A 57,671-nucleotide genomic window follows, 5' to 3' on the forward strand; every position below is an offset into this window, starting at 1 on the left:
CCGCGGTCAGGCGGCCGACGTCGATTTCGAGCATCGCAACGATGTGACTCTCGCCGAATGTATCCACATGGCGATGGGTAAGACCGCGGCGCTGCTGGCGGCGAGCGCGGCGGTCGGCGGCGTACTGGCCGACGCTCCGCCGGCGACGGTCGCGGCGCTGCAGAGCTACGGCGACAACATCGGCCTCGCCTTCCAGCTCGTCGACGATCTGCTCGGCATCTGGGGCGATCCCGCGGTCACCGGCAAACCGGTGTTCTCCGACCTGCGCTCGCGCAAGAAGTCGCTGCCGGTGACCTGGAGCCTGGAATCCGGCCGCCCGGCGGGCCGCGCACTGGCGCAATGGCTCGCGCAATCCGGAGAACCCGGCGAGAACGACCTGAAGGCGGCGGCCGACATGGTCGAAACCGCCGGCGGCCGGCGCTGGGCGCGAGCCGAGGCCCGACGGCGGGTGCGGGCCGCCCAGCGAGCACTCGACACCGTACCGATCGCCCCCGACTGTCGCCGGGAGCTCGTCGCCCTGGCGGATTTCATCGTGGAACGGAGTGCATAGCAATGACAGTCACCGAAACCGGCAAGGCGACCGAGCGGCGGACCGCGGTCGAATCCCCCTGCGGGGCGGACGATCTCACGTCCGTGCGGACGGCCACCGATGCGGCGGTGCGGCTGCTGCGCGCCTCCCAGCACGAACAGGGCTGGTGGAAGGGCGAATTGGCCACCAATGTGACGATGGACGCCGAGGATCTGCTGCTACGGGAATTCCTCGGCATCTCCGACCCGGAGGTGACCGCGTCGGCCGCGCGTTGGATCCGCTCCCAGCAGCGCGCCGACGGGACGTGGGCGACCTTCCACGGCGGCCCCGGCGATCTGTCCACCACCGCCGAGGCCTGGGTGGCGCTGCGACTGGCCGGTGACGATCCGTCTGCGCCGCATATGCGCGCCGCGGCCGAATTCGTCCGCGCCGAGGGCGGAATCGAAGCGTCCCGGGTGTTCACCCGGATCTGGTTGGCGCTGTTCGGTTTGTGGTCCTGGGACGACCTGCCGAATCTGCCACCCGAACTGGTGCTCTTCCCGTCCTGGTTCCCCCTCAACATCTACGACTGGGGATGCTGGGCCCGCCAGACCGTGGTGCCGCTGACTGTCGTGGCCACCCTGCGGCCGTGCCGCCCCCTGCCGTTCGGGATCGACGAATTGCGCACGGGTGCACCGGCCGCGCCCCGCGCGCCGATCACCACGCTGGCCGGAGTGTTCCAGCGGCTGGACACCGTGCTGCACACCTACGCGCGACTGCCGCTGAACCCGGTGCGGCAGCTGGCGATGCGGCAGGCGGCGGAGTGGATCCTGGCCCGGCAGGAGGCCGACGGCGGCTGGGGCGGCATCCAGCCCCCGTGGGTGTATTCGCTACTGGCGCTGCATCTGCTGGGCTATCCGCTCGACCACCCGGCGATGCGCGCGGGGATCGAGGGCTTGGACGGCTTCGTGGTCCGGGAACAGACCCCTGACGGCGAGGTGCGCCGGCTGGAGGCCTGTCAGTCACCGGTCTGGGATACCGCGCTGGCCACGGCCGCACTGCTCGATGCGGGTGTGGCGCCCGACGATCCGGCCGTGCTGCGGGCCACCGACTGGCTGTTGGGCGAGCAGATCTCCGCCGGCGGCGACTGGCAGGTGCGACGCCCGCGGCTCGAGCCCGGCGGCTGGGCCTTCGAATTCGCCAACGACGTCTATCCGGATACCGACGACACCGCCGAGATCGTCATTGCGCTGCACCAGGTTTCGCATCCCGATCAGCCACGCCTGGACGCGGCGATCGAACGCGCGGTCCGCTGGACCACCGGTATGCAGTCGGCCGACGGCGGCTGGGGCGCGTTCGACGCCGACAACACCTCGATCCTGCCGACCAAACTGCCGTTCTGCGATTTCGGCGCCGTCACCGATCCGCCATCGGCCGATGTCACCGCGCATGTGGTGGAAATGCTCGCGGTCCTCGGCCGCGGCGACGAACGCGCATGCCGCCGCGGGGTGCGGTGGCTGCTGGACCACCAGGAGTCCGACGGATCCTGGTTCGGCCGCTGGGGCGCCAACCACATCTACGGCACCGGCGCCGCGGTCCCGGCGTTGGTCGCCGCGGGGATCAGCCCGCGGTCGACGGCGATCCGCGCGGCGGTGCGCTGGCTGGAAGCCCATCAGAACACCGACGGCGGCTGGGGTGAGGACCTGCGCTCCTACCGGGAGCCGGAATGGATCGGCCGCGGGGCGTCCACCGCCTCGCAGACCGCCTGGGCCCTGCTGGCGCTGCTCGCCGCCGAAGAACACGACTCCCCCGCCGTCCGGCGCGGTATCGACTGGCTGGTGCGCACCCAGCGCCCCGACGGCGGCTGGGACGAGGACCTGTTCACCGGCACCGGATTCCCCGGCGACTTCTACATCAACTACCACCTGTACCGCCTGGTGTTCCCGGTCTGGGCGCTGGGCCGCTACCTGCGCCGCCAGGCCGAACGGGACGGGAGCTGACGCGATGACGCGACCCGGAACGGTCTGTGCCCCACTGCGTTCGGAGTGGGCCGCACTGCGGGGTGCCACCTGCGCGCCCGTGGTGCGCACCGGGCGCGGGCCGCGGCGACGTTACCCGGACGCCGCCGCGGGCCCGCTCGCGGTGGCGGGCGTGGCCGGTGCCCTCGCCGACGGTCTACGCCCCGGCGATCTCGTGGTGGCCGGCGTGATTCGCGCCGACGGCCTCGAACTGCCCAGCCGGGCAGCGGTTCTGCTGCACGGTGAACTGCGCCGGCTGGGGCTGTCCGCCCGGCTGGGGCCGGTGTACTCCGCCGAACGCGTCGTCACCGGCCGCGCCCGTGCGGAGCTGGCGGGTTCCGGGGCGCTGGCGGTCGATACCGAAACGGCCTTTCTCGCCGCCGACGCACCCGCCGGACAGGCGGTCGCCCTCCGCGCGATCGTCGACACCCCGGATGCGCCGCTGCTGCACCCGGGCACGATCGGACGCGGGCTGCGAGCCTTGCGGTCGCTGCGCGCGGCGGCACCCGCACTGGATCGGTGGTCGGCGGCGACCGGCGAACGCGAGCTCCTGCTCGCCGGGCCGCGGTCGTTCTGCGCGGGCGTCGAGCGCGCGATCGAGATCGTCGAGCAGGCCCTGCGCCGATTCGGCGCCCCGGTGTACGTGCGGCGCCAGATCGTGCACAACAGCCACGTCGTGACTGAATTGGCCGGACGCGGAGCGGTTTTCGTCGACGAACTCGATCAGGTACCCGAGGGGTCCGTGGTGGTGCTGGCCGCGCACGGGGTGGCCCCGGAGGTGCGCCGGCAGGCCGAGCGACGGTCGCTGCGGGTGGTCGACGGCACCTGCCCGCTGGTGTCGAAGGTGCACGCGGAGGTCCGGAAATTCGCCGCCGCGGACAAGACCGTCTTCCTGATCGGGCACGCCGACCACGAGGAGGTGATCGGCACTCGCGGTGAGGCGCCGGAGAACGTGATCGTCGTCGCCGATCCGGACGACGCCGCGCGGGTCACGCCACCGGATCCGGATCGGGTCGCCTACGTCATGCAGACCACGCTGGCGATCGCCGAAGCCGAGGCCACGGCCTCGGTTCTGCGGCAGCGGTTTCCGGCGTTGAGCGTGCCGCGCAAGGACGACATCTGCTACGCCACCACCAATCGCCAGCACGCGGTGCGCGCAGTGGCTCGGGAATCGGACCTGGTGCTGGTGCTGGGTTCGCGCAATTCCTCCAATTCGCTGCGGCTGGCGGAGGTCGCCGCTGCCGAGGGAGTGGCGGCCCAGCTGGTGGAGGACGCCGGCGAGGTCGAGCTGAGCTGGCTGGCCGGCGCCCGCCGCATCGGCATCACCGCCGGGGCGTCGGCACCGCCGCATCTGGTGGACGACCTGGTCGAGACCCTGTCCGGGCTCGGCGCCGTGCGGGTCCGGCACATCAGCGTGACCGAAGAAAATATTCGTTTCAACCTGCCTCGGGAGGTGAGCTGAATGGCCATGCCATTCCGTCAATCCGTGCGTCTGGGAGCGTATCTCGCGAAACAGAAACTCCTGCGTCGCGAGAAGTTCCCCATCCTGGTGGAATTGGAGCCACTGTTCGCGTGCAATCTGAAATGCGCGGGCTGCGGCAAGATCCAGCATCCGCATACACTGCTCAAACAGCGCATGCCGGTGGAGCAGGCGGTCGGCGCCATCGAGGAGTGCGGTGCGCCGATGGTCTCGATCGCCGGTGGCGAACCGCTCATGCATCCACAGATCGACGAGATCGTCCGGCAACTGCTGGATCGCAACAAGATCGTCTTCCTGTGCACGAACGCGGTCCTGCTGCCGAAACATCTGCACAAGTTCACCCCGCATCGCAATTTCGCCTGGATGGTCCACCTGGACGGGTTGCGGGAACGGCACGACGCCTCGGTCTGCAAGGACGGCGTCTTCGATCAGGCCGTGGACGCGATCCGCCAGGCCAAGGCCGCCGGTTTCCGGGTGATGACCAACACCACCTTCTTCGATGTGGATTCGCCGCAGGACGTGATCGACGTCCTCGACTATCTCAACGACGAACTCGAGATCGACCATATGCAGATCGCGCCCGGATACGCCTACGAGAAGGCGCCCGATCAGGAGCACTGGCTCGGGGTGAAGCAGACTCACGAGTTGTTCTCCAAGGCGTTCGCCGACGGCCGGCGAAAGAAGTGGCGGCTCAACCACTCTCCGCTGTATCTGGACTTCCTCGAGGGCAAGGTCGACTTCCACTGCACAGCGTGGGCGATCCCCTCGTATTCGCTGAAGGGCTGGCAGCGTCCCTGCTATCTGCTCGACGACGGGTACGCGGCCACCTATCGGGAGTTGATCGACGACACCGATTGGAACGCCTTCGGGCGCGGTAACGACCCGCGCTGCTCGAACTGCATGGCGCACTGCGGCTACGAGCCGACCGCGGTGGTCGCGACGCTGGGCTCGTTGAAGGAGACGATCCGCGCCGCGGTCAGCTGACCGAACCGTCGTTCCACAGCCCCCGGAAGGTGAGCCACGCATGACACTCTCGCCGCGCGGGTCGGACCCGCTCGCCGCCCTCACCGGACCCGACGCGCTCGCCGCGCTGTCCGATGACGAACTACCCGTGCTGGCCCAGCGGCTGCGTGACCGGCTGATCGAGACGGTGACCGGCACCGGCGGACATCTCGGCGCCAGCCTGGGGACGGTGGAATTGACCATCGCCCTGCATCGGGTCTTCCGGTCGCCCACCGACGTTCTGATCTTCGACACCGGACATCAGAGCTACGCGCACAAACTGCTCACCGGGCGAGCGGACACCTTCGACACGCTGCGCCAGGCCGGCGGTATCGCGGGTTATCCGAATCGCACCGAATCCGCCCACGACTGGGTGGAGAACTCACACGCCTCGGTGAGCCTGGCCTGGGCCGACGGCATCGCCAAGGCGCTGCGGCTACGCGGGGAACACGACCGTCGGGTGGTCGCGGTGATCGGTGACGGCGCGCTCACCGGCGGCGTGGCCTGGGAAGGACTGAACAACCTGGGCGCCTCCGGTCATCCGGTGGTGGTGGTGCTCAACGACAACGGAAGGTCCTACGACCCGACCGTCGGCGCACTCGCCGAACATCTGACGGCGCTGCGCGAGGGCGACACTGTCACCGGAAATCTGTTCGACGCCCTGGGTTTCACGTATCTGGGGCCGGTGGACGGACATGATGTGAGCGCGCTCTGCGCCGCCCTGCACAAGGCCGCCGAATACGCCAAACCCGTTGTGGTGCACGCCGTCACGGTCAAGGGGCGCGGCTTCGGGCCGGCGGAGGCCGACGAGGCCGACCGCATGCACGCCTGCGGGGTGATCGATCCGGTGACCGGAACGCCCCGCAAGCCGCCGGCCCCGACCTGGACCGACGTCTTCGAGTCGGAGTTGGCGGCGATCGCGGGCGAACGGCCGGAGGTGGTCGCGTTGACCGCCGCCATGCGCCTGCCCACCGGGCTCGGCCGGATGTCACGCATCGCGCCGGAGCGGGTCTTCGATTCGGGCATCGCCGAACAGCATCTGCTGGCCTCCGCCGCCGGCCTGGCCGCGGCCGGGATGCACCCCGTGGTCGCGGTGTACTCGACCTTCCTCAACCGCGCGATCGATCAGATACTGCTGGATATCGCCCTGCACGACCTACCGGTGACCCTGGCCCTGGATCGCGCCGGAGTGACCGGCCCGGACGGCCCGAGCCATCACGGCATATGGGATCTGGCACTGCTGACCTGTGTGCCGGGTATGCGGATCGCCTGTCCGCGCGATCCGAGCCGAATCCGGGATCTGCTGCGCGAGGCGGTGTCGGCCGCCGGGCCCACCACCGTGCGCTATCCCAAAGCCACTGCGGGAGCGGATATTCCGCAGATCGCCCGGATGGACGGCATGGATATCCTGCATCGCGGCGCGCACCGCCCGCTGGACGTGCTCCTGGTCGCGGTCGGCCCGATGGCGGGGGCCTGCCTCCGCGCGGCGGAGGTCCTGACCCACAGCGGCCTGGGCGCCACGGTGGTCGACCCACGCTGGGTGTGGCCGATCAATCCGGGCCTGCCCGCGATCGCCGCGCGGCATCGGCTCACCGTCTGCGTCGAGGACGGGATCGCCGGAAACGGCGTCGGCGCCCAATTGATCCAGGCGATCGCCCGCGACGGCGGCGGGACGCACGCCCACGCGCTGGGGCTGCCGACCGACTTCATCGCCCACGCCTCCCGCGACCACATCCTGGCCGAATACGGACTCACCGGCGAGGGCATCGCCGCGGCGTGCCTGGAACGGTTACCCGCAACCGAGAGGATCCGATGACAGCGGTATTCCTGTCCGAGCCCTCGACTCCGACCCTGCGACCGCGGCGGCAGAGCCGGCGCATCCAGGTCGGCTCGGTTCCGGTCGGCGGCGGAGCGCCGATATCCGTCCAATCGATGACCACCACCGTCACCGCCGATGTCGAGGCGACCCTGCGTCAGATCGCCGAGTTGACCGCTGCCGGTTGCGATATCGTCCGCGTCGCGGTGCCCTCCCAGGACGACTGCGACGCACTGCCGATCATCGCGCGCCGCTCGGCCATTCCGGTGATCGCCGATATCCATTTCAATCCGCGCTACGTTTTCGCCGCCATCGACGCCGGCTGTGCGGGCGTGCGGGTGAACCCGGGCAATATCCGGAAATTCGACGACAAGGTCCGGGAAATCGCCGCCGCCGCCGGGGCGGCACGGGTGCCGATCCGGATCGGGGTGAACGCCGGATCGCTCGACCAGCGGGTCCTGGCGCGCCACGGCGGCCGGGCCACCGCCCCGGCCCTGGTCGAATCGGCACTGTGGGAGGCCGGTCTGTTCGAGGAGCACGGCTTCACGGATCTGAAGATCTCGGTGAAGCACAACGATCCGCTCGTGATGATCCAGGCCTATCGACTGCTCGCGCAGCGCTGCGACTATCCGCTGCATCTCGGCGTCACCGAGGCCGGGCCACCGCTGCAGGGCACCGCGAAGTCGGCGAGCGCCTTCGGCATTCTGCTGTCGGAGGGCATCGGCGACACCATCCGGGTCTCCCTGTCCGCGCCGCCGGTGGAGGAGGTGAAGGTCGGCCACCACATCCTCGCCGGATTGGGCCTGCGGCCCCGCACCCTCGACATCGTGTCCTGTCCGACCTGCGGCCGCTGCCAGGTCGACGTCTTCGCATTGACCAAGCGGGTCGAAGAGGCCTTCCGCGACTTCCCGGCCCCGCTGCGGGTCGCGGTGATGGGCTGCATCGTCAACGGACCGGCGAGTCCCGGGAGGCCGATATCGGCGTGTCGGCGGGCAACCACAAGGGCCAGATCTTCGTTCGGGGCGAGGTGGTGCGGACGGTCTCGGAGTCGATGATCGTCGAGGCGCTGATCGAAGAGGCGCTGACCTTGATCGGCGAATCGCCGGAGCACTGACTCGGACATACCTCGCATACCACCCAACCTGCTGTGATGCACATTCGCTACAGACCTGCAGGATTGGACCTGCGGCGTAGGTATGCCTTACCTTTGGACGGTGAGCTGGGCCGAGGCTGTACCGAATCTGCTGATCTGCCTGCGGGAGGGCCTCGAGGCGGGACTCGTGGTGACGATCCTGCTGGCCGCCGTGCGCAAGACGTCGACGCCCGAACGCCCGGTCTCCGCCACTCCGGTCTGGCTCGGCCTGCTCGGCGCGGTGTCGGTCGCGGCGAGCTTCGCCGCCGTGCTCACCTACTCCACCAGCGTGCTGTCGAATTCCGGACAGGAAATCGTCGGCGGCACGCTCAGCGTCATCGCCGTCGGGCTGGTCACCGCGATGGTGTTCTGGATGCGCCGCACCGCGGCCTCACTGTCCGGACATCTGCGCGGCGAGGTGGCCAGGGCCACCGCGATCGGCGCGGGTGCGCTGGCCGTCACCGCGTTCATGGCGGTCGGGCGCGAAGGTCTGGAATCGACGCTGTTCGTATGGACCGCGGTCAAGGCCTCCGGCACCACCGTCGCACCCCTCGTCGGCGCCGTGCTGGGTTTCGCCGCCGCGGTGGTGCTGTGCTGGTTGCTGTACCGGCAGTCGGTGAAACTCAACCTCGGTGTCTTCTTCAACCGCACCGCGTTCGCGCTGATCGTCATCGCGGCCGGCGTGCTGTCCTACGGCCTCGGTGATCTGCAGGACGCCGGGATTCTGCCCGGGCGCCACTGGGTCGCCTTCGACCTGTCGGCACATCTCGACCCGAACTCCTGGTGGGTCTCGATCATCACCGGCATCACCGAACTCACCCCGCGCATGACGGTGCTGCAGGTCGTCGGCTGGGTCGTCTACTTGGCGGTGGTGATCCCGCTGTTCGTCCGGGCGGGGCGCCAGGCCGCGTCGAAGGCGCCGGCCGCGGCCGCACCGCCGGCCGCGGCCGCACCGGCAGGAGCCGCTGCTGCGACCGGTTCGACCGCTGCGGCTACCTCGACGGCGGCTCCTGCTCCGGCAGGTACCGAGCCGGGCTCGGCCGCACCGGCGACCCCGTCCGTCGAGCCCGAACACACGCCGGACTGGTGGGAGCGGGTCGCCGGGCCGCGACCGGTGCTCGTCGGCGCGGTCCTGGTGCTGGTTCCGGCCATCGCCGCCGGGGTGGCGATCGCGATGCTGCCGTCGAGCGGTTCCGGCAAGGCCCAGGCGGTGTCGGTGACCGACAGCTCGTGCGCCGCGGAATGGAAGTCCGGCCGGGCCGGCACCCAGACGTTCGAAGTGCAGAACAAGACGTCCAAGGCCGGCGAGATCAACCTGGTGAACTCCGGTGGCGCGGTCGTCGGCGAAATCGAGACGATCGGACCCGCGACCACCGCCAATCTGACCGCGACCCTGAGCAACGGCACCTACACCATGCAGTGTCTGATGTCCGGCAAGCCGGTGACCTCCTCGGCCGCGGTGCAGGTCAGCGGCGAAGCGGGCGACGCCCCACCGGCGGTCAAGCGCGTCACCGAAGAGGATCTGAAGGCGCCGAACAGCGCCTACCAGGCGTATGCGGCCGGCGTACTGACCCGGCTCTCCGGCCGGGTCGACGCGATCGGCAACGACCTTCGAGGCGGCAATATCGCTGCTGCACAAGCCGATTGGCTGGCCGCGCAGCAGGAATGGGAACGGGTCGGGGCCTCCTACAACAGCTTCGGCGCCGCCGGCACCGCGGTCTCGGGCCTGCCCGACGGACTGCCGGGCGGTGTGCAGGACTCCGATTTCACCGGTCTGCACCGCCTGGAGTACGGCCTGTGGCACGGGCAGCGGCCGGATCAGCTCCTGCCCGTAGTCGATCGGCTCCGCGGCGATATCGCACATATCCAGCAGAACCTGGGCAGTGACGACCTCGCGGGGGATCCGAAGAATCTGCCGCTGCGGGCACACGAAATCCTCGAAGATGCCCAGCGCGACCATATTTCGGGTATCGACGACCAGGGCGCCGGCGCCGCGTATCCGATGACGCTCGCCGATATCGACGTCACCCGGTCCGTCCTCGATCAGCTCGCGCCGCTCATCGACCCCCGGGCGCCGCAACTGCGCGCCACGTTGCGCACTCGCCTCGACGAATTGCAGGCGGCCGTGCAGGCCACCCAGGACCACAGCCACTGGCGGTCGCCGGCGCAGACTCCGCCCGCCGCCCGGCAGGCCGTCAACGCCCGCCTCGGCGCCGCCCTCGAGGAACTCGCCAAAGTTCCGCGACTGCTCGAAGTACCGATCTCGCACTGATCATGCCGACCCACCGAACGACCAGTAAGGCTCCCCGATGAATGTCAGCCGCCGCCGCTTCCTTTCCGGCGCCGCCGCCGGTGCCGCCGGAACCGCGCTGACCGCCGGCCTGCTCGCCGAGGGTGCGCGCAAGGATGCCGACGCCGCCACCGTCGGCGCACCGAAGGCCGAACCGAGTTACCCCTTCCACGGCGAACATCAGGCGGGCATCCTCACTCCGGGCCCCGCCGCCAAGCAGAACGCGGCCTGCTTCGCCGCCTTCGATGTCACCGCGCGCAGCCGTGCGGAATTGACCGAGGCGATGAAGACGCTCACCGCCCGGGCCCGCTTTCTCACCGCCGGTGGCACCCCGCCGGACCTGGGGCTGGGCGAACCCCCATCGGACAGTGCGGTACTCGGCCCGGAGGTGATCGCGGACGGGCTGACCGTCACCACCGGCGTGGGCGCGAGCCTGTTCGACGATCGCTTCGGGCTGGCCAAGGCCAAACCGGCCCGTCTCGCTCCGATGCGGATCTTCCCCAACGACACCCCGGACCCCGCCTGGATGCACGGCGATCTGCTGATCCAGCTGTGCGCTCACCACCCCGACACCGTCCACCACGCGTTGCGCGATATCACCCGCCAGACCCGTGGCGCCCTGCAATTGCGCTGGAAGATCGACGGCTACAACTCACCGCCTCGCCCCTCGGGGACCGGCCGGAACCTGTTGGGGTTCAAGGACGGTACCGCCAACCCGACCGGCGCCGAGGCCGAGTCACTGATCTGGACCGACGGCGACGGCGAACCGGATTGGACCCGCGGCGGCACCTATCAGGTGGTTCGCCTGATCCGCATGCTCGTCGAATTCTGGGACCGCGTCTCGATCAACGAGCAGGAGAACATGTTCGGCCGGCGCCGCGATTCCGGGGCACCGCTGGACGGCAATCAGGAATTCGACACCCCGAACTACGAGGCCGACCCCGAAGGTTCGGTCATCCCGCTGGACTCACATATTCGCCTGGCCAACCCCCGCACCCCGGAAACGGCCCGCCAGCAGCTGGTTCGCCGCTCCTACAATTACGACCTCGGCGTCGAACCCAACGGCAATATGGCCTCCGGCCACATCTTCACCTGCTTCCAGCAGGACGTGGTCCGCCAGTTCGAGGCCATCCAGACCAGATTGATCGACGAGCCCCTCACCGACTACGTTCAGCCGTTCGGCGGCGGGTATTTCTTCGCGCTGCCGGGCGTGCGCGACGAGAAGGATTGGTACGCACGGGCATTGCTGAGCTGACCGCGGCGCCGGGCCCGCGCCCGACTTGACGGCTCCGCAACCCGATCCGCAAAGTACCAGGGTGCCCGACACCACCGATATCGCCACCACGACGATCCGGAAAGTGACGGTTCGGCTGGTTCCGTTCCTCGGCCTGCTGTATTTCGTCAACTATCTGGACCGGGTGAACATCGGATTCGCCGGGCCGTCCGGGATGAAGGACGATCTGGGGCTTTCGGAGACGGTCTTCGGGTTCGCGTCCGGCATCTTCTTTCTCGGCTACCTGGTGCTCGAGGTGCCGAGCAATCTGGCCCTGCACCGATTCGGCGCGCGGCGCTGGATCGCACGGATCATGCTCACCTGGGGCGTCATCGCGACGGCGATGGCCTTCGTCCCCAACCCGAGCGTGCTGATCCTGCTGCGCTTCGCGCTGGGGGTGGCCGAGGCGGGCTTCTTTCCGGGCATCCTGTTGTATCTGACCTACTGGTTCCCGCAACGGTATCGGGCCCGCATCGTCGCGCTGTTCATGGTCGCGGTGCCGGTGTCGACCGCACTGGGTTCCACCCTGTCCAGTCTGATCATCCGGTACGGCGACGATGTGGTCGGGCTCAGCGGATGGCGATTCATGTTCCTGGTCCAGGGGCTGCCCGCCCTGCTGCTGGCCTTCGCGACCTGGTTCTACCTGACCGACCGCCCGGAGCGCGCCGGCTGGCTGACGCCGGGCGAACGGGATTGGCTGGCAGACGAACTCGCCGAGGAGCGGCGGTCGATCGAGCGCACCGAGCGGTGGACGATCCGCCGATCGCTCACCAGCCGCCGGGTTCTCGGCCTCGCGGCCATCTACGGCGGAATCGTCTACGGCCTGTACGCGCTCGGGTTCTTCCTGCCGACGATCGTGGCCGGGTTTCAGCAGCAGTACGGCACGCATTATTCGGTGGTGCAGCGTGGCCTCATCACGGCGATTCCATATGTGATCGGCGCGGTGGCGATGGTGTGGTGGGGCCGCCACGGCGACCGCACCGGCGAGCGCCGGTGGCATGTCGCCCTTCCGGCCGTGATCGGCGGCGTGGCCATTCCGGTCGCGCTCTACCTGAACAACCCGTTCGCGGCCATGACGGCGGTCACGGTGTGCGCGGTCGGGGTCCTGTCCGCCCTCCCCACCTTCTGGGCCCTGCCCGGCACCTTTCTCTCCGGTGCGGCCGCGGCCTCCGGCATCGCACTGATCAATTCGCTCGGCAACATCAGCGGATTCGCCGCCCCGTACATCACCGGGTGGCTTGCGGATCTGACCGGAACCCAGCGGGCCGGTCTGTGGGTGGTGGGGGTGTCGATGGTCCTGGCCGGCCTGGGCGTGTTCGCCTTGCGGTCCGGACCGGCACGACAGCGCTCGGTCTAGCCCTCGGCCGCCAGCTGCCCGCAAGCCGCGGCGATCTCCTGGCCACGGGTATCGCGCACCGTGCACGGCACGCCTTGCGCCTCCACCCGCCGAACGAATTCGCGCTCAACGGGTTTGGGGGAAGCATCCCACTTGGAGCCCGGCGTCGGATTCAGCGGGATCAGATTCACATGTACCCGTGAACCCAGAGCCTTGTGCAGCTTCTGGCCGAGCATGTCCGCACGCCACGGCTGGTCGTTGATATCGCGGATCAGGGCGTACTCGACCGAGACCCGGCGGCCGGTCCGGTCGGCGTAATAACGTGCGGCGTCGAGGACTTCGGCGACCGACCAACGATTGTTGACCGGTACCAACGTGTCTCGCAGTTCGTCGTCGGGCGTGTGCAGCGAGACGGCCAGGGTCACCGACAGGCCCTCGTCGGCCAGTTTGCGGATCGCGGGCGCCAGCCCGACGGTCGACACCACCACGTTGCGCTGCGAAATACCCAGGCCGTCCGGTGCGGGTGAGGTGATCCGCCGGACCGCTGCCACCACCCGCTTGTAGTTCGCGAGCGGCTCGCCCATCCCCATGAACACGATGTTCGACAACCGGCCGGGCCCGCCCGGCACCTCGCCGTCACGCAGCGCGGCGGCGGCCGCGCGCACCTGGTCGACGATTTCGGCGGTGGACAGGTTACGGTTCAACCCGCCCTGGCCGGTCGCGCAGAACGGGCAGGCCATCCCGCAGCCGGCCTGGCTGGAGATGCACAGGGTATTGCGGTCGGGATAGCGCATCAGCACGCTCTCCAGCAGGGTGCCGTCACCGGCGCGCCACAGCGTCTTGCGGGTGGTGCCCTCATCACACACCACCTGCCGCACCTCGCTGAGCAGCGGCGGGAACAGCGCCTCGGCGATCTTCTCCCGCATCGGCTCCGGCAGATCGGTCATCTGCCGCGGATCGGCCTGCAACCGCCCGTAGTACTGTCGCGCGATCTGATCGGCCCGGAACTTGGGCAAACCCAGTTCCTGCACCACCTCCCGCCGCTGCGCCGCATCGAGGTCGGCGAGGTGCCGCGGTGGCATACCACGGCGCGGGGCATCGAAAACGAGCGGCAGGGAGGTAGTCATAACCCTTCCAGTGTCCCACTGCCCGGCCGCGTCCGGGCATGCGGGCCGCGATATCCCCGTCACACCGGCACCGCACGCGACGGCGCAACCGAATCAGCGACCGCGAGATACGTGTACCGGACATAGCGATCGGGAATGATCGGAGTATGACCAGCGACGCAGTACCCAGCCACGGACCGGAACCGGTACCGCACACCGACCCACCGCGCGTCGACACTCCCCCCGCGACCGCGCCCGCCCGCCGCAATCGGGCGCTGAAGACCCGTGCCGGGTACACATGGGTGGCGTTGGTCGCGGCCGCGATCATCGGGATCCTGCTGCTGATCTTCATCCTGCAGAATCTCGATCAGGTGCGGATCCACCTGTTCTTCTGGCAGTTCTCGCTGCCGCTCGGCGTCACACTGCTGCTGTCGGTGATCGCCGGGGCTCTGGTGATGGCACTGGCCGGCGGCTGGCGGATACTGCAGTTGCGCCGCGTCGCGAAGCGGCGCTGAAGCTACCGCGAAGCGGCGCCGAACCTACAGCAGCGCGGTCAGCACCAGCCAGGACACGAAGGCCGAGGGCAGCATCGAGTCGAGCCGGTCCATGATGCCGCCGTGCCCGGGCAGCAGCGTGCCCATATCCTTGATCCCCAATTCGCGTTTGATCTGGGATTCGATCAGATCGCCACCGGTGGCCACCAGCACGATCGCGACACCCAGCAACACACCGATCATCGAATTGGCCTGCAGCAGCAGCGTCACCGTGAGCAGGCCGCCGATGATGCAGAACACCAGCGAGCCGCCGAAGCCCTCCCAGGATTTCTTGGGGCTGATCGCGGGCACCATCGGATGCCGGCCGAAGAGCACACCGGCGACATAGCCGCCGACATCGGAGCAGACCACCAGGATCATGAAGGTCAGCACCCGCAGGTTGCCGTCGTCCTGTTGCAGCATCAGCACCGCGAAGGAGGCCAGCAGCGGGATCCAGGAAACCACGAAAACGGTGATCGCGGTGTCACGCAAGAAGTTTCGCGGCGTCGCCGACAATCCGTGATCGAACAGCCGCCACGCCATGCACACCAGCGCGGTCGCCGCGAACGCGCCCACCACCGCCTGGGAACCGTACGGCCAAGCCAGCCAGATCATGGCCTGACCGCCCACCAGCAACGGGATTCGCGGCACCAGCACGTCGGCCTCGCGCAGGCGCTTGGCCACCTCCCAGGTCGCGATCGCCATGGCGACCGCGATCACCCCGATGAGGACCTCGGGAACGAACAGCAGGATCGCGATCAGCGACGCGCCGAGACCGACCCCCACCGCCAGCGCCGCCGGTAAATTGCGGCCGGCACGGGAGGATTTACCGCTCGGCTGCGCCGAGGGCGTTTCGGGAGCCGGTGTTGCACCGGCCGGGTCACTCACCGGCATCGTCTCGCCGGCTGCGGCTTCTTCCGCCACGATTGTCCCGTCGCTCACTTATTCGTCCACTCCGTCCCCGTACCCGCTCGCCTCGTCGCGCCGGGTGCGAGTATCACACCTCGAGCAGTTCCGATTCCTTGTGCTTGACCAGTTCATCGATCTGGGCCACGTATTTCTGGGTGGTCTTGTCCAATTCCTTTTCGGCGCGGCCGACCTCGTCCTCACCGGCCTCGCCGTCCTTCTGGATCCGGTTCAGCTCGTCCATCGACTTGCGCCGCACGTTCCGAATGGCGATCTTGGCATCCTCGCCCTTCGACTTGGCCTGCTTCACCAGCTCGCGGCGGCGCTCCTCGGTGAGCTGGGGGACCACCACGCGGATGATGTTCCCGTCGTTGGTCGGGTTCACGCCCAGATCCGAATTACGGATCGCGGTCTCGATGTTCTGCAGCTGCCCCTGCTCGTAGGGCTTGATGACGACCATCCGCGGTTCCGGGACGGTGATGCTGGCCATCTGCGTGATCGGGGTCGGCGAACCGTAGTAGTCCACGACGACCCGGTTGAACATGCCCGGGTTGGCGCGTCCGGTCCGGATGGATCCGAGGTCGTCCTTCGCCACCGAGACAGCCTTCTCCATCTTCTCCTCGGCGTCGAAGAGCGCTTCATCAATCACGACCGTTTCCTCCACAGCATCGTTTCGGGGTCCCGGAATTCGCGAGGACCGCTCCCCCGCCGGATTCAGGACCGAACCAGTGTGCCGATCTTCTCACCGGCCACCGCGCGGGCGATATTGCCCTTGGTCAACAAATTGAACACCAGCATCGGCATCTGGTTGTCCATACACAAACTGAACGCGGTGGCATCGGCGACCTTCAGCCCGCGCTCGAGCACTTCCTTGTGGGTGATCTCGGAGAACATCACCGCATCCGCGTCCACCTTCGGGTCGGCGGTGAAGACACCGTCGACAGCCTTGGCCATCAGCACCACCTCGGCACCGATCTCCAGGGCACGCTGGGCCGCGGTGGTATCGGTGGAGAAGTACGGCATGCCCATACCGGCGCCGAAGATCACCACCCGCCCCTTTTCGAGATGCCGCTTCGCGCGCAGTGGCAGATACGGCTCGGCGACCTGCCCCATGGTGATGGCGGTCTGGACGCGGGTGTCGACACCCTGCTTCTGCAGAAAGTCTTGCAGCGCAAGGCTGTTCATCACGGTGCCGAGCATACCCATGTAATCGGAGCGGGCCCGCTCCATACCGCGTTCCTCGAGTTCGGCGCCGCGGAAGAAGTTGCCGCCACCGATGACCACCGCCACCTGCACGCCGGTCGCAACGACCTCGGCGATCTGCTCGGCCACGGTCTGGACCACATCCGGGTCGAGCCCGACCTCGCCACCGCCGAACATCTCCCCACCCAACTTGAGGAGTACGCGGCGAAAGCCCTTGCGGTCGGGCGCCGTATCCGGGTCCGTCATCGGTCTCCTAGTCCTCGGCAGTCGAGCGAGCGTACGCACGGGAAAACACCATCCCGGGGCGCATATTTTCGCGCGGGACGGTAACACGCTTCGTCTATCCTGCACCACCGGCGCGGACCCTGGTGAGCCGACCCTCGAATCCGCCGCAATTCGACGGGACGAGCAGCCACGACGGCAGCCGTTTCCGCTGCCGGCGGTCCGTTTGTCACGGCGTACTGGTTATCACCGTGAGCAGCGAATCGGCGCGCGCGGTTGTGGCGGTCGATCGACACCAAAAGGCCCCCGGCGCAACGAGATTCGTCGCACCGGGGGCCTCGGTGGCGTGGTCAGGCCTGGCCGACCTCGAACCGCGCGAAGCGGGTGATGGTCACACCGGCCTCGTCCAGCAGCTGCTTCACGGTCTTCTTGCTGTCGGTGACCGACGGCTGCTCCAGCAGGACGACGTCCTTGTAGAAGCCGTTGACGCGGCCCTCGACGATCTTCGGCAGGGCGGCCTCCGGCTTGCCCTCCTCGCGGGCGGTGGCCTCGGCGATGGCGCGCTCCTTCTCGACGACATCGGCCGGAACCTCGTCGCGAGTGACGTACTTGGCCTTCAGCGCGGCGACCTGCATCGCGGCGGCGCGGGCGACCTCGGCGGCAGCCTCGCCCTCACCCTGGTACTCGACCAGCACACCGACGGCCGGCGGCAGGTCCGAGGAACGCTTGTGCAGGTAGGTCGCGACCGGGCCGTCGAAGGACACGACACGACGCAGCTCGAGCTTCTCGCCGATCTTGGCGGCCAGCTCCTGCACCACCTGGTCGGCGGTCTTGCCGTTGACGTCGAGCGCCTTCAGCGCCTCCAGGTCGGCCGGGCGCGCCTTCGCGGCGGCCTCGACGATGTCACCGGCGGTGTTCTGGAACTCGTCGTTCTTGGCGACGAAGTCGGTCTCGGAGTTGAGCTCGATCATCACGCCGTTGGCGGCGGCGACCAGGCCCTCGGCGGTGGCGCGCTCGGCACGCTTGCCGACATCCTTGGCGCCCTTGATCCGCAGCACCTCGACGGCCTTGTCGAAGTCGCCGTCGGTCTCCTCCAGGGCCTTCTTGCAGTCCATCATTCCGGAGCCGGTGAGCTCGCGGAGCCGCTTCACATCCTGGGCGGTGTAGTTCGCCATCGTGGCGAGCCTCCTCGAAGATTTACGAAAGTTGTCAGGTCTCTTAGCACCACCATGCCGACCGCTTCCGAACAGGAAGGGCCGGCAAGGTGAACAGACATTCGCGGCGGGAACCGCGCCGGGTCAGAAGTCGGCCGGGGTCTTGGTGGCCGGATCTTCCTTCAGCTCCGCCTCGGCGGCGGTCTCCGGAGCAGCCTCGGCACCGCCCTCGGCGGCCGGGTTGGCCTGGGCGAGCAGCTCCTGCTCCCACTCGGCGAGCGGCTCACCGGCGCCGGCTTCCGGCTTCACATCGCCGGTGGCGCGGGCGGCCCGAGCCTGCACGCCCTCGGCGACCGCGGAAGCGACAACCTTGGTGAGCAGGGCGGCCGAGCGGATCGCGTCGTCGTTACCCGGAATCGGGTAGTCGACCAGATCGGGGTCGCAGTTGGTGTCCAGGATCGCGATGACCGGGATGTTCAGCTTGCGAGCCTCACCGACGGCGATGTGCTCCTTGTTGGTGTCGACGACCCAGATGGCCGAGGGCACCTTGGCCATGTCCCGGATACCGCCGAGGGTGCGCTCGAGCTTGTTCTTCTCGCGGGTCAGCATCAAGATTTCCTTCTTGGTGCGACCCTCGAACCCGCCGGTCTGCTCCATCGCCTCGAGCTCCTTGAGGCGCTGCAGCCGCTTGTGCACGGTGGAGAAGTTGGTGAGCATGCCACCCAGCCAGCGCTGGTTGACATAGGGCATACCGACGCGAGTCGCCTCGGCCGCGATCGACTCCTGGGCCTGCTTCTTGGTGCCGACGAAGAGGACGGTGCCACCGTGGGCGACGGTCTCCTTGACGAACTCGTAAGCCTTGTCGATGTAGGTCAGCGTCTGCTGCAGGTCGATGATGTAGATGCCGTTGCGGTCGGTGAAGATGAACCGCTTCATCTTCGGGTTCCACCGCCGGGTCTGGTGACCGAAGTGTGCGCCGCTGTCGAGCAGCTGCTTCATGGTTACGACAGCCATAGCCGCGTATCCGCCTTTCTGTGCCGGTTGACGCAGAGACCGAGGGTCGATCCCTGCCCTGGCGTCCGCGGCCGCCGGACCTTCCGCGAAATTTCGGGAGGACCAGCCGACGGCACCGTGATCGGACGCGCGAAGTCGATCCGCGTACAGCGAACCGCGTGGCCAGTCTACGACCAGCATCGGCCGGAACGTAAACGGGGTGGTCAGAGGCCGCGTACCGAGCCCACTCGAGTTGATTCCCAGCAACCGGCGCAGTCGCAGGGCACGTTACAGGTGCACGCCGCGGCCGGGCTCCAGCAACTCCACCACCGCCGCCGTCACCGCGACCACGAGGATGGCCGCACTCACGGTGGCCATGGCCGGGCGGCCGCCGGTCCACCGGATCCGGGTCGTATCGCGCAGCATCCGGCTGCGCAGCACACACACGGTGACCACGACCACCAGGGCGGCGAGGGCCACCAGGGCGAGGACCGCCGATGCCGCCCGGCCGCTGGTCAGCGCGACGTGCAGGAACAGCAGGGCATTCGCCATGGCGCCCACCGACGTTCGCCACCACGACAGCGCCGTGCGTTCGGCCTGCAGTCCGCGGTCACCGGCGCCGGCGGCTTCCGGACGCTGCGACGGGCTCGTGGTCATGACAGCAGCAATCCGACGCCGGCCAGGACGGCGATCACGGCGATGCCGATCGCGAGGATCGGCACCATGATCGTGTGCGGTAGCGGCCGACCGGCCCGCATCGCCGCGGCGACGTGCCGCCACCGGCCGTAAGCGCCGAGCGCGATCACCGCGGCGAGCACGATACAGCTGATCGCCAGTGCCGACCGGATGTCGTGGTGCCGGAACGGTTGCACCAGCTCGTGCACGGCCACACCGCCCGCCAGCAAGCCCAGCGAGGTGCGGATCCAGGCGAGAAAGGTGCGCTCACCGGCCAGGGTGAATCGGTAGTCGAGTTCGGGACCTTCGGGCGACGTGCCGGTGTGGTCGCGTGCGGGGTGGTCGTCGCCGGCTCGCGCCGGCCCGTCGGGACCGCCGCCGGACGCATCCTCGTCGCCGCCGGAGCCGACCGCCCGCTCGGCCCGATCGGCAGCGGTTCCAGCATCGGGCGCCGACGGCCCGTCCGATCTACGGCTCGGTGCCCCCGGGGTCCTCCCCTCCGGTCCCGGTTGTGTCGGCCCCGACGCGGGCTGCCCGGTCACGCGGGGACCCGCCGCCCGGTGGGGCGAGGTGGCCCCCCTCCGACTGTGCGGTCCGGTCCGCGGGCGGCCGTCACCGGCTCGGCGCCATCGTGACATCCGACCATCGACTCGACCTCCTCGAGGCGAATCCGGCTGAGCAGCAACGAGACTCCGCGGCTTCCCGAGCGCCGAACACGCCCTGTTCACATGCTTGCGAGTTGTGCACACACGCCGAAGCCGATCTTCCCATGTCCGGGCTGCCCGGCGATGGTAGGACGCATGCGCCGGATGCCGACAGTTCTCCTCGCAGTGGCGATCATGACGGGTTGCGGGGTTCCGGCGGCAGCCGCCGAGCCCACCACGGGATTCGGCTGGCCGCTGTCACCGCGGCCCGCCGTGGTGCGACGCTTCGACAAACCGCCGCACGACTGGCTGCCGGGACATCGCGGGGTGGATCTCGCCGGCACGGCCGGCCGGCCGATCCTTGCCGCCGGGGCGGGAATCGTCGTTTTCGCCGGCGAGGTCGGCGGGAAACCCGTCGTCTCGGTGGACCATGCGGGCGGGCTGCGCACCACCTACGAACCGGTCCTCGCCCAGGTGCCGGTCGGCCGTCGGGTCGATCGCGGAACGCCGCTGGGGACGTTGCAGCCGGGCCATCCCGGCTGCCCCGGGGTCTGCCTGCACTGGGGCCTGCGTCGCGGCCGGGAGTACCTCGACCCGCTCGGCCTGCTCCGGCAGACGCCCGTGCGGCTCAAACCGACACGGGCCGAGGCCCGAGAGGTGCTACCGAGCGGAAGCCCCGGCGCCGGCGGACTCCTGTTCGGACAGCTCCCGCTTCCACTGCCGGAAGCCCTCCTCGGTACGCCCGCGGCGCCAATACCCGGAGATCGAGGCCCAGTCGGCGGGAACGCCCCGTTCGGTGCGGATGTAGCGGCGCAGATCGTGCATGACCTTGTCCGCCTCGCCGTGGATGAAGACATGGACTCGGCCGGCGGGCCACGGCGCGCTCCGCACCGCGTCGGCCAGTGCCTCACCGGGAGCGCGATCGCCGCGGTGCACCCAGTCGAGTTCGACCCCGGAGGGTCGAACGAAATCCAATTCGTCGGCGGGACCGGCAATTTCGACGAACACGCGGCCCAGAGCGTCGGCGGGCAGGGTGGCACAGGCCGCGGCGATGGCCGGAAGCGCGGCCTCGTCGCCGGCGAGCAGATGCCAGTCGGCCTCCGGTTTGGGAGAATACGCCCCACCCGGGCCGAAGAGCTCGATGGTGTCGCCCGGACGGGCCGCCGCGGCCCACGGCCCGGCCACGCCCTCGTCACCGTGGTAGACGAAATCGATCGCGATCTCGCGCGCCTCGGGGTCGATCGAGCTCACGGTATAGGTCCGCATGGTGTCGCCATCCGTGCCCGGAAACAGCAGCTTGACGTAGGCATCGGTGAAACCGTTGGGCTGGAAGCCGTCGAATCCGGCACCGCCCAGATACACCCGGATCAGATGGTCGGTCAGCCGTTGGGTGCGCCGGACCTCGAAGGCCAGCCTGGTACGAGTACGAGCCACAGTGGAGCACCTCCGATATTAGGGTTACCTAACCGAGGGTAGCACGACCGATCTCCGATAGCTCGAATTATATCGACGACATCACCTCGGTCGACCGGTTGGCACGGAAAGCCTCACCGCGCCCACCTGCCCGGCGGCGGCTCGGCTGCGGTGTAGCCCGGCAGCGGCAGATCCTCGTCGAGCAGAAATGTGCGCAGCAACTCGACATAAAGCCCGGGCCGATCCGTCGATATCGCATGTCCCGCACCCTGGATATCCACCAGCGTCGAGCTGGGCAGAACGTCGCGATATTCGCGGGTGACCGGCCACCGGACGAAATCGCACTGCGCCGCCATCACCAAGGCCGGCACCCGTACCCGACCGAGCGCGGGCCGCGAGTCCGGCATCCGCGCAAAGTCCCGGTTCGTCATCTGATTGACGTAGAACCCCTGCGGGTTGTCGTGGGGTGGCGCGCTCGGGGCGCCGGAGCACGATGTGCCGTCGCGGCCCGACAAGGCAACCTCGTGCATCCACGAATCGGCTTCCGCGTCGGGCACCAGCGCGTGGGCCGCGTTCGGAGCGACCGCCATGAGCAGCGCCTGTGCCAGCACCCTCGGTGAACTCGTCAATCGGTCGTAGCGGGCCTGCTGCTCAGGTTTCATCCCGGTCCACGGCTCGCCCACCCCGCCGTCGCGATAGGCGCCGGCCCACAGCGCCCCGGGCGCGACGAACACCACCTTGGCGACCCGGTCGGGGTGAGCGGCCAGGTACTGCGCGGCCAACGACCCGCCCCACGAGCGACCGATCAGCACGAGGCGTTCGGCTCCGAGAACCTCCCGAATGGCATCGAGATCCGCGACCTGCCGCGCGACCGTATATCCGGTGACATCGGCGAGCCGAGACGAGCGCCCGGCACCGAGCTGGTCGTAGGCATACACATCGAAGCCGAGGGCCGCGAGTTCCGTGCCCCCGGCGGGGATCCCCTCGCCCGGGGTGCCCGGGCCGCCGTGCAGGAAGACCACCGGGGTGTCGCGGCGCTGCGCCGAATCCGCCGCCGGCACATGCACATACGCGAGCCGCGAGCCGGTCGGAAGGTCCAGGTATCGCACGTTCGCCGGCGTCGCCGTGGCTTCCCGTGGGGGAAAGGGCCGCAGGATCGTGACGGCCGAGGCCGTGCACACCACCGCGGCCACCGTGACCGCCAGGCCGACGGCGATCACAGTCGGCCGGTGGGCCCGCATCAGCCGAAGTCCCGCCCGGGCCGCCGCGAACATCACGAACGTCAGGACCGCCAGGCCTGCGATCAGAAAAACCGCGGGCGCGGGGGCGACAACGGCCACTCCGAGCGCCGCGCCGACACCCGCACCGATCGCCACCGGCGGCCCGAGCACCACGAGCAGAGCACCCGTGACAGCGCGGCCTCGTCTTCGCGTCCGGCAACCGGCCCCGGCGGATGCGGTCATCTCCCACCACCGCGTCCGACACCATCGACACACCCTGTCCGGCTCACAGCTCGATCCTCGCGACTCACGCCGACGTGGTCCATCGGGGAACACCCCGATGCACTGGGTATGACCGGCGCACCTTTACAGCCCGCACGCGAGGACGAAGATGGGCACATGGCGAATCCCACGGACGACGTGCCGTTCACCTATCCGGAGGTCGGCGCGACCGCCGGCGAATTCCCGCCCGGCTATCACCATTTCCGGCTGCGCCGACGGATCGGTTCGGGCCGCGCGCTGTTCGAGTCGGCGGGTGACGACATCCTCGCCTACCGAATGCAGCGCGGCACCGGGATCTTTCGCCACGCCGACACCCCGACCGCGCGACCGGGCACCGCGTTGACCGTGCGCTTGGGCATCGCCGGGCTGGGGATCACCGCACCGTGCCGGGTGATCTACGTCCTCGACGAACCTAACCGGCGCGGCTTCGCCTACGGCACCCTGCCCGGGCACCCGGAAATCGGTGAGGAACAGTTCGCCGTGGAATACGACCCGTCCGACCGGAGCGTGTACGCGGTGGTGGCCGCGTTCTCGCGGCCCGCCGCGTGGTACACCCGGCTCGGCGGTCCTGCGGTGCGGGCCGTGCAGCGCTTCATCGCCGGGCGCTATATCGCCGCGATCGAGCCCTGACCCCTCCGCTTCGACCGTCGCCGATGGAACGCCGCGAGCACCGGCCGTCCGGCGCCGGAGCGGCAACCGTGAGCGACCTCGTCACGCGCGTGGATGGGCCTGGTCGTGGACTCGTTTCAATCGTTCGATGGAGACGTGGGTGTAGAGCTGGGTGGTGGCCATACTGGCGTGACCGAGCAGCTCCTGGACGACGCGCAGGTCGGCTCCGCCCTCCAGTAGATGTGTCGCCGCGGTGTGGCGCAGACCGTGCGGGCCCAGGTCGGGTGCGCCGGGCACTGCCGAAACCACATCGTGCACAACGGTTCTGGCTTGCCGCTGGTCGAGACGGCGCCCCCGGCGGCCGAGCAGCAGGGCGCGGCCGGATTCGGGGGTGGCCAGATGGGGACGCCCGTAATTCAGCCAATTCTCCAGTGCCCGGTCGGCCGGCAGGCCGAACGGCACCGACCGTTCCTTGTTCCCCTTACCGAGCACCCGCACCAGCCGGCGCTGTCGATCCACATCCTCGATGTCGAGGCCGCACAACTCGCTGACCCGGATGCCGGTGGCGTACAACAGCTCCACGATCAGGCGATCGCGCAGAGCCATCGGATCACGCTGCGCGGCACCGGATTCCGCCGCACGCATGGCGACGTCCGCCTGGTCCGCGGCGAGTACCGCCGGCAGCACACGATGCGCGCGAGCCGACCCCAGCCGCGGTCCCGGATCGACCGCGAGACGTCCGGTGTGGGTGAGCCACGCCGTGAACGTCCGTGCGGCGGAGGCGCGCCGTGCCATGGTCGTGCGTGCGGCGCCGGCGGCCGACTGCGCCGCCAGCCATGACCGCAGCAATGCCAGGTCGATCTCGCCCACCGCCGCGTCGGACGACCGCGCGCACAGATGCTCGAGCAACGAGCGCGCATCACCGAGATAGGCCCGGACCGTATGCGCCGACCTGTTGCGCCCCAACCGAAGATGCCGCTCGTACTGTTCGAGCAGATCCCGCAGATCGCCCGGTAGCTCCGCCATTCCTCCACCGTCATGGACGGAACGAAGCGGCGCAAGCCCCCGCGCCGACGGCGCACCGGGCGGGCCTGCCTTTCACTCCGCGAGGACGGGCACCCCCTTTCGCACAGTGCGAAACCACCCCGAGCTGTCCGCGCCGACCAGACCCGCCACCTCCAACGCGACAAGAGCGGCCCGGACCGCGGGAACCGCCATGCCGGTGTCGTCGGCGAGTTGTTTCGGGAGCCGGGATCCGGCGGTCGGGAGGGCGGTGAACACCACCGCCTGGTCCCCGGCGAGACCGGCGTCGGGTTCGGCCCCGGCGGGCGGCAGGGACAGCCGCAGCGGCCCCACCTCGTCGTGTATCTCCTCGACGCGCGTCACCAGAACAGCTTCCCGATCGCGGATCATCCGATGACAGCCGACCGAGGCCGCGGCGGTGACCGGACCCGGCACCGCGAGCGCGGGACGGCCCAAGCGACGCGCCCATTTCGCGGTATTACGGGCACCGCTGCGCATTCCCGCCTCGACGACGAGCACACCGTCCGCCAGTGCCGAGATCAGCCGATTCCGCGCCAGAAACCGATGCTTGTACGCCGCTGCGCCGGGCGGGTATTCACTCAGCACCAGGCCCGTCTCCGCGATCTCGGCGAGCAGGCGCTCGTGCTGTGCGGGGTAGGGCCGATCGACACCGCAGGCGAGAACGGCCACGGTGGCCCCGCCCGCGGCCAACGCCGCCCGGTGCGCCGTTCCATCGATTCCGAACGCCGCGCCCGAGACGATGGTCCACCCGTGCGCCACCAAGCCCCCGACGAGGTCGGCGGTGACCTGCTCGCCGTATCCGGTACTGCACCGAGCGCCGACGACGGCGAGCGCCTGCTCGGTGGACTGCTGCAGGCACAGGGGCCCACGTGCCCACAGTGCCAGCGGCACCGCCGCATCGGCATCACGCGCCGGGTCGAGCTGGGCCAGACCGAGCAGCCGCCACTGCGGCCATTCCGGATCGTCGGGAGTGATCAACCGGCCCCCGATCCGGTCCAGCAGTTCGAGATCCTGCTCGGACCGGTTGATATCGCGTCGCCGTTCGGTCGGGCCGCGCAGCGATTCCGGAAGATCGCATTCGCGTACCGCACGCGCAGCCTCCACCACCCCCACCCGCGTGATCAGCGCCGACAATGGCGGACACGGCCCCTCCACGACCCGGGACAAATAGGCCCACGCCAACCGGCGGTCATCCGCATCGGACACGTCCACTCCCCTCCCTCGTCGTCGGCAGCCCGATCAGGACACGCCACGCTGCCGAAAGTTCAATGCCTGCAGGACATCCTGGGCAGAGGGCACCTCCGCCCCACGCAAGTCGCAAATCGTCCACGCCACCCGGATCGCGCGGTCGGCGCCGCGGGCGGACATGCGGCCCTGCCGCAGGGCGGTCTCGACCGGCGCCACCGCGTCCGCGGACAACCGGAACCGTTGACGTAGCACGTGTCCCGGCACTTCGGCGTTGACCGTCCAGCCGTATTCCGACCACCGCCGCGCTGCCGCCTGCCGAGCCGCTTCCACTCGATTGCGCACGACCACACTGGATTCGGCATCCGACGGCACGAACGCGCCGGCGGCGTGCGCGTGCATCTGCACCCAGATGTCGATCCGGTCCATCAGGGGGCCCGACAACTTCCCGAGATAGCGCCGGCGCGCGAGTGGCGCGCAGATACAGTCGACATCGCGCGCCGGAGCGCACGGGCAGGGGTTGGCGGCGAGGATGAGCTGGAACCGTGCCGGATAGCGTGCCACGCCGTCGCGGCGTGCGATCCGAACTTCCCCTTCCTCCAACGGTGTTCGCAACGCTTCGAGGACCTTGGTGCCGATCTCGGCACATTCGTCGAGGAACAGGACCCCGCGGTGCGCGCGGCTCACGGCGCCCGGACGCGCGGAGCCCGACCCGCCGCCCACCATCGCCGTCACCGACGTCGAATGGTGCGGTGCGACGAACGGTGCGGTGGTGATGAGCGGATGATCATCCGACAGCGTTCCCGCCATCGAATGGATGGCGGTGACCTCGAGCGCCTCGGATTCGGTCAGCGGCGGCAGCAAGCCCGGAAGACGTTGGGCGAGCATCGTTTTGCCGGTACCCGGCGGACCGGTGAGCAGCAGATGATGTCCACCCGCCGCGGCCACCTCCAACGCCCACCGGGCTTCGTCCTGGCCGACCACTTCGTTGAGATCACCGGCGATGCGCTGCGGCGCCGGATAACTGCCGTCGGGAACGACGAGCCCCCCGTCCCCGCGCAACCAGTCGATGAGCGTCCGCAACGTCGGCACCCCCAGCACGGTGATCCCGTCGACCAAGCCGGCCTCACCGAGCACCGATTCGGGCACGACGGCCGTGCTGCGACCCGCATTCCGTGCCGCCAGCACGGCGGGCAGGATGCCGCGAACACGGCGGACCCGACCGTCGAGGGCCAATTCGCCGAGCAGGACGGTTCCCTCCAGTTTCGCCCCCGGGACCGAATCGTCCGCACGCAGGACCGCGGCGGCCAGCGCCAGATCGTAGACACTGCCCACCTTCGGCAGCGTCGCCGGCGACAAGGCCAGGATCACGCGGCCGTCGGGCCATTTCTCTCCCGAATTCGCGACCGCCGCGCGCACTCGGTCGCGCGATTCCTGCAGAGTGGTGTCCGGCCGTCCGACCAGATGTACCGACGGCAGCCCCTGTCCGATGTCGGCCTCGATCTCGACCAATTGCCCCTCGACCCCGGTCACCGCAACCGAATGAGCCCGTCCCAGCGCCATCAGAACGCCGCCCGGACATGCTCGATCCGTGGTTCCCGGCCCCGTAGCAGCAGGACCGACACCACATCGAACCGAATGCGCAACCACGGACCGCTCTGTTCGGTCAACCACAACAGCGCGAGCCGACGAATCCGCTGCTGTTTGGTGAAGGTCACGGATTCGGCCGGGGTGCCGTACCCCAGACCCGTCCGGGTCTTCACCTCGACGAAAGCGGTGGTCCCGGCGTCGTCGACGATGAGATCCAGCTCACCGTAGCGACACCGCCAATTCCGTTCGACGATCCGTATCCCGGCCCCCTGCAGGAACTGCGCGGCCAGTTCTTCCCCGTGTGCGCCGAGCGCCAGATTGTGTGCCACGTGCTCAGCATGCCGCCGACGGATTCGGCGGCAACGCTGCTCACCTGCGGAAACGAAAAGTCTGTGGACAACTACCGGACTGTGGAAGCAGCGGCGTCACGTGCCCCGGGCAGCGGGCCCGCTACCTGCCTATTCCGGCAGTCGCAGGTCCGGCTTCTCCAATTCCTCGATGTTCACATCCTTGAACGTGATCACTCGGACGTGTTTGACGAAGCGGGCGGGCCGATACATATCCCACACCCACGCATCCGACATCCGCACCTCGAAATACACTTCTCCGTCGGCGTTCTGCGGACGCAGCTCGACGGAGTTGGCCAGATAGAAGCGTCGTTCGGTCTCGACCACGTACGAGAACTGACCGACGATGTCCTTGTATTCGCGATACAGCGACAATTCCATCTCGGTTTCGTACTTCTCGAGGTCCTCAGCGCTCATGCCTGCTCGCTCATCGGGTGGAATATCCTCCTTATCGCCACGATGGGTGTGCTGCCATCATCTCGCATGTGCGGGATCGGCAGCCACCCGCCCGTCCTCGGCGATCTCGCTGCCGCGCACGTTGCGCCACGACCGGCGATGTTCATCGCTCGGCCCGAGCCGTTCCAGCGCGGCCAGATGTTCGGGTGTGTTGTAGCCCTTGTGTGCGGCGAAACCGTATCCGGGCAGCTCACGGTCCATGTCGACCATGATCCGGTCGCGGGTGACCTTGGCCAGGATGCTGGCCGCGGCGATACAGGCGGCGGCCGCGTCCCCGCCGATCACCGGCAACGACGGAACGCTGATACCGGGGACTCGGAAGCCGTCGGTCAGCACGTAGCCCGGCTTGATCTCCAAGCCGGCGACGGCCCGGCGCATCCCCTCGATATTGGCGACGTGGATGCCGATCGCATCGATTTCCCACGCGGGGATCACGACGACCTTCCATGCGAGCGCCCGGCGCACGATGATCGGATACAGCTGTTCCCGGGCGGCTTCGGACAGCTTCTTCGAATCATCCAGCCCCGCAAGCGAATCGTAGGCCTTGGGCGCGAGCAGACAGGCCGCGACGACGAGCGGCCCGGCGCAACAGCCCCGACCCGCCTCGTCGACCCCGGCGACCGGCCCGAGTCCGCTGCGGATCAGCGCCGCTTCCAGCGTGCGCAGGCCACCCGCTCGCCGCATCACCACTCGCGGCGGCCAATCCCCCGTACGAACCATGGGCCGGATGATCTTGTCGCCCTTACCGTTGCGCCTCGTGCGTCGCGATGTCTCCGCCACTGCACCTACCGTTCGACTATCCCGTGCCTCGATTATCGCGCGCCGCGCGGATCAGTTCGCCTGCGGATTCTGGGACCGCACCGGACCGATCCGGTTCGGCGGCCAGATCTTGAACACCGCCTTACCGCGCACGTCGTCGATCGGCACGGTGCCGGAGAACTCGTCGTCGACGTGGGCGCGCGAATCCGCCGATTCGTTGCGGTTGTCACCCATCACCCACAGGTTGCCCTCGGGCACCTTCACCGGTCCGAATTCCCGGCCGCGCGGATCGATCGACAGCCCGCCGGCCACCTTGGTGGCATACGCCAGACCCGGCTGATACGGGTAGATGTAGTGCGCATACGGCTCGTCGAGTGGTTTACCGTCGACCAGCACCCGGCCCTGGGCATCACAGCACTGCACGGTTTGACCGCCGGTCGCGATCACCCGCTTGACCAGATCGTTCTCGTCCGGCGGCACGAGGCCGAAGAACGAGAAGAAGTTCTGTACGCCGCGCATGACCACATTGGTGGAGCGGTTGGAGTGGTACGAGCGGTTCCACGAGCCGCTCGGGCCGACGAACACCACCACATCGCCCGGCTTCGGAGAGCCGAAGTCGTAGCTCAGCTTCTCGACGTAGATGCGATCGCCCGTACAACCGGTGCACCCGTGCAGGGTCGGCTCCATCGACTGCGACGGAATGACGTAGGGGCGGCCGATGAAGTTGACCACCAGCGCCGCGATCACCGCGGCGATGACGATCAGGATCGGCAGTTCCTGCCAGAAGGGGCGTTGCTTACGTTTCCTGCCGCCCCGGCGCCGGCGTCGCGATGCGGACTCGTCCTTGCGTTCGCCGTCGGATCCGGGTGCCACCACCGACTCGCTTTCGTCTGCCACGCCGAACAGGTTATCCCGCAGCCATGTTCGTCGTCGCCCCGGCGCACCCACTGCGAGAGGAAGGCGGGCATCTCGGGCACATTTCACCGGAAATAAGGAAAACCCCCGGTCACGAGGACCGAGGGTCGGGCGTGAACGGGCAGAGCCCGGATGTTCAGCGCTTTTCCTTGATCTTGGCGGCCTTGCCGCGCAGATCGCGCAGGTAGTACAGCTTGGCCCGGCGGACGTCACCGCGGGTCACCACATCGATGTGGTCGATGTTGGGGCTGTGTACCGGGAAGGTGCGCTCGACACCCACGCCGAACGACACCTTGCGCACGGTGAAGGTCTCCCGGATGCCGCCACCCTGGCGGCGGATGACCGCACCCTTGAAGACCTGGATGCGCTCCTTGTTACCTTCGATAACCTTCACGTGCACGTTCACCGTGTCACCCGGGCGGAATTCCGGGATGTCGGTGCGCAGCGACTTTTCGTCGACGAAGTCGAGGGTGTTCATTTCCGTCCTTTGGAAGTTCGCGTGAACAGAGGAACCTGGCGGCGAGAGCTCGGCCGGTTCGTGCTCCGGATATGGGCGGTGCACCGGGTCGCATGCACCCAGGGCAACCTGAGCATTGTGCCAGATCAGGCCGGTCCTCTAAAAATCGGCCCCGGGTCGGCGGCGAGCACCCGCCCGTCACGGGCCGCTGTGCCGGGTGCGAACCGCTGTCAGGTCCGGGGTCGGCGCCGGATGCGGCGCCTCGGCGGGCGGCTCCTCCTTCGTACCGGAACCGCCGGGCATCGACGCGCGCACCGCCCTGGCCCGCAGGTGCGCGGGTGGCGCGGGCACCACCGTGCGTGCCAGTTCGGCCTCGGCCGCACTCCGGACATGGGCGACATCCGGTTTGCCCGCGACCAGGTCCTGCACGAAGATCTTGGCCCGGATCACCGGGCGGCGATAGCGGCGTTCGCGAACGATCGCCCGATACATCAGGCGGCGTCGATCACCGTAGCGCCAGCGGGCCCACGGGGCACCGGGCCGGCTCAACCGTAAGGCGCCCACGACCAGCAGCGGCAGGAAGAACATGCCGAACAAGCCGGTCCAGATCTTGCCCTTGGCGATGACCACGGCGGCCAGCACGAGATTCACCAGCGCGAAGACGCTGAGGAAACTACGGCCGGCCGGACTGCTGTCGTGCCGGATGCCGTTGACGTCGAGAAGCCACAGCGGATGGAAGCCGAGCAGCAGCAACCCGGTCACCGCCACGGCCACGAATACCGCGTCGACCGAGGTACGCCCCTGTTCCTCCCAGTACACGTCACGCAGGTAATAGATGAGCGCGAACTCGTCGAGGACGAGAGCGGCGCCGAGGCCGAAGGCCGATGCGAGTGCGGAGATGGTCCCGACACCGCTGTGGTAGGCGGCGACCAAACCGAGCCCCGATGCCAACACCAGCACCACGCCGAACACCATGTGGTGGATGTGCACATTTCCGGCCCGCAGATTGCCGGGCCACCAGCGCACCTGTTTGCGGATCATCCGGACACTCAGCCGGATCAGCAGGAACCCGACGATGAAGCCGAGCAGGAAGCACAGCAAGGGCAGGCGTCCCTCCGCCAGGATCGCGTCGTCGAACCAGCGCCGCACTGCCGTCGTCCCCCTCTACTCGGAACCGGGGTCGAGATGATGCCCACGGGCCCGATCACCCGGACCGGACCCGCGACTCCATTGTTCCGCACGGTGGCCACCGCACGAGCCGTTACCGGATTGCGGTGACCGGGGAGGCGATCTCCTCTTCAGCGACCGAAGCCGGCGCGACGCAGGGCGTCGGCCATCGCACCCGTGGGTTCGGGCGCGTTGCGGCGCTGCTGGTTTCGGCCCTGAGCACGGTCCTGACCGCCGCGGACCTGATTGCCTTTGGCCTGACCGCCGCGGGATTGACCACCGCGACCCTGGCCGCCGCCGCGGGCGGGCCCGCCCTTGTCGGGTTTGCCCGCGCCCGGCTCGTCGTCCAGCCGCAGGCTCAAACCGATGCGCTGACGGGCGACGTCGACCTCGAGCACCTTCACCTTCACCACATCCCCGGATTTCACGATTTCACGAGGGTCCCGGACGAAGGAGTGCGACATGGCCGAGACATGCACCAATCCGTCCTGGTGCACACCGACATCGACGAAGGCGCCGAAGGCCGCGACATTGGTGACGACGCCCTCGAGCACCATGCCCGGTTTCAGATCCGCGACCTTCTCCACACCCGCGGCGAATTCGGCGGTCTTGAACTCCGGACGCGGGTCACGGCCGGGCTTCTCGAGTTCGGAAATGATGTCGGTGACGGTGGGAACACCGAACTTCTCGTCGGTGAATTCGCTGGGCCGCAATGCCCGCAGTACCGACGTATTGCCGATCAGATCCGGGACATCGCGACCGGTGGCCTCCAGGATTCGGCGAACCACGGGATAGGCCTCGGGATGGACGGCCGAGGAGTCCAGCGGGTCGTCGCCGCCGCGAATGCGAAGGAAGCCCGCACACTGCTCGAAAGCCTTGGGCCCCAGCCGCGGCACATCCAGCAGCGCGGTGCGACTGCGGAACGGTCCGTTCTGATCCCGATGCGCCACAATCGATTCCGCGACCGAGGAGGCGATACCCGACACCCGCGACAGCAGCGGCACCGACGCGGTGTTGACGTCCACGCCTACCGCGTTCACCGCATCCTCGACCACCGCGCCCAGGGAGCGGGCCAGCAGCGTCTCGGACACGTCGTGCTGGTACTGGCCGACGCCGATGGATTTCGGCTCGATCTTCACCAGCTCGGCCAGCGGATCCTGCAGTCGCCGGGCGATCGAGACCGCGCCCCGCAGCGAGACGTCGAGATCGGGGAGTTCCTGCGAGGCGTAGGCCGACGCGGAGTACACCGATGCGCCGGCCTCCGACACCACCACCTTGGTCGGTTTCCGCGCGCCGGGCGTCGCCCCGATCCGCGAGATCAGCTCGGCGGCAAGGGCATCGGTCTCGCGCGAGGCGGTCCCGTTGCCGATCGCGATGAGTTCGACGTCGAATCGGGCGACCAGAGCGCCCAGTACGGCGAGCGATTTCTCGGTCTGGCCCTGCGGTTTGTGCGGGTAGATGGTTTCGGTGGCGACCACCTTGCCGGTGCCGTCGACCACGGCCACCTTCACGCCTGTCCGGTACCCGGGATCCAGACCCATCGTGGTGCGGGTGCCGGCGGGCGCGGCGAGCAGCAGATCGCGCAGATTGGCGGCGAACACGTCGACGGCGTCCTTCTCCGCGGACTGCCGCAACCGCATCCGGATATCGATGCCGAGACTGACCTGCAATTTGGTCCGCCAGGCCCAGCGCACCGTATCCAGCAGCCAGCTGTCGGCGGCCCGGCCCTGATCGGCGATGCCGAATTTGTGCGCGATCCGCCCCTCGTAGATCGTCCGCTCGCCCGGCTGCGGCTCCTCGGTGTCCGGATCGAGCGACAGGCTGAGCACATCCTCCTTCTCCCCGCGCAGCAGCGCGAGAATCCGGTGCGACGGCAGCTTGGCGAACGGTTCGCTGAATTCGAAATAGTCGGCGAATTTGGCCCCGGTCTCTTCCTTGCCGGGCCGGACGCGGGAGGTGATCTGTCCGCGCTCCCACATCAGTTCGCGCAGTTCGCCCACCAGATCGGCATCCTCGGCGAACCGCTCCACCAGAATCGCCCGGGCGCCGTCGAGCTGTTCGGCGGTGTATCCGGCCGGATCCGTCGTGGGATCACCGATCAACGCATCCGCGACCGGCTCGTGGCCGGCCTCGCGCGCGATCTGCGCCTTCGTGCGTCGCTTCGGCTTGTAGGGCAGGTAGATGTCTTCCAGCCGCGCCTTGGTTTCGGCCAGCATGATCTGCTGCTCGAGCGCGGCGTCCAATTTGCCTTGGCCACGAATGGATTCCAGGATCGAGGTGCGGCGATCGTCGAGCTCGCGCAGGTAGTGCAGCCGCTCCTCCAGTTGCCGCAGCTGCGCGTCGTCGAGTCCGCCGGTGACTTCCTTGCGGTAGCGGGCGATGAACGGGACCGTCGATCCGCCGTCGAGAAGTTCGACGGCGGCGCGGACCTGTTCCTCGCGCACGCCCAGCTCATCGGCGATGCGGCGACCGACACTGGCTAGCCGTACCGTCGCGGCGCCGGCGGGGCGGTCGGGTGCTTCGGTGCTGACGGGTTCGGAGGCTGTCGTCACGCCCGCTGACACTACCGTCGCCGCCCGACAGCGGGCCAAGTGGAGCGGCCCGGATCCGCGCAGCCGCACCCGATACCGCCTACGACCTTTGAGTCGATACCGAAAAGTCGCTGGCCACAGCGCTGCCGGGAACGAAATGACGCCGATCTCCGGAGGCCGCATACAGAATCAGCCGCACCCCGTACCGGGCGCGCCGGACGACTGCGCGGCACCATCCGGCACCGCGGTGCGGGCTCCGGTCACCGTGAGCACCGGGCAGCGCGGCGTATGCGGGTGTCTCGCCGGAAAGCCCGGCGCCGAAAGGACTTCCACCTACTCCGGCGGCAACAGATCCGGCCGACGCTCCCGAGTACGCCGCAGCGATTGTTCCCGGCGCCACGCCTCGATCCGGGCGTGGTTGCCCGAGAGCAGAATGTCCGGCACCTCGAGTCCGCGCCAGCTCACCGGGCGGGTATAACTCGGTCCCTCCAGCAGGCCGTCGGAGAACGAATCCTGTTGGTGCGATTGCTGATTGCCCAGCACCCCGGGTATGAGCCGGACCACGGCCTCGGTCATCACCAGCACGGCGGCCTCACCGCCGATCAGCACGTAATCACCGATGCTGACCTCTTCCACCCGGACCCGGCGGGCGGCGTCGTCGAACACCCGTTGGTCGATGCCCTCGTAGCGGCCGCAGGCGAAGACCAGATGGGATTCTGCGGACCAGCGCCGGGCGGTTACCTGGGTGAACGGCACTCCCGCCGGGGTCGGGACGACGAGCAGCGCTTCGTCCGGGCACACCTCATCGAGCGCATCTCCCCAGACGGTCGGTTTCATCACCATGCCGGGGCCGCCACCGTAGGGCGCGTCGTCCACGGACTGATGGACGTCGTGGGTCCAGCGCCGCAGGTTGTGCACCCCCAGCTCGACGATGCCCTTCTCGATCGCCTTGCCCAGCAGGGCAGTTCGCAACGGCTCGAGATATTCCGGGAAAATCGTGACGACGTCGATACGCAGAGCCGACGGGCGCCGCGCGGGGTCGTCGGCTCCGGTGCCCATCGCTACTCCTGTATCTGCGCGGGACACCCGGTCGCACCGAGGACAGGCGTCGTGGGGTGTCTCATCAGTGCTCGTCGTCCAGCAAACCTTCGGGCGGGTCGATGACGATCAGCCCCTCGGCGACCGACACGGTCGGCACGATCGCGGTGACGAACGGCACCAGGATTTCGCGGCCGACGCGACCGCCGGCACCGGCCCCCGCGCGGACGGACAACAATTCGCCCGCCGCCGAGTGCAGCACCTCGTTCACCGTGCCGATCTCCGTGCCGTCGGCGAGGCGGACACTGAGTCCCTCGAGTTCGTGATCGTAGAACTCGTCGGGGTCCTCCGACGGCGGCAGATCGGCGGTATCGATCAGGAAAAGGGTGCCGCGCAACGCGTCCGCCGCGGTGCGATCGTCGACACCCTCGAGTCGCACGAGCAGCCGGCCCGAGTGCTCCCGGGCCGACTCCACCGTGAATTCCTGTACCGCGTCGCTTTTCGGCGCGCGGCCACGCAACCGGGATCCGGGCGCGAACCGCAGCTCGGGCTCGTCGGTCCGTACCTCGACCACGAGCTCACCACGCACACCGTGCGATTTGGCGATCCGCCCGACTACCAGTTCCATCTACTGATCGGTATCGACCACGTCGACCCGGATGCCCCGGCCGCCGATACCGGCGACCAGGGTGCGCAGCGCGGTCGCGGTCCGACCGCCCCGGCCGATCACCTTGCCCAGGTCGTCGGGGTGAACGTGCACCTCGACGGTGCGTCCGCGGCGGCTGGTGATCAGATCGACGCGCACGTCGTCCGGATTGGCGACGATGCCGCGCACCAGGTGCTCGACGGCATCGGCGACGACCGTGCTCATTACTCGGCAGCCTCGGTCGCGGCCTCGGTCTCGCCTTCACCCTCGGCGGCCTTGGACTTCTTCTTCTTGGGGGTGACAGCCTCGGCGACCGGCTCGCTGTCGGCGGCGGCCAGGGCGGCGTTGAACAGGTCCAGCTTGCTCGGCTTGGCGGCCTTGACCTTCAGGGTGCCCTCGGCGCCCGGCAGGCCCTTGAACTTCTGCCAGTCGCCGGTGATCTCCAGCAGACGCTTGACCGGCTCGGTCGGCTGCGCGCCCACGCCCAGCCAGTACTGCACGCGCTCGGAGTCGACCTCGATCAGCGAGGGCTCTTCCTTCGGGTGGTACTTGCCGATGTTCTCGATGGCACGGCCGTCGCGGCGGGTGCGGGCATCGGCGACGACGATGCGGTACTGGGGATTGCGGATCTTGCCCAGACGGGTCAGCTTGATCTTGACAGCCATGGCTGTATCAATGCCTTTCGATGGCGGCGGCCCGAGGGCAGCCGGAGTGGTCACGGCGCAATTCAGCAGCCCGCACGGGGTGCGGACCCGGTTTTGCGTTGAGTGTGTGACCGCCGCGCGGTACGTAACCGGAGACGGGCTGACACTGTCCCCGAACCCAGGCACCGCGAGCGAGTCGCGGTCACCGACGAGGACGGTCGTTCATTCTGCCAGACGCGCCCGCCACCGGGGAAATCACCCCGGACCCGGCGGGACGTTCGCCGCGCACGCGGGGCTCGCGCGGCCGGGCCGGTCGCCGACCGCGGCGATGGCGTGTGAACAGCGCGTTCGCCGAGCCGCTCATCGTGCCGACGACCTACCGGTGCCCAGTGACCGGATCCCGGCCCGGGTACACCCGCCCCCGGAGGACGACATATGCCGGGGCGTCGAGCGCGTCGCGACCAGATCGCGGATCGGTGCGGTACACCACGAAATCGGCCGGTGCGCCGTCCTCGATGCCCGGTCGGCCGAGCCATTCGCGCGCCCGCCACGACGCCGCCGCCAGCGCCTCGTGCCGCGACAGCCCGGCTCCGGCCAGCGCATCGATCTCGTCGGCGATGCGGCCGTGCCGGATCGAACCGCCGGCGTCGGTGCCGGTGTAGATCGGCACCCCGGCCGCGTGAGCGTTCGCCACGGTGTCGCGGACCCGGCGGTGCAGATCGCGCATGTGCGCGGCGTAGACGGGGAACTTGGTCGCGCTGTCGGCGATATCGGGGAAGGTGTCGATATTCACCAGCGTCGGCACCAGCGCGGTGCCGTGTTCGACCATCATCTCGATGGTGTCGTCGGTGAGTCCGGTGCCGTGTTCCAGGCAATCGATCCCGGCATTGATCAGCCCCGGCAGCGCGTCCTCGCCGAAGACGTGGGCGGTGACGCGGGCGCCCTCCCGATGCGCGGCGTCGATAGCCTCCTTCAGGATCGCGTCGCTCCACAGCGGCCGCAGATCGCCGACCGAACGGTCGATCCAGTCACCGACGATCTTGACCCAGCCGTCGCCGAAGCGGGCCTGTTCGGCGACGATGTCGGGCAGGTCGCGCTCGTCGTCCAATTCGATGCCCAATTCCCGGATGTAGCGCTTGGGCCGAGCGATGTGGCGCCCCGCTCGGATGATCTTCGGCAGTTCGTGATGGTCGTCGATGAACCGCGTATCGATGGGCGAGCCGGCATCGCGTAGCAGCAGCGCTCCCGCATCGCGTTCCACCTCGGCCTGGGCGATCGCGCCGTCGCGATCCTCGTGTCCACCGCCGTAACGGATCCCGACATGGCAGTGGGCGTCGACCAGGCCGGGCACGATCCACCCTGTCGCGCACAGGGTTTCGGCGTCGCGCACCGGCTCGAACGAGATCACCCCGTCGCGAACCCAGAGATCGCGTACCTCGTCGCCGGGAAGGACCACTCCGCGCAGATGCATCCGCATATCGCTCCTCACCACGTCGCCGGAAGCCGATCGAATCGCCGATCCCAACCTACCGGGCCTCCAACCGAGAGACCGCTCAGCGCCGTTCGCCGATCGGGCCGGCCGCGCGCAGCAGGGTGTCGGCGAGGGCCCGCGCCTGGCGCGCCACCTCGGGGTCGTCGTGCATCGCGGCCGTCACCATCGCACCGTTGGCGATGATCAGCAACTGGTCGGCGACCGATTCGGGGAGGGCACATTCGGCCACCAGCTCGGCGAAATAGTCACGGACCGCACGCTTGTGCCCGGCGGCGATCCGGCCGACCTCGTCGGACGTGCCACCCAGTTCCCCGACCGTGTTGATGAACAGACAGCCACGAAAATCGGGCCTGCCGAACCACTCGAACAGGTAGTCGAACACCGCCAGCACCCGCTCCCGGGGCGTCTGGGCCTTCGCGTCGACGTACTGCGCGAGGGCCGTGCGCACCTCGCTGTCCCGCCGCTTCAGGACCGCGTGGACGAGATCGGCCTTCGACGGAAAGTCGCGGTAGAGCCGTTTCAACGGAACGTCCGCGGCGTCTCGGATGGCATCCATGCCGACGCCCTGGATCCCGCGTTCGTCGAACAGCCGATCGGCCGCATCGAGGACCCGGGAGGCATCCGTTTCCCGCTGCACAACACCTCTCCCTTGCGTGAGAACCATCGTTCTCCTATGCTACCCGAAGCCGCTGAGAACGATCGTTCTCGCGGTGGCACGCTGCCGATCGAAAGGAATCACCATGTCCCCCTTCGCCACTCGCCTGCACACGACCACGGTCCGCGGGCTCGACGTGTTCTACCGGGAAGCCGGAAATCCGGACCACCCGACGCTCGTCCTGCTGCACGGCTTCCCGTCGAGCTCGCACATGTTCCGCCACCTCATCTCCGAGCTGTCGGACGAGTTCCACCTCGTGGCGCCGGACTACATCGGCTTCGGCAACTCCGCCGCGCCGGGCGTAGACGAATTCGAGTACAGCTTCGACCGGCTCGCCGACATCGTCGAAGAGCTACTCGATCAGCTCGGCGTGCAACGCTTCTCGCTCTACATCCAGGATTACGGCGCACCGATCGGGTTGCGGATCGCGACCCGCGATCCGCAGCGGGTGAGCGCGTTGATCTCGCAGAGCGGCAATGCGTACATCGAAGGCTTCACGCCGTTCTGGGACATTCTGTTCGCCCATGCGAAGGACCGGGCGGCCAATGAGGCGGCGGTACGAGAACTGCTGGAACCCAAGTGGGTTCAGTGGCAGTACACCCACGGTGTGCCCGCGGACCGCATGGACCGGCTGGCTCCGGAAGCCTGGCAACTGGACCAGGCCAAGCTGGATCGCCCCGGCAACGACGCCATTCAGCTGCAGTTGTTCTGGGATTACCAGTTCAATCTGGACGGATATCCCGCGTATCAGGAGTACTTCCGCACACACCGGCCCCCGACCCTGATCACCTGGGGCCGTAACGACGAAGTGTTCGGCGCGGCCGGGGCACAGGCCTACCTGCGGGATCTACCCGATGCGGAGCTGCACCTGCTCGACGCCGGCCACTTCGCCCTGGAGACGCACGGCGAGGAAATAGCGGCACACATCCGCGACTTCCTCCGGCGCGCACTCTGACATCCGGCGCTCGCCGCGGCGCGACCACGCGGCGAGCAGGCCGGGAGCCGGAGGGGGCTCAGTTCTTCGGGAACTCGAGCTTGCTCAGATCGAATCCTTCGAGCCCCGGCGGCAATTCGTCCAGTCCGGCGGGCATATTCGACAGGTCCGGCATTCCGGCCGCGGGCATCCCCGGCGGCAGACCCGGCATCCCGGGGAAGCCACCGCGCATCCCCTTCGGCGGGGTCGGCCCGCGTCCGCCCTTCTTGCCCTTCTTCCCCTTCTTGCCCTTGGCATTACGACGAGCACCGGGCAGGCCCATCTGGCGACCCATGGCGGCCATCATCTTGCGGGCCTCGAAGAAGCGGTCGACGAGCTGGTTGACATCGGAGACCGTGACGCCGGAGCCGTTGGCGATGCGCAGGCGGCGGGACGCGTTGATGATCTTCGGGTTCGCGCGTTCGGCGGGGGTCATACCGCGGATGATGGCCTGCACCCGGTCGAGTTGTTTGTCGTCGACCTGGGCCAGCACGTCCTTCATCTGGCCGGCGCCGGGCAGCATGCCGAGCAGATTGCCGATCGGGCCCATCTTGCGGATGGCGAGCATCTGGTCGAGGAAGTCCTCGAGGGTCAGCTCACCGGAACCGATCTTGCGCGCGGCCTCCTCGGCCTGCTGCTGGTCGTAGACCTGCTCGGCCTGTTCGATCAGGGTGAGCAGATCGCCCATGCCGAGGATGCGGCTCGACATGCGGTCGGGGTGGAAGACGTCGAAGTCCTCGAGCTTCTCACCGGTGGAGGCGAACAGGATCGGAACGCCGGTGACCTCGCGCACCGACAGCGCGGCGCCACCGCGCGCGTCACCGTCGAGCTTGGTCAGCACGACGCCGGTGAAGCCGACACCGTCGCGGAAGGCCTCGGCGGTGGTGACGGCGTCCTGACCGATCATGGCGTCGAGCACGAACAGGGTTTCGTCGGGCTGCACCGCGTCGCGGATCCCGGCGGCCTGGCGCATCAGTTCTTCGTCGATACCGAGGCGACCCGCAGTGTCGACGATGACGATGTCGTACTGCTTCTGCTTGGCCTCCAGGACACCGGCCTCCGCGACCCGGATCGGATCGGCGGCGGTGACGCCCAGTTCGTTCTCGCCGCCCCCGATCGACGTACCCGGGTGTGGGGCGAAGACCGGCACCCCGGCACGCTCACCGACGACCTGCAGCTGGGTGACGGCACCCGGACGCTGGAGGTCACAGGCCACCAGCAGCGGCGTATGACCTTGCCCCTTGAGCCATTTCGCGAGCTTGCCGGCGAGGGTGGTCTTACCGGCACCCTGTAGACCGGCGAGCATGATGACCGTCGGCGGGGTCTTGGCGTACTGCAACCGACGGGTCTCGCCGCCGAGGATGCCGATCAGTTCCTCGTTGACGATCTTGACGACCTGCTGTGCGGGATTCAGCGCGGCGGAAACCTCGGCGCCCTTGGCACGCTCCTTGATCCGCGCGATGAACTGGCGCACCACCGGCAGGGCCACGTCGGCCTCGAGCAGCGCGAGCCGGATCTCCCGCGCGGTGGCATCGATATCGGCCGGTGACAGACGTCCCTTGCCACGCAGATCCTTCAGGGCACCGGTCAACCGGTCGGAAAGGGATTCGAACACCGATCGCGCTCCTGGTCTTGTCGAGGGACGTCACTCGGGTTACCAGGGTACGGGCAACTCGCGGATCGGTGGATTCGCCCTCGTCCGAGCTCTGCCGTCCGGCCGGACAGCAGGGCCCGGCACCGGGACCGCGGTCAGGACAGCGCGCTGTGCCGCGGCCGCGGGGCCCGGCTGAAGTCGTGCTGTTCGTAGGCCACCAGATAGACGGCTTCCCGGCCGGTCAGACCCAGTGGCAGGGCCATCGCGTCCAGTGCCGGCCAGTCGGTGTCACCGGGTGCGCCGTCGACGAGGGCGCCGGCCAGTTTCATGGCCGCCACCGCCTGTGCGCCGGTCAGCGTGCGGCCCGGGAGCCACGACACCACCCAGTGGTCGCCGCCGACGCAACGGGCGATGTGGTGGGTCGAATCGCTGGTGATCATGGACGCGGACACGACTTCGATTGCCATCGACCTGCTCCCCTCAACGAACCGATTCGCCGGACAGGTACCGCAAAAGCCGAACAGCTCGGATCACGATCAACGGACGATCCAGACCGATCCTAAAGTGGCGGATATCACATTCAGCAGAGGTTGCCGCAACGATCCGGTCACCGCCACCACGTCCAGTCGACCAGGTTGCCCGAATTGCGGGCAATCGGTCGGTAAACCTAGGCCCGGTCCGCGCTGGTGTCCGTTTCGCTCGGTTTCTTCGGTTCCGGATGAGGGACGACGGCCAGTAACGCCGCCTCGATCTCCGCGCGCCGCTGCGGGGAATCGGCCCCGCCGAGGTCGAGGCTGAACGCGTCGACCACCACCGAGCCCATCGTCACCGCCTTGGCCCAGCGCACATCCGCGCCCTGCGCGGCGAGAACGGCGGCCAGCCGGCTGAGCATGCCGATCCGGTCCTCGGCCCGCAGTTCCAGCAGGACCTGTCCGGGCCGATCGACCTCGGTCCAGATCACCCGCGGTTGCGCCTGCGCGTACGGGCTGGTGCGCGCGCCGGCTTCGCGTTCCTTGTCGGCCAGCACCGCGGCGACCTTCAGATCACCGTTGAGAGCCCGAATCAATTCCTGGCGCAGCAGCCCGGCGTCGGGCGGGTTGCCGAATTTCGGGCTCACCACGAAGGTGTCGATCGCGATATCACCGGTTGCCGCCAGTGTCGCCGACAGCACCCGCAGTGAATGCAGGGCCAGCACGCCCGCGGCCTCCGAGAGCAGGCCGGGAGTATCGGGCGCGACGACGGTCACGACATGGGTGTAGCGGCCGTCGCCCGGCCGCAGCTCCACATGCACGCCACCGGCCGCCACCTTGTCCAGAACGGCCCGGTCGACCGGCGCGGGGGTGGGCGAATGATCGACCGACACCGGCTCACCCGCCATCGCCGCGTGGCACCGGCGCACCAACTCGCCGATGAGGGAGGCTTTCCACTCACCCCACACGCCCGGCCCGGTGGCGAGCGAATCGGCCTCGGCCAGGGTGTGCAGCAACTCCAGCAATTGCCGGTCCCCGCCGAGAGTTTCGACCACCCGCGCGGCAGTCGCCGGATCGCCGAGATCGCGGCGAGTCGCGGTCTCCGGAAGCAGGAGATGGTGCCGCACGATCATCGCCAGGGTGTGCACATCGTCGGGCCACAGGCCCAGCCGGCGGCCGATACTGCCGGCCAGTTCGGCGCCGACGACGCTGTGATCCTCGGTGCGCCCCTTGCCGATATCGTGCAGCAGCGCCCCGAGCAGCAGCAGATCCGGACGGGCGACCCGGGTGCTCGCGGCGCCGGCATAGGCGACCGTCTCGACCAGGTGGCGGTCGACGGTCCAGGTGTGCACGGCATCGCGCGGGGGCAGGTCGCGCACCGCGCCCCATTCGGGAAACAGCCTGCCCCACAAGCCGGTTCGGTCCAGCGCCTCGACCGCGTCGATGGTCCCGCGTCCGGCGCCCAGCAGCACCAGCAGATCGTTGAGCGCCTCACGCGGCCACGGTTCGCGCAGTTCCGGCGCATCCTCGGAGAGCCGGTTGAGAGTGGTCGCGGACATCGGCAGCCCGGTCCGAGCGGAGGCGGCCGCGACCCGCAGGATCAGACCGGGATCGCGTTGCGGCCGGGCGTCGCGGGCCAGCACCACCTCGCCCGCGTGTTCGACGACCCCCTCGTCGAGCGGGCGCCGCACGGGCAGTCGGCGCAGTCGCGCCAGACCGCGCCGCGGCAGCGCGTTGCCCGCGGTGCGCAATCCGACGTCGACCGAATATCCGACCGTGCGGGCTGCGTCACTGAGTGTGCGCGCCAGGTCGAACCGATCGCCGATGCGCAGGGCCGCGCCGATTTCGTCGGCGTCCTGTGCCCGCAGCTGATCCCGCGAGCGACCCGCCACCCGATGCAGTTCGGTGCGGACGTCGAGCAGCCGGCGATGCGCGGCTTCGAGACCACCGCCCGGGACATCGGGGCCGAGGCCCGGCATGGCGTCGGTCAGCTGGGCGATGGCCAGAGCGTCGAGCAGCTGGATATCGCGCAACCCGCCGCGACCGTTCTTCAGGTCCGGTTCGGCCCGGTGCGCGATCTCGCCGTTGCGCTGCCAGCGCGCCTGCGCCTGTTCCACCAATTCGCCGAAGCGGGAACGGATTCCGGTGCGCCATTCGCGGCGCACGCCGCCGATCAGCAGATTGCTCAACTCCGCGTCGCCGACGATGTGGCGGGCATCGAGCATGCCCAGCGCGGCGGTCAGGTCGTCGGCGGCCACGCGCAGCGCCTGCGGCACCGTACGCACACTGTGATCGAGCTTGATGTGCGCATCCCACAGCGGATACCAGAGCCGATCGGCGACCTCGGCGACCCGGGCCGGATCGACGTCGTCGTGCAGCAGCACCAGATCCAGATCCGAATACGGCAGCATCTCGCGCCGCCCCAACCCGCCGACCGCGACCACCGCGAGGCCGCTGTCGGCGGTGATTCCCAACTCCGCGCCCTTGGTGGTCAACCACAACTCGTGCAGGTCGACCAGCGCCTGCCGCAACGCTTCCGCGCTCAACCGGGGCCGACGCGGATCGCCGCCGTCGAGCAACTGATCGCGCGCCGCGACCAGATCCTTTGCGCCGTGGGACAACCCGGTGCCGTCGGACGATTCGTCTGCACTCATACCCGCAACCACCACCCGTTCACGCGGGCAGCCCCGTCCCCGGCCGACCGTCGGCAGGGAACGGGGCTGCCCGAATCTCTCATCTCCTACAGTGCGTCGGCACCGCGTTCACCGGTCCGGACGCGGATCACGGATTCGACCGGGGTCACCCAGACCTTGCCGTCACCGATCTTGCCGGTGCGGGCGGCCTCGACGATCACCTCGACGACCTTCTCCACGGAGGCGTCGTCGACGACGACCTCGACCCGGACCTTCGGCACGAAATCCACCGAGTACTCGGCACCGCGGTAGACCTCGGTGTGCCCCTTCTGCCGGCCGTACCCCTGGACTTCGCTGACCGTCATTCCCAGCACACCGGCCTGCTCGAGTCCGGACTTGACGTCCTCGAGCGTGAACGGTTTGACGATTGCAGTGATCAGTTTCATTGCGTCATGCCTCCTTGACGGCGGTACGTGCCGTGCCACCCACAGCAGCGAAATCGTATGCCGTTTCCGCGTGCTCCGACTCGTCCATGCCCTTGAACTCGTCTTCCTCGGAAGCACGAATGCCGATCGTGTACTTGATGATCAGACCCAGAACCAGCGAGACGACGAAGGAGAACGCCAGCACGGTGAAGGCCCCGACGGCCTGCTTGCCGAGCTGATCAAAACCGCCGCCGTAGAACAAGCCCTTCGCGCCGCCGGCTCCCGCACCCGATTCCGGGGTGAGGAACAGACCGATCAGCAGCGTACCGACCACACCGCCGACCAGATGCACGCCGACCACGTCCAGCGAGTCGTCGAACCCGAGCTTGAACTTCAGACCGACCGCGAGGGCACACAACGCACCCGCCACCGCACCGATCACCAACGCGCCCAGCACGTTCACCGACGAGCAGGACGGGGTGATCGCGACCAGACCGGCCACGATGCCCGAGGCCGCGCCGAGGCTGGTGGGCTTGCCGTCGCGGAACTTCTCGACCACCAGCCAGGCGAGCATCGCCGCGCAGGTGGCGAAGGTGGTGGTCAGGAAGGTGGATCCGGCCAGTCCGTTGGAGCTCACCGACGATCCGGCGTTGAAACCGAACCACCCGAACCACAGCAGACCGGCGCCGAGCATGACGAAGGGCAGGTTGTGCGGGCGCATCGGGGTCTTCGGCCAGCCCTTGCGGCGGCCGAGCACCAGGCACAGCGCCAGACCCGCGGCACCGGCGTTGATATGCACCGCGGTACCACCGGCGAAGTCGATGGCCTGCAGTTTGTTCGCGATCCAGCCGCCGTGGTGGATGATGTTGCCCGCCGCGTCCTTGACGTCGAAGTCGAAGACCCAGTGCGCGACCGGGAAGTAGACGACGGTCGACCAGACGATCGCGAAGATCACCCAGGCACGGAACTTCATCCGGTCGGCGACCGCGCCCGAGATCAGGGCGACGGTGATGATGGCGAACATCAACTGGAAGGCGACGAACACCGTCATCGGGATGGTGCCCGCGAGCGGGATGTTCACCTGATCCACCGCCGACGCGCCGGTCGACGGGTCGGCCGGGCTGGCCTTGACGGCGTTGGCGCCGATCAGCCCCTTCAGCCCGAAGAACTGGGCGGGGTTGCCGATCACGCCGAGTTTGTTGTCACCGAATGCCTCGGAGAAGCCGTAGAGCGCCCACAGCACACCGACGATGCCCATCGCGCTGATGCTCATCATGATCATGTTGAGCACGTTCTTCGACCGGACCATGCCACCGTAGAAGAACGCCAGTCCCGGGGTCATCAACAAAACGAGCGCGGAGCTCGCCAGCATCCACGCCGTGTCGCCGGTGTCGGGCACACCGAGCAAGGGATACGCCACCTTGTTCCTCCTCATCTCGGGCCCGGCCGAAATTGCGGCAAACGAGCCTGCACAGAAGGGTCGCCATCGGGTGTTTCATCCGTGCCGCCGCGATGTTTCGCATGCGTGAACGGATCCGCTTGCCGTGTTGCTTCCAGGTTTCAGGGTGCGCACGGGAGGCCGGATCGCACCGTGAGGACCGGGTCGAAATGAGGAGGAACTGCCGTTTCGTCCCGCCGCTAGCCCAGCAGGGCGTCGACGAATGCGGACGGTTCGAAGGGGGCCAGATCGTCGGCGCCCTCGCCGAGCCCGACCAGTTTCACCGGAACGCCGAGCTCGTGCTGCACCTGGAAGACGATGCCACCCTTGGCGGTGCCGTCGAGTTTGGTGAGCACGACGCCGGTGATGTCGACGACCTCGGCGAACACGCGGGCCTGGGTGAGCCCGTTCTGGCCGACTGTGGCGTCGAGGACCAGCAGCACCTCGTCGACCGCCGCCTTCTTCTCCACGACGCGCTTGACCTTGCCGAGTTCGTCCATCAGGCCGGTCTTGGTGTGCAGCCGTCCCGCGGTGTCGATCAGCACCGCGTCGACACCCTCGGCGATGCCGGTGGTGACGGCGTCGAAGGCGACCGAGGCCGGATCGGCGCCCTCGCGACCGCGCACCGTATCGGCGCCGACGCGTTCACCCCAGGTCTGAAGCTGATCGGCGGCCGCCGCGCGGAAGGTGTCGGCGGCACCGAGCAGGACGCGGCGTCCGTCGGCCACCAGGACGCGGGCCAGCTTGCCGGTCGTGGTGGTCTTGCCGGTGCCGTTCACGCCGACGACCAACAGGATCGAGGGATGATCGGCATGCGGCAGCGCCCGGATGGAACGATCCAGCTCCGGACGCAGTGCCTCGACCAGAACATCGCGCAGCACCTGCCGCGCCTGGTCGGAGGTGCGCACGCTGCGCGCGGCCAGTTCCTCGCGCAGCCGTTCCACGACGGTGGTCGTGACCGAGGTACCGAGGTCGGCCATGACCAGGGTGTCCTCGATCTCCTCCCAGGAGTCCTCGTCGAGGTCGCCGCCGCCCAGCAGACCGAGCAGGCTCTTGCCGACCGCGTTCTGCGATCGGGAGAGCCGGCCGCGCAGGCGGGTCAGCCGGCCCGCGGTGGGTTCGATCTCCTCGACCGCGGCCGGTTCGGCCGTCGGGGCGGGAGCGGTCGGCGCCGAATCCACCGGCGCCGTCTCGGGCGCCTCGACGGGCGCGGGGGTCACCGCGGTCGCGCCGTCGGGGGTGGTCTCGGCGGGCGGCGCCGGTGCGACGGGTTCCGCGGGGGCTTCGGCAGGTGCGGGCTCGGCCGGCGCCTCGGGCGCGGCGACGCCGTCGGTGGGAGCTTGCGTCGTCTCCGGTTCGGTCGTCGGCGCGGTCGCGGTGGCGCCCTCGGCGGCCTGGTCGGTGACAGTCTCCGGTTCCGGCAGGCGGACGTCGGTAATGGTGCGGCGAACCGAGTCGCGCGGAATCGCGGCGTCGTCACCGATATGCGGCTGACCCTCGTCGTCGGTGCGTTCGATCGGCACCGGTTCGGGCCGCGGCGGGGTCAGTGTCCCCGCACCGGCGGTCCCCCCGCCCGCGCCTCCCTGACTGAAGTTGAAGCCGCCGGACGCGGTGTAGCCGCCCGACCGGTCGGTCAGTTGCTTGTCCTGGTCGCCGGCCGGCGTGATGCTCACCCGGCGGCGCTTGTACAGGACGAATCCGGCAACGAACGCCACCAGCAGAACGGCGACGATCGCGGCGATCAGAATCCAGGCTTGCGCAGTCACGGCCCCCATCCTGTCAGAACCCGACCGCGGCCCCGCGCCGCGGCGGGTCCCTTCCATTTCTCCCGCCATCGATCCGGCCCGGGTCGTGCCGAACCGAATCGTCTGAGGTCAGCCGCTCCGACCGGTCCGCAGCGGCGACATCCGGCCGATGTGAAACACCCGTGTGACGCCGATTCTCCGATCCGGGAGATTCGGGACAGATCTGCCCGGCCCGACACGCCGACAAGGCCGGGTGATCTGCCCGTTCGGGTGCGCATCGCCGCAACCGTCCCGATGCCAACCGCCCAAGGCGCGGCGAATCCGATACAGAGACAATAGGATCGGCGTGTGACCGATCGAAATGTGCTTGGGGGACCGTTGGAGGAGTGTGGCATCGATCCTCTCACCGGCTTCTACCGGGACGGCTGCTGTAGCACCGGCCCCGAGGATCTGGGTAGCCACACCGTCTGCACCGTTGTGACCCAGGAATTCCTGGAGCATCAGAAATCGATCGGCAACGATCTGCTGACGCCGCGGCCGGAGAACAACTTCCCCGGCCTGCAACCCGGTGACCGCTGGTGTGTGGTGGCCGTTCGCTGGCTGCACGCCCACGAGGACGGGGTGGCCGCGCCGGTGGTGCTCGCGGCCACCCACGAGAACGCGCTCGAGGTCGTCCCGATGGAAACCTTACGCAAATACGCCGTCGACGTCCCCGACGACGTCAGTGATCTGCTCTGACCCGTTCGGTCACGATCGGTCCTCGAACCCCTCGGGTCTGACGATGATCTTGACGTGGCCCCGCGGCTCGCGCAGGGCCGCGAAGGCGCCGGCTACCCCGTCGAGCCCGACGCGCCCGGTGATGATCGCCTCGGCGTCGATCTCGCCGGCGGCCAGTCGCTGCAGCGTGATGTCGTAGGCGTCCCGGTACGGGCCGTGCCCGAAATTCACCGCGATCCGCCGGAACTGCGGCACGACGGGCACGATGGTCTCCTCGGCGAAGCCCGCGGCCAGGACCTGGATGCGGGAATTGAACGGCAGCCGATACATCAGGTCGTTCAGCACACCGGGTCGCCCACTGCATTCGTAGGCGATCAGGGTGCCCTGCCCGGAGTCGCCGACGAGGGTATTGCCTTCGGCCACCAGCGAATTCCACGCGTCGATCGGGTCCTGCTCGGTCGGATCGACCACCACGTCGGCACCCATCCGGGCCGCCAGTTCCCGTCGCGCCGCGGCGGGCTCGGCCGCGATCACCACCTTCGCGCCGTGCGCCTTGGCTGCGACGATCGCACCCAATCCGATGGTGCCGCAACCGATCACCAGCGCCGAATCACCGGGCCCCAGGCCGGACTGCTGGACGTGCATCTCCCCGACGTGCAACGGTTCGGCGAGGGTGGCGTGGTCCAGCGACAGCCCGTCGGGCACCTTGCGCACCCAGTAGGCATCCACGACGATCTGCTCACCGAAGGCGCCGTGATAGCTGTTGGAGTAGCCGATGATGGTCGGGATTCCGGTCGCGGTATCGGTGGCCAGGCCGATTCCGGCCACTCGGTCGCCGACGGCGAAATCATCCACGCCGGAAGCGATCTCGGTGACGACACCGGCGTACTCGTGGCCGAGTACGACAGGGCGGGCGGCATCGAAGGCGGCCAGCGGATATCCTGCGGCGACGGCCACGTCGGCGAATCGGCAGGCGTCCTTCGACATCGACAGATCGCTGCCGCAGATCCCGCACGCGGCCACCGCGATCCGGATCTGCCCGGGCCCGAGCGCGGGCGGATCGGCGACGTCGGCCACCGTGAAACGCCCCTCGAAGAACTGTGCTGCGCGCATGATCAGACTCCCGTCGCGGCCGTGCCGTAGTAATCGGTGTGGGCCTTGGTGAGTGCGGTGACGAGCCGGCCGACCAGCAGTTCGTGGTGATCCTCGGCGTATTGCAGACTGGCTTCGCGACCGCGGTTGCGATTCTTGAAATGTGGGACCACCTCGGCGGCGAACAGTTCGTAACTGCGTTTGGTCGCCTCCCAGTCGGCCATGTCGACATGCAGGATCAGCAGGGTGCCGAAGCCGCCGGTCTTGTCGATGAGCCGTTCGATCTGCGCGACGGCCTCGTCCGGCGTGCCGATGATCGCCTGCCCGAATTCACCGAGGGTCTCGTTGCGCCATTGATCGATGATGCCGCGCGGTGTTTCGGCCCATACCGGTCGCTGTCCGGTCTGGCGGTTGACGTAGGCGGCCATCGCGCCGATCCGACGGGAGACCGCCCGCTCGGCGTCGGCGCGCGACTCGGCGAGGAAGATCGGATTCACCAGTCGCCAGGTCGATCGATCGGCCCGGTGGCCGTGTTCGGCGCAGGTCTTCTCGTAGACGCCCCAGTTTCGGTCGAGCGCGTCGAATCCCGAGGGTGAGCTCGCCGCCAGCGACAGCAGCGACAGTCCGTGGGTGCCGGCCAGCACCGAGCCGTTCGGTGAGATGGTGGATGCGGCAGCGACCTCGATACCGGCCGGATCGTAGGTCGGCAGCTGCGCCCGTGCGTCACGCAGCGTGAACCAGTCGGTCTCCATGGTGACCTGCTCACCGCGCAGCAGCGGCAGAATCGCGGCCAGCGCCTCGCCCTGGCGGCGGCGCTGGTCGGAGGGATCGATCCCCATCATGTGCGCGTCGAGCGGAATCTTGCCCGGCCCGGTTCCGAAGATGACCCGGCCGCGCGTCTGCAGGTCCAGCTGGGTGATCCGGTCGGCGGTGACCAGCGGGTGATGGTAGGGCAGCGACACCACGCCGGTTCCGAACCGGATGTGCCGGGTGCGCTCGGCCGCCGCCGCGATGAACAGGTCTGGGGCGGGCACGATTTCGGCTCCGGTGGAGTGGTGCTCCCCCATCCAGGCCTCGTCGAAGCCGAGGTGATCCAGATGTTCCATCAGATCGAGGTCGCGGCGGAGTTGGAGGGCGGGGTCCGCGTCGAGCGGATGGTAGGGAGCGAGGAAGGCCCCGAACCGAATCGAACTGGGGGTCCACATGGACACATCTCCTTTGCACAAGCTGTGATCGAGCTCACTTGTCGAGCACCATGCCGAATGGATCAGTCGATCCAAAAGTGAGCGGCCCACTCACCGGGACTGCCTCGAAAAGGATTCGATATCAGCGTTTTCCGTGCCTACGACGCCCTATGATGGGGCCTGTTATGGATCGATTGATCGACAAGAAGCCCGCACGGACCGCCGTGGCCGACGCGCCCACGGGCATATGTCATCCTCCGGGGATGACGACATCGACCGGTAACCGCCAGGGCAGCGCCACCCGCACCCGGCTGGTGAAGACCGCCGAACGGCTGTTCGCCGACCACGGGGTCGACGCCGTCTCGGTGCGTGCGGTCAACGCGGCCGCCGGTCTGGGGCCGGCATCGGTGAACTATCACTTCGGCACCAAGGACGATCTCCTCGCCGCGGTCCTGCTGGATCTGGGCGCCGGGGTGCGCGACCGCATTCGCGCCCGCGTCGACGAGCTGGCGCAGCGGCCGGAATCACCCACGGCGAGCGAACTGGTACGGGCGGTGACCGAGCCGTATCGAGAGTTGTTGCAGCGCCACCGCACTCGCGGCATGCGCTGGATCAAGATCGTGTCCCAGATGTCGGCGCACGATCACCCCGCCCTCGATGCCGCGGAGGACGACCTGCGCGCGGCCCTGCTCGTTCAGGTACACCGCACCTTCCCGGAAGCGGATCCGGATCGGCTGGAACAGCGCTGGGCGGTGGCACTGATGGTTTTCCTTCAGGCCCTCGCCCGCGCCGACGAGTGGAACGCACGCCGCGGCGCGGCGCCCGGGCCGGCGGCCCTGGCCGAATACGTCGACGATCAGGTCGAATTCCTCATCGGCGGCCTGGTGCAGATGATCCGCTGAGCGAGCGCACCCCACGGGGGCCGAGGCGCGGCGGGCGATCTCGGCCAGGGATACCGACGTCCCGGATTCGGCGAAGGCGCGCTGCGCCGCGGCCAGCACCCGCGCTCGATTGCGGCGCGCATCGCTTCGGTGGCCGGCGCGGTGATCGTGGTCGAGGAGGTGCGAGATTGCAGAATCTCGAGACCTGGCTCGCCACCACGGGCGCGGCCGTCCTGAAATCCCGGTTCGCGGGTGTACCCGGCTGACGGTGACCTCGTCCGGCGAGCAGCGACGCTAGCTCGGCGCTCCGACCAGATCCTGCCCGCGCAACCGCTGGGAGATGACCTGGGTGATGCCGTCGCCGCGCATGCTGACGCCGTACAGCGCGTCGGCGATCTCCATGGTCGGTTTCTGGTGGGTGATGACGATCAGCTGCGACTTCTCCCGCAACTGTTCGAACAACCCGATCAGCCGACGCAGGTTGGTGTCGTCCAGGGCCGCCTCGACCTCGTCCATGACGTAGAACGGCGACGGGCGGGCGCGGAAGATCGAGACCAGGAAGGCCACGGCGGCAAGGGATTTCTCGCCACCGGACAGCAGCGACAACCGCTTGACCTTCTTGCCCGGCGGGCGGGCCTCCACCTCGATGCCGGTGGTGAGCATATCGCCGGGATCGGTCAGCAACAGCCGGCCCTCGCCGCCGGGAAACAGGCGGCTGAAGACCTGGACGAATTCGCGCTCCACATCCTCGTAGGCTTCCGTGAAAACCTGCAGGATGCGGGCATCGACCTCGGCCACGACGTCGAGCAGGTCCTGGCGGGCCTTCTTGACGTCCTCCAGTTGGGTGGACAGGAAGTTGTACCGCTCCTCGAGCGCCGCGAATTCCTCCAGCGCGAGGGGATTCACCTTGCCGAGGGTGGCCAGATCCTTCTCGGCGCGCTTGACCCGGCGTTCCTGGGTGGCGCGGTCGTAGGGCATCTCCTGGGGTGGGCTGACCTGTTCGCCGCGTTCGCGAGCCTGTTCGTACTCCTGCATCTCCAGCGCGGTCGGCGGCATCGGGACGTGCGGGCCGTATTCGGCGACCAGCTCGTCCAGGGCGATACCGAACTGCTCGGCGATGGTGGCTTCCAATTGCTCGATGCGCAGAGCGGATTGGGCGCGGGCCACCTCGTCGCGGTGCACGGCGTCGGTCAACTGAGCCAGCTGCGTGGTCAGCGCCCGCACCCGCTCCTTGGTCTGGTCGACCTGGGCCGCGCATTCGGTGCGCCGGCGGACCAGTTCGTCGCGCCGGGCTGCGGCCTCGCCGACCACGATTTCCAGTTCCGCGGCAATGCGTTCGGCCGATTCGGCGACGACGGCGGCCACCTCCGCGGCCCGGCGCCGCGCGGCCTGCGCGCGTTCGGCGCGGGCCCGGTTCTCCCGCTCGGCACGGGCGGCGCGGCGCAGCGAATCCGCTTTACCGCGAACAGATTCCGCCCGTTCCTCGGCGGTCCGCACCGACAATCGCGCCTCCACCTCCACCGCACGGGCTTCGGCCAGCGCCGCGGCCGCCTGCTCACGTTCCTGACCGGCGGTATCGGTGCCGGCGTCGGCGTCGGAATCCAGATCGGACTGTTCGGATTCGGCGTGGCGCAGCCGGCCCTCGAGTTCGGCCAGGGCGGCGAGATTCTCGTCGCGCGCGGATTCCGCCTCCGCACGCTGGGCCAGCAGCCGTTCGTAGTCGCGCTGGGCACTGCGCGCGGTGGCGCCGAGCCGGCCGAGCCGGTCGTAGATCGCGACCATCGCCTGATCGGATTCGTGCAGGGCCAGCAGCGCCTGATCGACGGCCTGTTTGCGGTCGCTCTGCTCGGCCAGCGCACCCGACAGCGCCGCTTCGACCTGCTCCGCCTCCCGCTGCCAGGACGCCAATTCGGCTGCCGCGGAGTCGATATCGGCCTGCACCTCGATCCGGCTGGGTGCTCGATCGGAGCCGCCGAGCAGCCATCCGGAGCCGCAGAGATCGCCGTCGCGGGTGACCACTCGCAGCTCCGGTCGTACCGCGAGGATGTCGGCGGCGTGTGTCAGGTCGTCGGCGACGACGGTCCCCGCGGTGAGCGCCGCCACCGCGCCGCGCAGCCGATCCGGGTATTCGACCACCTCTGCGAGGGGGCGAGCGCCCGCGGGCAGGTCGCCGAGATCACTGCCCGGGTGTGCCGCGTCGCCGTACACCACGGCCGCGCGGCCGCCGTCGGCGTCCTTCAGCGCGCGCACCGCGGCCTGCGCGGTGCTGTGCGCGTCGGCGGCGATGGCATCGGCGAGCGGTCCCAGCGCGGCGGCGACCGCGGCCTCGAAACCGCTGTGCACCCGCAGCATTCCCGACAGTCGGCCCTGCAATCCGTCGGCCCGCTGGTCGAGCAGCCAGGCGCCGCCGTCCTTGCGCGCCAGACCCATGGTCAGCGCCTCGATCCGGGCGGTCAGCGACGCCACCTTCTTCCCGGCTTCGCGATCACGCTCGCGCAGTTCGGCCACGCGCGCATCGGCCAGTTCCAGGGCTTGGGCGGCGTGTTCGTAGGCGGCGTCGAGTCCCTCCTCGCCGGCGTCGAGTTCGCTCAATTCGCTTTGGACCGACTCGAATTCGGCCTCGGCCGCGTCGCCGCGCTTGCGGGCGGCGGCCAGGGCCTCGGTCAACCGGGCGATATCGCTGTCGGCCGACTGCGCGCGATGTCGCAGGGTATCGACCTGGCCGGCCAGCCGGGCCAGTCCCTCCCGCCGATCGGCGATGGCTCGCACCGCGGCCAGATGCGCCTGTTCGGCGGCCTTGGCGGCCTGTTCCCGCTCGAGCAGCTGATCGCGCGCGGCCTCGAGCGTGGCCGCGGCCACCTCCACGGCTTCCAGCAGTTCGGCCTCCTCGGCCTGCACCCGATCGGCCTCGGCCTCGAGCTGCTCCGGATCGCGGCCGGTCCCGGTGGGCTGTTCGATGGTGAGGTTGCGGGCGCGATCGCGCGCGATCCGGATGGTCGCGTTCACCCGCTCCACCAGCGCCGAGAGCTGAAACCAGGTCTGGGCGGCCGCTTCGGCGCCGGGTGTCAGGCGCGAGAGTTGGAATTCCTGTTGCGCCAGGGCTGCATTCGCGGCATCGAGTTCGGCCTGGACGTTGATCTGTTGTTCCCGCGCGAAGGCTTCCTTGCTCTGCTGGCTCTCCAGCTCCCGGCGGCGGGCCACCAGGTCGTCGGCGGCCAGCCGCAGCCGGGCGTCGCGCAGTTCGGACTGTACGGTGGCCGCGCGCCGGGCGACCTCGGCCTGCCGGCCCAGCGGTTTGAGCTGGCGGCGCAGTTCGGTGGTGAGATCGGTCAGGCGGGCCAGGTTGGCCTGCATCGCATCGAGTTTGCGGACGGCCTTCTCTTTGCGCTTGCGATGTTTGAGCACACCGGCGGCCTCCTCGATGAAGGCGCGGCGGTCCTCGGGCCGGGATTCCAGGATCGCCGACAGCTGTCCCTGGCCCACGATCACATGCATTTCCCGGCCGATACCGGAGTCCGACAGCAGTTCCTGCACATCCATCAACCGGCAGGAGTTGCCGTTGATCTCGTATTCGCCGGCGCCGTCGCGGAACATCCGGCGGGTGATCGACACCTCGGAGTACTCGATGGGCAGGGCACCGTCGGAGTTGTCGATGGTGAGGGTGACCTCGGCCCGGCCGAGCGGTGCCCGGCCCGCGGTCCCGGCGAAGATGACGTCCTGCATCTTCCCGCCGCGCAGCGCCTTCGCGCCCTGCTCCCCCATCACCCAGGTGAGCGCGTCGACGACATTCGATTTGCCGGACCCGTTCGGCCCCACCACACAGGTGATGCCCGGCTCGAGCCGCAACGTCGTCGCGGACGCGAAGGATTTGAATCCCTTCAGCGTCAGACTCTTCAGGTGCACAGTCGGTGAGGGTACCCGGTCGGAGCCGGTAGCCGGACGGATGCCGGGCGAACGTGTTCGCTGCTCAGCTCTCGGTCCCAGCCAATAAGTTAACGATCATTTGCGCTCGGGCGTGAGTAAATGAGATGGTAGAGGCCCGTTTATCGCACAAGGAGTTCTTCGTGAATCTGGACTGGTCGCCCACCGATCTGGCGTTTCGCGACGAGGTGCGGCGCTTCCTGGACGAGAATCTGACCCCGGAACTACGTCGTGCCGGTCGGCTCGCCACCAGCGTCTACCCGGATCACGAGGCCAGCATGCGGTGGCAGCGCATTCTGCACGGCCGCGGCTGGGCCGCACCCGCCTGGCCGGTCGCCTACGGCGGCTGCGACTGGAGCATGACCCAGCACTACATCTTCGATCGGGAATCCACCCTGGCCGGCGCCCCCGCGCTGTCGCCGATGGGGATCCGGATGGTCGCCCACGCGATCATCGCCTTCGGCACCCAGGAGCAGAAGGACTATTTCCTGCCCCGCATCCTCACCGGCGAGGTGTTCTTCTGCCAGGGCTATTCCGAACCGGAGGCGGGCTCTGATCTGGCCTCGCTGACCATGGCCGCGATCTCCGACGGCGACGACCTGGTCTGCACCGGATCCAAGATCTGGACCACCCACGCCACCGCGGCGAATTGGATCTTCGCCCTGGTCCGGACGTCGAAACGGGAGCGCAAACAGCAGGGCATCACGTTCGTGCTGATCCCGATGGACACCCCCGGCATTCAGATCCGCCCGCTGGTCATGACCTCCGGGGAACAGGTGCAGAATCAGGTCTTCTTCGATCAGGTGCGGGTGCCGAAATCGAACGTCATCGGTCGCATCGACGAGGGCTGGACCGTCGCCAAACATCTGCTCAATTTCGAACGCGGTGGTTCGGCCTACGGTCCTGCGCTGCAGGTGCTGGCCGAATCGCTGGCCGAGCACGCGGCCGGCCGGTCCGGCTTCGCCGGCGGCAGCCTGCTCGACGAACCCGCCTTCGCGGCGAAACTCGCCGATGCGCGCATTCGCGCCGATGTGCTGGAAATCCTCGAATACCGCACCATGTCGGCGATTTCGCGAGGGAAGGATCCGGGTCCGGCCGCCTCCACCCTCAAGATCCTGGGCACCGAACTGAGCCAGCGGCTCACCGAGCTCGCCCTCGAGGCGGCGGGTCCGCGCGGCCGCGCCTATCAGCCGCACGCGACCATGCCGGGCGGTCCGGTCGCCGATTTCGTCGCACCCGCCGACGGATATGTCAGCGGCGAACCGTGGCAGGCCGTGGCGCCGCTGCGGTATTTCAACGACCGCGCGGGCTCGATCTACGCGGGCAGCAACGAGATTCAGCGCAACATCATCGCCAAGGCAACCCTGGGACTGTGAGAGATGGACTTCGAATTCACTACCGAACAGCAACTGCTCCGTGACACGGTCGCCGAATTTCTCACCGCCCGTTACGACCTGGAGAAGAGCCGATCCGTAGCCCGGCTCGGCGCCGGGCATCAGCCCGAGATCTGGCGCGGCTTCGCCGAGGAGGTCGGCATCCTGGGCGCGAGCCTGCCCGAGCGCGTCGGCGGTTTCGACGGCGGGCCGATCGAGACCATGATCATCGCCGAGGCGCTGGGCGCCGCCCTGGTGGTGGAGCCGTACGTCGACACGGCCGTACTCGGCGCCGGTCTGCTGCGCCGTGCGGGCGGCGACCGGGCCGAGGACCTGTTGCGCGGCATCGTGGCCGGAACGGTGATCACGGCATTCGCCGCGCTCGAGGCCGAATCCGGGTACAACGCCCACCGAATCGCCACGACCGCACGGCGCGACGGCGCCGAATGGGTCCTCGACGGCGCCAAGATCGCGGTGACGAGCG

General features: G+C 68.7%; 50 protein-coding genes and 2 pseudogenes (2 of these 52 only partly in view). 17 read left to right on the forward strand and 35 right to left on the reverse strand.

Annotated features, from left to right (window positions below; all coding sequences use genetic code 11):
* The 9 genes and pseudogenes from ON37_RS16510 to ON37_RS16550 all read left to right on the forward strand — a co-directional run.
* Positions 1 to 550, forward strand: the 3' portion of a protein-coding gene (locus tag ON37_RS16510; RefSeq protein ID WP_051031670.1) for a polyprenyl synthetase family protein. The gene continues 467 nt to the left of window position 1, outside the view; 550 of the gene's 1,017 nt are visible here — the last part of the coding sequence; its start codon lies beyond the left edge, outside the window; it ends in the stop codon at positions 548 to 550.
* A gap of 2 nt (positions 551 to 552) precedes the next feature.
* Positions 553 to 2,508, forward strand: coding sequence for a squalene--hopene cyclase (gene shc / locus ON37_RS16515; RefSeq protein ID WP_083893049.1), 1,956 nt, complete (start codon positions 553 to 555; stop codon positions 2,506 to 2,508).
* 4 nt (positions 2,509 to 2,512) lie between these two features.
* Positions 2,513 to 3,988, forward strand: a complete 1,476-nt coding sequence (gene ispH / locus ON37_RS16520; RefSeq protein ID WP_040720454.1) for a 4-hydroxy-3-methylbut-2-enyl diphosphate reductase — start codon at positions 2,513 to 2,515, stop codon at positions 3,986 to 3,988.
* The gene (gene hpnH, locus ON37_RS16525; protein WP_040720455.1) at positions 3,989 to 4,990 is read left to right on the forward strand and encodes an adenosyl-hopene transferase HpnH; all 1,002 of its coding nucleotides are present in this window, start codon (positions 3,989 to 3,991) and stop codon (positions 4,988 to 4,990) included. It begins immediately after the preceding gene.
* A 40-nt stretch (positions 4,991 to 5,030) separates the two neighbouring features.
* Positions 5,031 to 6,824: a 1-deoxy-D-xylulose-5-phosphate synthase gene (locus ON37_RS16530; protein ID WP_051031671.1), complete on the forward strand. Its 1,794-nt coding sequence runs from the start codon at positions 5,031 to 5,033 to the stop codon at positions 6,822 to 6,824.
* Positions 6,821 to 7,938: pseudogene (gene ispG / locus ON37_RS16535) on the forward strand (flavodoxin-dependent (E)-4-hydroxy-3-methylbut-2-enyl-diphosphate synthase). The gene ON37_RS16530 and the pseudogene ispG overlap by 4 nt, the downstream one beginning before the upstream one ends.
* A gap of 82 nt (positions 7,939 to 8,020) precedes the next feature.
* Complete coding sequence (efeU, locus tag ON37_RS16540; RefSeq protein ID WP_051031672.1) at positions 8,021 to 10,228, forward strand: iron uptake transporter permease EfeU; 2,208 nt, start codon at positions 8,021 to 8,023, stop codon at positions 10,226 to 10,228.
* Between the two features lie 37 nt (positions 10,229 to 10,265).
* Positions 10,266 to 11,501, forward strand: coding sequence for an iron uptake transporter deferrochelatase/peroxidase subunit (gene efeB, locus ON37_RS16545; RefSeq protein WP_040720458.1), 1,236 nt, complete (start codon positions 10,266 to 10,268; stop codon positions 11,499 to 11,501).
* A gap of 61 nt (positions 11,502 to 11,562) precedes the next feature.
* On the forward strand, positions 11,563 to 12,876 hold the full coding sequence (locus ON37_RS16550) for an MFS transporter (RefSeq protein WP_040720460.1): 1,314 nt from the start codon (positions 11,563 to 11,565) through the stop codon (positions 12,874 to 12,876).
* Here the strand turns inward: ON37_RS16550 and rlmN are convergent.
* Positions 12,873 to 13,982 carry a dual-specificity RNA methyltransferase RlmN gene (gene rlmN / locus ON37_RS16555; protein WP_040720461.1) on the reverse strand — a complete coding sequence of 370 codons (1,110 nt, stop codon included), beginning with the start codon at positions 13,980 to 13,982 and terminating at the stop codon, positions 12,873 to 12,875. The genes ON37_RS16550 and rlmN overlap by 4 nt on opposite strands.
* 146 nt (positions 13,983 to 14,128) lie before the next feature.
* Between rlmN and ON37_RS16560 the strand changes: the two genes are divergently transcribed.
* A complete protein-coding gene (locus ON37_RS16560) occupies positions 14,129 to 14,476 on the forward strand; it encodes a LapA family protein (protein WP_040720462.1) in 348 nt (115 codons plus the stop codon).
* A 24-nt stretch (positions 14,477 to 14,500) separates the two neighbouring features.
* On the opposite strand, the gene ON37_RS16565 is transcribed toward ON37_RS16560, so the two are convergent.
* The 7 genes from ON37_RS16565 to ON37_RS34205 form a co-directional block, all read right to left on the reverse strand.
* The gene (locus ON37_RS16565; RefSeq protein ID WP_051031684.1) at positions 14,501 to 15,388 is read right to left on the reverse strand and encodes a phosphatidate cytidylyltransferase; all 888 of its coding nucleotides are present in this window, start codon (positions 15,386 to 15,388) and stop codon (positions 14,501 to 14,503) included.
* A 103-nt stretch (positions 15,389 to 15,491) separates the two neighbouring features.
* The gene (frr, locus tag ON37_RS16570; protein WP_040720525.1) at positions 15,492 to 16,049 is read right to left on the reverse strand and encodes a ribosome recycling factor; all 558 of its coding nucleotides are present in this window, start codon (positions 16,047 to 16,049) and stop codon (positions 15,492 to 15,494) included.
* Between the two features lie 65 nt (positions 16,050 to 16,114).
* A complete protein-coding gene (gene pyrH, locus ON37_RS16575) occupies positions 16,115 to 16,849 on the reverse strand; it encodes a UMP kinase (RefSeq protein ID WP_040720464.1) in 735 nt (244 codons plus the stop codon).
* A 326-nt stretch (positions 16,850 to 17,175) separates the two neighbouring features.
* A complete protein-coding gene (gene tsf / locus ON37_RS16580; RefSeq protein ID WP_040720465.1) occupies positions 17,176 to 18,000 on the reverse strand; it encodes a translation elongation factor Ts in 825 nt (274 codons plus the stop codon).
* A gap of 123 nt (positions 18,001 to 18,123) precedes the next feature.
* Positions 18,124 to 18,993: a 30S ribosomal protein S2 gene (gene rpsB, locus ON37_RS16585; protein WP_040720466.1), complete on the reverse strand. Its 870-nt coding sequence runs from the start codon at positions 18,991 to 18,993 to the stop codon at positions 18,124 to 18,126.
* Positions 18,994 to 19,260: 267 nt separating this feature from the next.
* Positions 19,261 to 19,629, reverse strand: coding sequence for a DUF202 domain-containing protein (locus tag ON37_RS16590; RefSeq protein WP_040720467.1), 369 nt, complete (start codon positions 19,627 to 19,629; stop codon positions 19,261 to 19,263).
* The gene (locus tag ON37_RS34205; protein ID WP_051031685.1) at positions 19,626 to 19,925 is read right to left on the reverse strand and encodes a YidH family protein; all 300 of its coding nucleotides are present in this window, start codon (positions 19,923 to 19,925) and stop codon (positions 19,626 to 19,628) included. The genes ON37_RS16590 and ON37_RS34205 overlap by 4 nt, the downstream gene beginning before the upstream one ends.
* 531 nt (positions 19,926 to 20,456) lie before the next feature.
* Here ON37_RS34205 and ON37_RS32465 point away from each other — a divergent pair.
* Positions 20,457 to 20,927, forward strand: a pseudogene (locus ON37_RS32465) (M23 family metallopeptidase); the annotation flags it as partial.
* 24 nt (positions 20,928 to 20,951) lie between these two features.
* Here ON37_RS32465 and ON37_RS32470 read toward each other — a convergent pair.
* Together ON37_RS32470 and ON37_RS31020 are read right to left on the reverse strand one after the other, a co-directional pair.
* On the reverse strand, positions 20,952 to 21,725 hold the full coding sequence (locus ON37_RS32470) for a siderophore-interacting protein (protein WP_040720469.1): 774 nt from the start codon (positions 21,723 to 21,725) through the stop codon (positions 20,952 to 20,954).
* A 113-nt stretch (positions 21,726 to 21,838) separates the two neighbouring features.
* On the reverse strand, positions 21,839 to 23,098 hold the full coding sequence (locus tag ON37_RS31020; protein ID WP_051031673.1) for an alpha/beta hydrolase: 1,260 nt from the start codon (positions 23,096 to 23,098) through the stop codon (positions 21,839 to 21,841).
* A gap of 225 nt (positions 23,099 to 23,323) precedes the next feature.
* Between ON37_RS31020 and ON37_RS16615 the strand changes: the two genes are divergently transcribed.
* Positions 23,324 to 23,836 carry a DUF1990 domain-containing protein gene (locus ON37_RS16615; protein ID WP_040720470.1) on the forward strand — a complete coding sequence of 171 codons (513 nt, stop codon included), beginning with the start codon at positions 23,324 to 23,326 and terminating at the stop codon, positions 23,834 to 23,836.
* 81 nt (positions 23,837 to 23,917) lie between these two features.
* On the opposite strand, the gene ON37_RS16620 is transcribed toward ON37_RS16615, so the two are convergent.
* The 16 genes from ON37_RS16620 to ON37_RS16695 form a co-directional block, all read right to left on the reverse strand.
* Entirely contained in the window at positions 23,918 to 24,841 is a 924-nt protein-coding gene (locus ON37_RS16620; RefSeq protein WP_040720471.1) for a tyrosine recombinase XerC, read from the reverse strand.
* A 72-nt stretch (positions 24,842 to 24,913) separates the two neighbouring features.
* Positions 24,914 to 26,065, reverse strand: a complete 1,152-nt coding sequence (dprA, locus tag ON37_RS16625; protein WP_040720528.1) for a DNA-processing protein DprA — start codon at positions 26,063 to 26,065, stop codon at positions 24,914 to 24,916.
* A gap of 33 nt (positions 26,066 to 26,098) precedes the next feature.
* Positions 26,099 to 27,607: a YifB family Mg chelatase-like AAA ATPase gene (locus tag ON37_RS16630; protein WP_040720472.1), complete on the reverse strand. Its 1,509-nt coding sequence runs from the start codon at positions 27,605 to 27,607 to the stop codon at positions 26,099 to 26,101.
* Positions 27,607 to 27,963, reverse strand: coding sequence for a YraN family protein (locus ON37_RS16635; protein WP_040720473.1), 357 nt, complete (start codon positions 27,961 to 27,963; stop codon positions 27,607 to 27,609). The genes ON37_RS16630 and ON37_RS16635 overlap by 1 nt, the downstream gene beginning before the upstream one ends.
* A 129-nt stretch (positions 27,964 to 28,092) precedes the next feature.
* A complete protein-coding gene (locus ON37_RS16640; protein ID WP_011210678.1) occupies positions 28,093 to 28,398 on the reverse strand; it encodes a DUF2469 domain-containing protein in 306 nt (101 codons plus the stop codon).
* A gap of 57 nt (positions 28,399 to 28,455) precedes the next feature.
* On the reverse strand, positions 28,456 to 29,157 hold the full coding sequence (locus tag ON37_RS16645; protein ID WP_040720529.1) for a ribonuclease HII: 702 nt from the start codon (positions 29,155 to 29,157) through the stop codon (positions 28,456 to 28,458).
* Positions 29,158 to 29,268: 111 nt separating this feature from the next.
* Positions 29,269 to 30,093 carry a signal peptidase I gene (gene lepB, locus ON37_RS16650; protein WP_051031674.1) on the reverse strand — a complete coding sequence of 275 codons (825 nt, stop codon included), beginning with the start codon at positions 30,091 to 30,093 and terminating at the stop codon, positions 29,269 to 29,271.
* A 154-nt stretch (positions 30,094 to 30,247) separates the two neighbouring features.
* Entirely contained in the window at positions 30,248 to 30,589 is a 342-nt protein-coding gene (gene rplS, locus ON37_RS16655; protein ID WP_025351747.1) for a 50S ribosomal protein L19, read from the reverse strand.
* A gap of 177 nt (positions 30,590 to 30,766) precedes the next feature.
* Positions 30,767 to 31,717: a hypothetical protein gene (locus tag ON37_RS16660; protein ID WP_083893053.1), complete on the reverse strand. Its 951-nt coding sequence runs from the start codon at positions 31,715 to 31,717 to the stop codon at positions 30,767 to 30,769.
* Between the two features lie 149 nt (positions 31,718 to 31,866).
* Positions 31,867 to 34,287 (reverse strand): Tex family protein, encoded by a 2,421-nt coding sequence (locus ON37_RS16665; protein WP_083893054.1) that lies wholly within the window; start codon positions 34,285 to 34,287, stop codon positions 31,867 to 31,869.
* A 312-nt stretch (positions 34,288 to 34,599) separates the two neighbouring features.
* Positions 34,600 to 35,283 carry a tRNA (guanosine(37)-N1)-methyltransferase TrmD gene (gene trmD, locus ON37_RS16670; protein ID WP_040720533.1) on the reverse strand — a complete coding sequence of 228 codons (684 nt, stop codon included), beginning with the start codon at positions 35,281 to 35,283 and terminating at the stop codon, positions 34,600 to 34,602.
* A 106-nt stretch (positions 35,284 to 35,389) separates the two neighbouring features.
* Entirely contained in the window at positions 35,390 to 35,932 is a 543-nt protein-coding gene (gene rimM, locus ON37_RS16675; RefSeq protein WP_040720475.1) for a ribosome maturation factor RimM, read from the reverse strand.
* A complete protein-coding gene (locus ON37_RS16680; RefSeq protein ID WP_040720476.1) occupies positions 35,933 to 36,175 on the reverse strand; it encodes an RNA-binding protein in 243 nt (80 codons plus the stop codon). It lies immediately after the preceding gene.
* A complete protein-coding gene (gene rpsP / locus ON37_RS16685) occupies positions 36,175 to 36,615 on the reverse strand; it encodes a 30S ribosomal protein S16 (protein WP_040720477.1) in 441 nt (146 codons plus the stop codon). Before rpsP ends, ON37_RS16680 begins: the two co-directional genes overlap by 1 nt.
* Before the next feature lie 355 nt (positions 36,616 to 36,970).
* Complete coding sequence (locus ON37_RS16690; protein ID WP_245553229.1) at positions 36,971 to 38,071, reverse strand: amidohydrolase family protein; 1,101 nt, start codon at positions 38,069 to 38,071, stop codon at positions 36,971 to 36,973.
* 76 nt (positions 38,072 to 38,147) lie between these two features.
* Positions 38,148 to 38,723 (reverse strand): TetR/AcrR family transcriptional regulator, encoded by a 576-nt coding sequence (locus ON37_RS16695; protein WP_040720478.1) that lies wholly within the window; start codon positions 38,721 to 38,723, stop codon positions 38,148 to 38,150.
* Between the two features lie 103 nt (positions 38,724 to 38,826).
* Between ON37_RS16695 and ON37_RS16700 the strand changes: the two genes are divergently transcribed.
* Positions 38,827 to 39,696 carry an alpha/beta fold hydrolase gene (locus ON37_RS16700; protein WP_040720479.1) on the forward strand — a complete coding sequence of 290 codons (870 nt, stop codon included), beginning with the start codon at positions 38,827 to 38,829 and terminating at the stop codon, positions 39,694 to 39,696.
* Positions 39,697 to 39,754: 58 nt separating this feature from the next.
* On the opposite strand, the gene ffh is transcribed toward ON37_RS16700, so the two are convergent.
* The 6 genes from ffh to ftsY all read right to left on the reverse strand — a co-directional run bounded on the left by ffh (position 39,755) and on the right by ftsY (position 48,049).
* Positions 39,755 to 41,329, reverse strand: coding sequence for a signal recognition particle protein (gene ffh / locus ON37_RS16705; RefSeq protein ID WP_040720480.1), 1,575 nt, complete (start codon positions 41,327 to 41,329; stop codon positions 39,755 to 39,757).
* A 134-nt stretch (positions 41,330 to 41,463) separates the two neighbouring features.
* Positions 41,464 to 41,775, reverse strand: coding sequence for a hypothetical protein (locus ON37_RS16710; protein ID WP_040720482.1), 312 nt, complete (start codon positions 41,773 to 41,775; stop codon positions 41,464 to 41,466).
* A gap of 200 nt (positions 41,776 to 41,975) precedes the next feature.
* Entirely contained in the window at positions 41,976 to 44,432 is a 2,457-nt protein-coding gene (locus ON37_RS16715; RefSeq protein WP_040720536.1) for a [protein-PII] uridylyltransferase, read from the reverse strand.
* Positions 44,433 to 44,518: 86 nt separating this feature from the next.
* Positions 44,519 to 44,857 carry a P-II family nitrogen regulator gene (locus ON37_RS16720; protein ID WP_030513058.1) on the reverse strand — a complete coding sequence of 113 codons (339 nt, stop codon included), beginning with the start codon at positions 44,855 to 44,857 and terminating at the stop codon, positions 44,519 to 44,521.
* A gap of 4 nt (positions 44,858 to 44,861) precedes the next feature.
* Complete coding sequence (locus ON37_RS16725) at positions 44,862 to 46,271, reverse strand: ammonium transporter (protein ID WP_085997316.1); 1,410 nt, start codon at positions 46,269 to 46,271, stop codon at positions 44,862 to 44,864.
* Between the two features lie 203 nt (positions 46,272 to 46,474).
* The gene (ftsY, locus tag ON37_RS16730; RefSeq protein ID WP_210741078.1) at positions 46,475 to 48,049 is read right to left on the reverse strand and encodes a signal recognition particle-docking protein FtsY; all 1,575 of its coding nucleotides are present in this window, start codon (positions 48,047 to 48,049) and stop codon (positions 46,475 to 46,477) included.
* 318 nt (positions 48,050 to 48,367) lie between these two features.
* On the opposite strand from ftsY, the gene ON37_RS16735 reads away from it, so the two are divergent.
* Entirely contained in the window at positions 48,368 to 48,757 is a 390-nt protein-coding gene (locus tag ON37_RS16735; RefSeq protein WP_040720484.1) for a DUF2237 family protein, read from the forward strand.
* Between the two features lie 9 nt (positions 48,758 to 48,766).
* On the opposite strand, the gene ON37_RS16740 is transcribed toward ON37_RS16735, so the two are convergent.
* Both ON37_RS16740 and ON37_RS16745 read right to left on the reverse strand, forming a co-directional pair.
* Positions 48,767 to 49,849 (reverse strand): alcohol dehydrogenase catalytic domain-containing protein, encoded by a 1,083-nt coding sequence (locus ON37_RS16740; protein ID WP_040720485.1) that lies wholly within the window; start codon positions 49,847 to 49,849, stop codon positions 48,767 to 48,769.
* A 2-nt stretch (positions 49,850 to 49,851) separates the two neighbouring features.
* Entirely contained in the window at positions 49,852 to 51,033 is a 1,182-nt protein-coding gene (locus ON37_RS16745) for an LLM class flavin-dependent oxidoreductase (RefSeq protein ID WP_040720486.1), read from the reverse strand.
* Positions 51,034 to 51,275: 242 nt separating this feature from the next.
* Between ON37_RS16745 and ON37_RS16750 the strand changes: the two genes are divergently transcribed.
* Positions 51,276 to 51,914: a TetR/AcrR family transcriptional regulator gene (locus tag ON37_RS16750; RefSeq protein ID WP_040720539.1), complete on the forward strand. Its 639-nt coding sequence runs from the start codon at positions 51,276 to 51,278 to the stop codon at positions 51,912 to 51,914.
* Between the two features lie 273 nt (positions 51,915 to 52,187).
* On the opposite strand, the gene smc is transcribed toward ON37_RS16750, so the two are convergent.
* Positions 52,188 to 55,796, reverse strand: a complete 3,609-nt coding sequence (gene smc / locus ON37_RS16755) for a chromosome segregation protein SMC (protein WP_040720487.1) — start codon at positions 55,794 to 55,796, stop codon at positions 52,188 to 52,190.
* Between the two features lie 161 nt (positions 55,797 to 55,957).
* Between smc and ON37_RS16760 the strand changes: the two genes are divergently transcribed.
* Complete coding sequence (locus tag ON37_RS16760) at positions 55,958 to 57,190, forward strand: acyl-CoA dehydrogenase family protein (protein WP_040720540.1); 1,233 nt, start codon at positions 55,958 to 55,960, stop codon at positions 57,188 to 57,190.
* A gap of 3 nt (positions 57,191 to 57,193) precedes the next feature.
* Positions 57,194 to 57,671 carry the start of an acyl-CoA dehydrogenase family protein gene (locus tag ON37_RS16765; RefSeq protein WP_040720488.1) on the forward strand. 641 nt of this gene lie beyond the right edge of the window, so only the first 478 of its 1,119 coding nucleotides appear in the window; the start codon lies at positions 57,194 to 57,196; the stop codon falls past the right edge of the window.

Origin of the sequence: Nocardia veterana NBRC 100344, from assembly GCF_000308855.1 — a bacterium.
Taxonomy (GTDB): Bacteria; Actinomycetota; Actinomycetes; order Mycobacteriales; family Mycobacteriaceae; genus Nocardia; species Nocardia veterana.

Excerpts from the sequence above, each read along its gene's own strand:
- shc (WP_083893049.1), top strand. The coding sequence starts at position 553 with ATGACAGTCACCGAAACCGGCAAGGCGACCGAGCGGCGGACCGCGGTC.
- ispH (WP_040720454.1), top strand. The coding sequence starts at position 2,513 with ATGACGCGACCCGGAACGGTCTGTGCCCCACTGCGTTCGGAGTGGGCC.
- hpnH (WP_040720455.1), top strand. The coding sequence starts at position 3,989 with ATGGCCATGCCATTCCGTCAATCCGTGCGTCTGGGAGCGTATCTCGCG.
- ON37_RS16530 (WP_051031671.1), top strand. The coding sequence starts at position 5,031 with ATGACACTCTCGCCGCGCGGGTCGGACCCGCTCGCCGCCCTCACCGGA.
- efeU (WP_051031672.1), top strand. The coding sequence starts at position 8,021 with ATGCCTTACCTTTGGACGGTGAGCTGGGCCGAGGCTGTACCGAATCTG.
- efeB (WP_040720458.1), top strand. The coding sequence starts at position 10,266 with ATGAATGTCAGCCGCCGCCGCTTCCTTTCCGGCGCCGCCGCCGGTGCC.
- rlmN (WP_040720461.1), bottom strand. The coding sequence starts at position 13,982 with ATGACTACCTCCCTGCCGCTCGTTTTCGATGCCCCGCGCCGTGGTATG.
- ON37_RS16560 (WP_040720462.1), top strand. The coding sequence starts at position 14,129 with ATGACCAGCGACGCAGTACCCAGCCACGGACCGGAACCGGTACCGCAC.
- ON37_RS16565 (WP_051031684.1), bottom strand. The coding sequence starts at position 15,388 with ATGCCGGTGAGTGACCCGGCCGGTGCAACACCGGCTCCCGAAACGCCC.
- pyrH (WP_040720464.1), bottom strand. The coding sequence starts at position 16,849 with ATGACGGACCCGGATACGGCGCCCGACCGCAAGGGCTTTCGCCGCGTA.
- tsf (WP_040720465.1), bottom strand. The coding sequence starts at position 18,000 with ATGGCGAACTACACCGCCCAGGATGTGAAGCGGCTCCGCGAGCTCACC.
- rpsB (WP_040720466.1), bottom strand. The coding sequence starts at position 18,993 with ATGGCTGTCGTAACCATGAAGCAGCTGCTCGACAGCGGCGCACACTTC.
- ON37_RS16590 (WP_040720467.1), bottom strand. The coding sequence starts at position 19,629 with ATGACCACGAGCCCGTCGCAGCGTCCGGAAGCCGCCGGCGCCGGTGAC.
- ON37_RS16615 (WP_040720470.1), top strand. The coding sequence starts at position 23,324 with ATGGCGAATCCCACGGACGACGTGCCGTTCACCTATCCGGAGGTCGGC.
- ON37_RS16620 (WP_040720471.1), bottom strand. The coding sequence starts at position 24,841 with ATGGCGGAGCTACCGGGCGATCTGCGGGATCTGCTCGAACAGTACGAG.
- ON37_RS16630 (WP_040720472.1), bottom strand. The coding sequence starts at position 27,607 with ATGGCGCTGGGACGGGCTCATTCGGTTGCGGTGACCGGGGTCGAGGGG.
- ON37_RS16640 (WP_011210678.1), bottom strand. The coding sequence starts at position 28,398 with ATGAGCGCTGAGGACCTCGAGAAGTACGAAACCGAGATGGAATTGTCG.
- ON37_RS16645 (WP_040720529.1), bottom strand. The coding sequence starts at position 29,157 with ATGGTTCGTACGGGGGATTGGCCGCCGCGAGTGGTGATGCGGCGAGCG.
- rplS (WP_025351747.1), bottom strand. The coding sequence starts at position 30,589 with ATGAACACCCTCGACTTCGTCGACGAAAAGTCGCTGCGCACCGACATC.
- rimM (WP_040720475.1), bottom strand. The coding sequence starts at position 35,932 with ATGGAACTGGTAGTCGGGCGGATCGCCAAATCGCACGGTGTGCGTGGT.
- ON37_RS16680 (WP_040720476.1), bottom strand. The coding sequence starts at position 36,175 with ATGAGCACGGTCGTCGCCGATGCCGTCGAGCACCTGGTGCGCGGCATC.
- rpsP (WP_040720477.1), bottom strand. The coding sequence starts at position 36,615 with ATGGCTGTCAAGATCAAGCTGACCCGTCTGGGCAAGATCCGCAATCCC.
- ON37_RS16690 (WP_245553229.1), bottom strand. The coding sequence starts at position 38,071 with ATGCGGATGCATCTGCGCGGAGTGGTCCTTCCCGGCGACGAGGTACGC.
- ON37_RS16700 (WP_040720479.1), top strand. The coding sequence starts at position 38,827 with ATGTCCCCCTTCGCCACTCGCCTGCACACGACCACGGTCCGCGGGCTC.
- ON37_RS16710 (WP_040720482.1), bottom strand. The coding sequence starts at position 41,775 with ATGGCAATCGAAGTCGTGTCCGCGTCCATGATCACCAGCGATTCGACC.
- ON37_RS16715 (WP_040720536.1), bottom strand. The coding sequence starts at position 44,432 with ATGAGTGCAGACGAATCGTCCGACGGCACCGGGTTGTCCCACGGCGCA.
- ON37_RS16720 (WP_030513058.1), bottom strand. The coding sequence starts at position 44,857 with ATGAAACTGATCACTGCAATCGTCAAACCGTTCACGCTCGAGGACGTC.
- ON37_RS16725 (WP_085997316.1), bottom strand. The coding sequence starts at position 46,271 with ATGAGGAGGAACAAGGTGGCGTATCCCTTGCTCGGTGTGCCCGACACC.
- ftsY (WP_210741078.1), bottom strand. The coding sequence starts at position 48,049 with ATGGGGGCCGTGACTGCGCAAGCCTGGATTCTGATCGCCGCGATCGTC.
- ON37_RS16740 (WP_040720485.1), bottom strand. The coding sequence starts at position 49,849 with ATGCGCGCAGCACAGTTCTTCGAGGGGCGTTTCACGGTGGCCGACGTC.
- ON37_RS16745 (WP_040720486.1), bottom strand. The coding sequence starts at position 51,033 with ATGTGGACCCCCAGTTCGATTCGGTTCGGGGCCTTCCTCGCTCCCTAC.
- ON37_RS16750 (WP_040720539.1), top strand. The coding sequence starts at position 51,276 with ATGACGACATCGACCGGTAACCGCCAGGGCAGCGCCACCCGCACCCGG.